Annotated in this window: 49 protein-coding genes; 30 read left to right on the top strand and 19 right to left on the bottom strand. The window is 66.4% G+C overall.

Going from position 1 to position 57,124, the window contains the following annotated elements:
* The first annotated feature begins 398 nt into the window (after window positions 1-398).
* The 5 genes from AC1D2O_RS04405 to AC1D2O_RS04425 all read left to right on the top strand — a co-directional run bounded on the left by AC1D2O_RS04405 (window position 399) and on the right by AC1D2O_RS04425 (window position 7,692).
* Window positions 399-2,237, top strand: coding sequence for an adenylate/guanylate cyclase domain-containing protein (locus AC1D2O_RS04405; protein ID WP_478085564.1), 1,839 nt, complete (start codon window positions 399-401; stop codon window positions 2,235-2,237).
* A 12-nt stretch (window positions 2,238-2,249) separates the two neighbouring features.
* Window positions 2,250-3,449 carry a phosphatase PAP2 family protein gene (locus tag AC1D2O_RS04410; protein ID WP_478085565.1) on the top strand — a complete coding sequence of 400 codons (1,200 nt, stop codon included), beginning with the start codon at window positions 2,250-2,252 and terminating at the stop codon, window positions 3,447-3,449.
* An 18-nt stretch (window positions 3,450-3,467) separates the two neighbouring features.
* Window positions 3,468-5,516 carry a S8 family serine peptidase gene (locus AC1D2O_RS04415; protein WP_478156304.1) on the top strand — a complete coding sequence of 683 codons (2,049 nt, stop codon included), beginning with the start codon at window positions 3,468-3,470 and terminating at the stop codon, window positions 5,514-5,516.
* A gap of 163 nt (window positions 5,517-5,679) precedes the next feature.
* The gene (locus tag AC1D2O_RS04420) at window positions 5,680-7,215 is read left to right on the top strand and encodes an ABC transporter substrate-binding protein (RefSeq protein ID WP_478085595.1); all 1,536 of its coding nucleotides are present in this window, start codon (window positions 5,680-5,682) and stop codon (window positions 7,213-7,215) included.
* Window positions 7,216-7,290: 75 nt separating this feature from the next.
* Window positions 7,291-7,692: a hypothetical protein gene (locus AC1D2O_RS04425; protein ID WP_478085568.1), complete on the top strand. Its 402-nt coding sequence runs from the start codon at window positions 7,291-7,293 to the stop codon at window positions 7,690-7,692.
* A 60-nt stretch (window positions 7,693-7,752) separates the two neighbouring features.
* Here the strand turns inward: AC1D2O_RS04425 and AC1D2O_RS04430 are convergent, their stop codons facing one another.
* The 8 genes from AC1D2O_RS04430 to AC1D2O_RS04465 form a co-directional block, all read right to left on the bottom strand.
* The gene (locus tag AC1D2O_RS04430) at window positions 7,753-8,748 is read right to left on the bottom strand and encodes a Bug family tripartite tricarboxylate transporter substrate binding protein (RefSeq protein WP_478085569.1); all 996 of its coding nucleotides are present in this window, start codon (window positions 8,746-8,748) and stop codon (window positions 7,753-7,755) included.
* Between the two features lie 33 nt (window positions 8,749-8,781).
* Window positions 8,782-10,578, bottom strand: a complete 1,797-nt coding sequence (locus AC1D2O_RS04435) for an acyclic terpene utilization AtuA family protein (protein ID WP_478085570.1) — start codon at window positions 10,576-10,578, stop codon at window positions 8,782-8,784.
* Complete coding sequence (locus AC1D2O_RS04440; RefSeq protein ID WP_478156305.1) at window positions 10,575-12,572, bottom strand: acetyl/propionyl/methylcrotonyl-CoA carboxylase subunit alpha; 1,998 nt, start codon at window positions 12,570-12,572, stop codon at window positions 10,575-10,577. Before AC1D2O_RS04440 ends, AC1D2O_RS04435 begins: the two co-directional genes overlap by 4 nt.
* On the bottom strand, window positions 12,569-13,468 hold the full coding sequence (locus AC1D2O_RS04445) for an enoyl-CoA hydratase/isomerase family protein (RefSeq protein WP_478085573.1): 900 nt from the start codon (window positions 13,466-13,468) through the stop codon (window positions 12,569-12,571). The genes AC1D2O_RS04440 and AC1D2O_RS04445 overlap by 4 nt, the downstream gene beginning before the upstream one ends.
* A 20-nt stretch (window positions 13,469-13,488) precedes the next feature.
* Entirely contained in the window at window positions 13,489-14,646 is a 1,158-nt protein-coding gene (locus tag AC1D2O_RS04450) for an acyl-CoA dehydrogenase family protein (protein ID WP_478156306.1), read from the bottom strand.
* 25 nt (window positions 14,647-14,671) lie between these two features.
* Window positions 14,672-16,285 carry an acyl-CoA carboxylase subunit beta gene (locus AC1D2O_RS04455; RefSeq protein WP_478085576.1) on the bottom strand — a complete coding sequence of 538 codons (1,614 nt, stop codon included), beginning with the start codon at window positions 16,283-16,285 and terminating at the stop codon, window positions 14,672-14,674.
* Between the two features lie 11 nt (window positions 16,286-16,296).
* Window positions 16,297-18,447, bottom strand: coding sequence for an acetate--CoA ligase family protein (locus tag AC1D2O_RS04460; RefSeq protein WP_478156307.1), 2,151 nt, complete (start codon window positions 18,445-18,447; stop codon window positions 16,297-16,299).
* Between the two features lie 198 nt (window positions 18,448-18,645).
* A complete protein-coding gene (locus AC1D2O_RS04465; protein WP_478085579.1) occupies window positions 18,646-19,413 on the bottom strand; it encodes an IclR family transcriptional regulator in 768 nt (255 codons plus the stop codon).
* 117 nt (window positions 19,414-19,530) lie between these two features.
* Between AC1D2O_RS04465 and AC1D2O_RS04470 the strand changes: the two genes are divergently transcribed.
* From AC1D2O_RS04470 to AC1D2O_RS04505, 8 genes are all read left to right on the top strand, one after another.
* Window positions 19,531-19,911, top strand: a complete 381-nt coding sequence (locus tag AC1D2O_RS04470) for a Zn-ribbon domain-containing OB-fold protein (protein ID WP_478085581.1) — start codon at window positions 19,531-19,533, stop codon at window positions 19,909-19,911.
* Entirely contained in the window at window positions 19,908-21,065 is a 1,158-nt protein-coding gene (locus AC1D2O_RS04475; RefSeq protein WP_478085582.1) for a thiolase, read from the top strand. The genes AC1D2O_RS04470 and AC1D2O_RS04475 overlap by 4 nt, the downstream gene beginning before the upstream one ends.
* Window positions 21,066-21,089: 24 nt before the next feature.
* Complete coding sequence (locus tag AC1D2O_RS04480; protein ID WP_478156309.1) at window positions 21,090-22,283, top strand: acyl-CoA dehydrogenase family protein; 1,194 nt, start codon at window positions 21,090-21,092, stop codon at window positions 22,281-22,283.
* A gap of 10 nt (window positions 22,284-22,293) precedes the next feature.
* A complete protein-coding gene (locus AC1D2O_RS04485) occupies window positions 22,294-23,418 on the top strand; it encodes an acyl-CoA dehydrogenase family protein (RefSeq protein ID WP_478085585.1) in 1,125 nt (374 codons plus the stop codon).
* Window positions 23,419-23,707: 289 nt separating this feature from the next.
* A complete protein-coding gene (locus tag AC1D2O_RS04490) occupies window positions 23,708-24,625 on the top strand; it encodes a Bug family tripartite tricarboxylate transporter substrate binding protein (protein WP_478156311.1) in 918 nt (305 codons plus the stop codon).
* A gap of 31 nt (window positions 24,626-24,656) precedes the next feature.
* Entirely contained in the window at window positions 24,657-25,868 is a 1,212-nt protein-coding gene (locus tag AC1D2O_RS04495) for a CaiB/BaiF CoA transferase family protein (RefSeq protein ID WP_478085588.1), read from the top strand.
* 22 nt (window positions 25,869-25,890) lie between these two features.
* A complete protein-coding gene (locus tag AC1D2O_RS04500; protein WP_478085590.1) occupies window positions 25,891-26,352 on the top strand; it encodes a MaoC family dehydratase N-terminal domain-containing protein in 462 nt (153 codons plus the stop codon).
* 11 nt (window positions 26,353-26,363) lie between these two features.
* Window positions 26,364-26,792: a MaoC family dehydratase gene (locus AC1D2O_RS04505; protein WP_478085591.1), complete on the top strand. Its 429-nt coding sequence runs from the start codon at window positions 26,364-26,366 to the stop codon at window positions 26,790-26,792.
* A 35-nt stretch (window positions 26,793-26,827) separates the two neighbouring features.
* On the opposite strand, the gene AC1D2O_RS04510 is transcribed toward AC1D2O_RS04505, so the two are convergent.
* Both AC1D2O_RS04510 and AC1D2O_RS04515 read right to left on the bottom strand, forming a co-directional pair.
* On the bottom strand, window positions 26,828-27,637 hold the full coding sequence (locus AC1D2O_RS04510) for an IclR family transcriptional regulator (protein WP_478156312.1): 810 nt from the start codon (window positions 27,635-27,637) through the stop codon (window positions 26,828-26,830).
* Window positions 27,638-27,643: 6 nt separating this feature from the next.
* Window positions 27,644-28,432 (bottom strand): enoyl-CoA hydratase-related protein, encoded by a 789-nt coding sequence (locus AC1D2O_RS04515; protein WP_478090150.1) that lies wholly within the window; start codon window positions 28,430-28,432, stop codon window positions 27,644-27,646.
* Between the two features lie 165 nt (window positions 28,433-28,597).
* On the opposite strand from AC1D2O_RS04515, the gene AC1D2O_RS04520 reads away from it, so the two are divergent.
* The 9 genes from AC1D2O_RS04520 (at window position 28,598) to AC1D2O_RS04560 (ending at window position 38,138) form a co-directional block, all read left to right on the top strand.
* The gene (locus tag AC1D2O_RS04520) at window positions 28,598-29,842 is read left to right on the top strand and encodes a CaiB/BaiF CoA transferase family protein (protein ID WP_478090151.1); all 1,245 of its coding nucleotides are present in this window, start codon (window positions 28,598-28,600) and stop codon (window positions 29,840-29,842) included.
* Between the two features lie 15 nt (window positions 29,843-29,857).
* Complete coding sequence (locus tag AC1D2O_RS04525) at window positions 29,858-31,003, top strand: acyl-CoA dehydrogenase family protein (protein ID WP_478156314.1); 1,146 nt, start codon at window positions 29,858-29,860, stop codon at window positions 31,001-31,003.
* A 24-nt stretch (window positions 31,004-31,027) separates the two neighbouring features.
* Window positions 31,028-31,501 (top strand): MaoC family dehydratase, encoded by a 474-nt coding sequence (locus AC1D2O_RS04530; RefSeq protein WP_478090153.1) that lies wholly within the window; start codon window positions 31,028-31,030, stop codon window positions 31,499-31,501.
* Between the two features lie 43 nt (window positions 31,502-31,544).
* A complete protein-coding gene (locus AC1D2O_RS04535; protein ID WP_478090154.1) occupies window positions 31,545-32,312 on the top strand; it encodes a glucose 1-dehydrogenase in 768 nt (255 codons plus the stop codon).
* Between the two features lie 18 nt (window positions 32,313-32,330).
* Window positions 32,331-33,305 (top strand): Bug family tripartite tricarboxylate transporter substrate binding protein, encoded by a 975-nt coding sequence (locus AC1D2O_RS04540; protein WP_478156316.1) that lies wholly within the window; start codon window positions 32,331-32,333, stop codon window positions 33,303-33,305.
* A gap of 14 nt (window positions 33,306-33,319) precedes the next feature.
* On the top strand, window positions 33,320-33,721 hold the full coding sequence (locus tag AC1D2O_RS04545; protein WP_478156318.1) for a PaaI family thioesterase: 402 nt from the start codon (window positions 33,320-33,322) through the stop codon (window positions 33,719-33,721).
* Window positions 33,722-33,789: 68 nt separating this feature from the next.
* Entirely contained in the window at window positions 33,790-34,953 is a 1,164-nt protein-coding gene (locus AC1D2O_RS04550) for a CaiB/BaiF CoA transferase family protein (protein WP_478090157.1), read from the top strand.
* Window positions 34,950-35,951 (top strand): acrylyl-CoA reductase family protein, encoded by a 1,002-nt coding sequence (locus tag AC1D2O_RS04555; RefSeq protein WP_478090158.1) that lies wholly within the window; start codon window positions 34,950-34,952, stop codon window positions 35,949-35,951. The genes AC1D2O_RS04550 and AC1D2O_RS04555 overlap by 4 nt, the downstream gene beginning before the upstream one ends.
* Before the next feature lie 114 nt (window positions 35,952-36,065).
* Window positions 36,066-38,138: a 3-hydroxyacyl-CoA dehydrogenase NAD-binding domain-containing protein gene (locus AC1D2O_RS04560; RefSeq protein WP_478090159.1), complete on the top strand. Its 2,073-nt coding sequence runs from the start codon at window positions 36,066-36,068 to the stop codon at window positions 38,136-38,138.
* 87 nt (window positions 38,139-38,225) lie between these two features.
* On the opposite strand, the gene AC1D2O_RS04565 is transcribed toward AC1D2O_RS04560, so the two are convergent.
* Window positions 38,226-38,939, bottom strand: a complete 714-nt coding sequence (locus AC1D2O_RS04565) for a TetR/AcrR family transcriptional regulator (RefSeq protein WP_478090160.1) — start codon at window positions 38,937-38,939, stop codon at window positions 38,226-38,228.
* A gap of 164 nt (window positions 38,940-39,103) precedes the next feature.
* Between AC1D2O_RS04565 and AC1D2O_RS04570 the strand changes: the two genes are divergently transcribed.
* The 8 genes from AC1D2O_RS04570 to AC1D2O_RS04605 all read left to right on the top strand — a co-directional run bounded on the left by AC1D2O_RS04570 (window position 39,104) and on the right by AC1D2O_RS04605 (window position 48,631).
* Window positions 39,104-40,027, top strand: a complete 924-nt coding sequence (locus AC1D2O_RS04570; protein WP_478156441.1) for a crotonase/enoyl-CoA hydratase family protein — start codon at window positions 39,104-39,106, stop codon at window positions 40,025-40,027.
* 62 nt (window positions 40,028-40,089) lie between these two features.
* The gene (locus AC1D2O_RS04575) at window positions 40,090-40,956 is read left to right on the top strand and encodes a branched-chain amino acid ABC transporter permease (RefSeq protein ID WP_478156320.1); all 867 of its coding nucleotides are present in this window, start codon (window positions 40,090-40,092) and stop codon (window positions 40,954-40,956) included.
* Between the two features lie 2 nt (window positions 40,957-40,958).
* Complete coding sequence (locus tag AC1D2O_RS04580) at window positions 40,959-42,032, top strand: branched-chain amino acid ABC transporter permease (RefSeq protein WP_478156322.1); 1,074 nt, start codon at window positions 40,959-40,961, stop codon at window positions 42,030-42,032.
* On the top strand, window positions 42,029-42,793 hold the full coding sequence (locus tag AC1D2O_RS04585; RefSeq protein WP_478089656.1) for an ABC transporter ATP-binding protein: 765 nt from the start codon (window positions 42,029-42,031) through the stop codon (window positions 42,791-42,793). The genes AC1D2O_RS04580 and AC1D2O_RS04585 overlap by 4 nt, the downstream gene beginning before the upstream one ends.
* Window positions 42,794-42,804: 11 nt before the next feature.
* Window positions 42,805-43,563 carry an ABC transporter ATP-binding protein gene (locus AC1D2O_RS04590; RefSeq protein WP_478089665.1) on the top strand — a complete coding sequence of 253 codons (759 nt, stop codon included), beginning with the start codon at window positions 42,805-42,807 and terminating at the stop codon, window positions 43,561-43,563.
* A gap of 4 nt (window positions 43,564-43,567) precedes the next feature.
* Window positions 43,568-45,418 carry an AMP-dependent synthetase/ligase gene (locus AC1D2O_RS04595; protein WP_478156323.1) on the top strand — a complete coding sequence of 617 codons (1,851 nt, stop codon included), beginning with the start codon at window positions 43,568-43,570 and terminating at the stop codon, window positions 45,416-45,418.
* A 56-nt stretch (window positions 45,419-45,474) separates the two neighbouring features.
* Entirely contained in the window at window positions 45,475-46,647 is a 1,173-nt protein-coding gene (locus AC1D2O_RS04600; RefSeq protein ID WP_478089658.1) for an ABC transporter substrate-binding protein, read from the top strand.
* 40 nt (window positions 46,648-46,687) lie between these two features.
* Complete coding sequence (locus AC1D2O_RS04605) at window positions 46,688-48,631, top strand: flavin-containing monooxygenase (protein ID WP_478089659.1); 1,944 nt, start codon at window positions 46,688-46,690, stop codon at window positions 48,629-48,631.
* Between the two features lie 91 nt (window positions 48,632-48,722).
* Here AC1D2O_RS04605 and AC1D2O_RS04610 read toward each other — a convergent pair whose 3' ends face one another.
* The 8 genes from AC1D2O_RS04610 to AC1D2O_RS04645 all read right to left on the bottom strand — a co-directional run bounded on the left by AC1D2O_RS04610 (window position 48,723) and on the right by AC1D2O_RS04645 (window position 57,059).
* On the bottom strand, window positions 48,723-50,141 hold the full coding sequence (locus AC1D2O_RS04610; protein WP_478156325.1) for an amidase: 1,419 nt from the start codon (window positions 50,139-50,141) through the stop codon (window positions 48,723-48,725).
* A 15-nt stretch (window positions 50,142-50,156) separates the two neighbouring features.
* Window positions 50,157-51,572: an amidase family protein gene (locus tag AC1D2O_RS04615; RefSeq protein WP_478089661.1), complete on the bottom strand. Its 1,416-nt coding sequence runs from the start codon at window positions 51,570-51,572 to the stop codon at window positions 50,157-50,159.
* A gap of 46 nt (window positions 51,573-51,618) precedes the next feature.
* Complete coding sequence (locus tag AC1D2O_RS04620) at window positions 51,619-52,308, bottom strand: ABC transporter ATP-binding protein (RefSeq protein WP_478089662.1); 690 nt, start codon at window positions 52,306-52,308, stop codon at window positions 51,619-51,621.
* Entirely contained in the window at window positions 52,302-53,060 is a 759-nt protein-coding gene (locus tag AC1D2O_RS04625) for an ABC transporter ATP-binding protein (protein ID WP_478089663.1), read from the bottom strand. Before AC1D2O_RS04625 ends, AC1D2O_RS04620 begins: the two co-directional genes overlap by 7 nt.
* Window positions 53,057-54,031, bottom strand: a complete 975-nt coding sequence (locus AC1D2O_RS04630; RefSeq protein ID WP_478089664.1) for a branched-chain amino acid ABC transporter permease — start codon at window positions 54,029-54,031, stop codon at window positions 53,057-53,059. Before AC1D2O_RS04630 ends, AC1D2O_RS04625 begins: the two co-directional genes overlap by 4 nt.
* The gene (locus tag AC1D2O_RS04635; protein ID WP_478156327.1) at window positions 54,028-54,885 is read right to left on the bottom strand and encodes a branched-chain amino acid ABC transporter permease; all 858 of its coding nucleotides are present in this window, start codon (window positions 54,883-54,885) and stop codon (window positions 54,028-54,030) included. Before AC1D2O_RS04635 ends, AC1D2O_RS04630 begins: the two co-directional genes overlap by 4 nt.
* 25 nt (window positions 54,886-54,910) lie before the next feature.
* Window positions 54,911-56,119, bottom strand: coding sequence for an ABC transporter substrate-binding protein (locus tag AC1D2O_RS04640; RefSeq protein WP_478093694.1), 1,209 nt, complete (start codon window positions 56,117-56,119; stop codon window positions 54,911-54,913).
* Between the two features lie 82 nt (window positions 56,120-56,201).
* A complete protein-coding gene (locus AC1D2O_RS04645) occupies window positions 56,202-57,059 on the bottom strand; it encodes a FadR/GntR family transcriptional regulator (protein WP_478156329.1) in 858 nt (285 codons plus the stop codon).
* Window positions 57,060-57,124 lie beyond the last annotated feature (65 nt).

The raw sequence follows: 57,124 nt of genomic DNA on the forward strand, positions 1-57,124 counted from the left end.
ATAGGGGGCTATTCTGGCCGCTTGGCGGCCGGGCGGCGGCAGCAGCACAAAGCGCATCTGAAAACTCAGGCTACGTGCCGAGGCGAGTCATCCGCCGGCTTCGGGCCGTCGCGGCCTCGGGCCAGGTGAGGCCGGGCGTGTTCGCGCACTCATGGTGAGCGGAAGAAGTCCTCGCCTCATTCATTCAGGGGATGTGCGAGGGCCGCGAAAGATCTAAGGTGCTGTCGTGAAACCGTCATCGGCACGGCAGTGAAAGCTACCCCATGAGCGATCCGGTGGATTCCGTCATTCGTCCGACGGGCGCGGGTTGCGTACGTTTCTGGTGCGCTCGGGCGGTTGTTCGGGGGAGATGCCCATCGAGGCCACCGGCTCGGCGGCGCCAAGGTCGCGCCGTCCCCATGCGCGCCGAGGACGGGCTTGCTCCCGTCGAACGCGACATCCACAATCCCATAGTGGAAAAACTGTGGACTCTGGACCGGTTCCAAGTCGACCTCGAGCGTGTCGTGCGCGCCATCTTGGTCGTCGATGTCGTCGAATCGGTCCGGTTGATCCAGGAAGACGAGGGGGGCGCGATCCAGCGCTGGCGAACGTATGCGGCGGAAGCCGCCGATCGGATCGCGCCGGCTTTCGGCGGTCGTCTGGTCAAGAGTCTGGGCGACGGCCTGATGATCGAGTTTCCCTCCGCGCCCAGCGCCGTCCAGGCGGCGTTGGCGCTTCAACAGCTCAGCCTGGCTTCGAATGCCGGCCTTGCGGACAATCGCAAGATGAGAGTGCGCATCGGCGTGCACGTCAGCCCGCTGATCGCCGATGCACGCGACATCTACGGGCACGGCGTCAACCTGACCGCCCGCCTTGCGACACTGGCCGGTCCGGACGAGATCGTGGTGTCGGCCGAGGTGCGCGACCAGCTGGTTCCAGGGGTCGATGCGGACGTCGAAGACCTTGGGGAGTGCTATCTCAAACATGTGACACATCCCGTTCGCGCCTTTCGGGTCGGTGCCCCGGGCGAGCATCTGATCGAGCTCGATGTGCCGGAGGGTGATCTGAAGGCCACGGTGGCCGTGATTCCGTTTGTCGTGCGCGGCGCGACGGCGGGACAGTCGGTTCTCGGGCAGGCGTTGGCGGACGACGTGATCACGGCGTTGTCCCGCTCGCAGGAGATCAATGTGGTGTCGCGGCTGTCGACGATCTCGCTGGGGGGGCGCAAGATGAAGCTGGAGACCCTGGCGCACCACCTGAATGCCGACTACCTGGTCTCGGGCACGGTGTCGATCAGCGGCGATCTGCTGAGACTCAGAACGGAACTGGCCGAGGTGAAATCGCGGAAAGTCGTCTGGTCGAAGACGTTGAGAGGCGCGGTCAAGGGCGTCATCGCCGGCAAGGACGAGCTCGCCGACCGGTTGGTGAGCGAGATCTGCGGCGCATTGATGACGCATGAACTGCGGCGTGCTGCCGGCAACGCCTTGGCGACGCTTGAGAGCCGCACGCTGCTTCTGGCCAGTATCACCCTCATGCATCGGATCTCGCCCTGGGCGGCTCTGCGGGCGAATCTGATGCTCGAGGCGCTGATCGAGCGGTCGCCGCGCCTGGCGCCTCCGTACGCCTGGCTGGCCAAGTCGTACGTGCTGCGGGTGACCCAGGGGTGGTCCGACGATGTGCATGCGGACGGAAGGCGTGCCTTGGAGAACACACGTCGCGCGCTGGATCGGGATCCGACGCTCTCGCTGGCGATGACGGTGGAGGGTCAGGTCAACACCTACATCCTGAAGAACCTCGATGTGGCGCACGATCGCTACGAGGCGGCGTTGCGCGAGAACCCCAACGACTCCCTCGCCTGGCTGCTCAAGGGCACGCTGCATGCGTTCCGCGACGAGGGCAAGGAAGCGGTGCGCCACACCCGACAGGCGCTGAGGCTGTCGCCTCTCGATCCGCTGAAGTACTACTTCGACTCGCTGGCTGCAACAGCCGCCTTGGCGGCCGGCCAGTATCCGAGGGCCGTGAGCCTTGCGGAAGCATCGCTGCGTCTGAACCGGGCACATACGTCGACCCTGCGCGCGCTGATCACCGCGCTGTGGGAGTTGGGTCGCGAAGAAGAAGCTCGGGCGAGGGCTCGCGAGCTGCTGAACATCGATCCGGATTTCAAGGTTTCCCATTTCTTGGAGCGGTCTCCGGCAGCGCCGTTTCAACTGGGTCGGGTCGTCGCCCGCGCCTTGCACAGCGCCGGAATTCCACAATAAGGAGAATTCGAAATGAGCTATCTCGAAGGCGTGGAAGGGGTCGAGGGTGTCGAAGGGGTGGAAGGTGTAGAGGGTGTGGAGGGTGTGGAGGGTGTCGAAGGCGTGCGCGGAGCTGCAAGGCGAATGCCGGTCTCCGGCCTGATCGCGCAACGGGACGGGATCGCGGGCAGTTGGGACTACAAGAATCCCCCGGCTTGGAAAAGTGCCGACATCGCGCAGACGGTCCCGGGGCCGCTGGAACGCTGGGATCGCCGGATACGACGATTCGTCTTCGAATCCGAATTGCTGTCGTCGCTGTACTTCGCCTTCGAAGGCCCGGCCGGCGGTCCGTTCCCGGCGACGCTTTACAGCTTGGAGGAGGCAGGCAGCGCATCGGGCACGGCGGCGCCGACCGGCAACTGGCGCGCGCTGATCTCCATGGTTCGCCCCTCGTCCGCCATTCTGGGCGACCAGCTCGAACTGATGAACGGATACGCCGATCTTCGCGCCGACCGTGCGCGGGAAATCGTCGACCAGATGACACCCCAGTACGCGTTCTGGAGCGCCGTCGTGCCGTTGTACCCCGTGCGGCACAGATACACCTTCGAACTGCTGGATCTCGTGCTGCGCCTCGCCAAGTACGCCGAGATGAACTTCAAGAATGCGATGTGCGTGCGGCGGCCCAACGAATACTCGCCGCAGATCGAGCCCATCCTTCAGACGCCGATTCATGGCTCGCTGCCCAGCGGCCATTCGACCGAGGCCCATGCGGTGGCACGCGTACTCTACGAACTCGTTCTTCGTCCAGGCACCACGGCTTTGACAGCGCAACAGTTGCGGGAACAACTGATGCGGCAGGCGGACCGCATCGCGATCAACCGGACGGTGGCAGGCCTGCACTATCCGGTCGACAGCATGGCCGGACAGCTGCTCGGCTTGATCATCGGCAACTACTTCGTGGCGCGGGCGACGACTCCTACGAGTGCGGGCATCCAGGTGGGGGCCTGGAAGTTCGATGGGACAAACTATCCGTCCACGGATGACTTCAGCGGCACGGAGATCTACGACGTGGTCAACGACGAGATTCATGCTCCGACCTCCGGCGCTTACGTGGCGCGGATGGATCCCAAGGCGGTAACCAACCCCTCTCCCGGTCCGGGCGGCAACCTGTTCAATGTCAACCCGGCACACGGTCTGCATTGGTTGTGGGGCAAGGCACAGGGCGAGTGGTAGCACGACGCGAGGCCGATCATGGAAACACATGAGACAGACGAAAAGGGCGGCTTGCGCTCCGCGCAGCCGTACTTGAACTGGGCCATCGGTACCGAAGGCGTATTTCTGCGCTCCGGCAACTGGTTCCCCTTGCTTGTGGAGTTCACGAAGGACATGGCGCTCGGGGAATTTCGGAGAGTGTTGGCGAGCGAATCGGGCAGTAGTTCCCTTTTTCGCATACCCGAGGTCTTTGGCACTGACGGGCCGCTGCCGGATGAATTCAGTTTCTGCGTGGTCCTGGTCGAGGAGAAGGCCTTCAAAAAGGGCATCACGACGTCCAAGCGCTGGAGCAAGTTCATTCTCCATTCCGACATGGGCCCCCCTGTGACTCTGCCTGAAGTGGACGCCGCCTCGGACTACGCGCCGTCTGCAAGCAGCGGGTCCGCTGCGGAGCATCGTGTCGTGGTGGCGGTCATCGATCAGGGCATTGCCTTTGCCCATCCCAGATTCCGGTACAGGCATCATGCCCCGTCCGGCGATGAGGATCGCACGCGCGTCGAGTTCGTGTGGGTGCAAGATGCAAGCGGAGCCATAGCGCCGGGAACGCCAGGCAAGGAGATCACTGCGAATCAGATCGACAACGCGGTCCACCATGCCGACACGCACGGGAAGAATGACGAGAGCATCTATCGCGCGCTTGGCGTGCTGGAGATCGGCACCGATGGCTACAAGCCGCTGGCGCGCAGACAGGCTCATGGAACGCACGTGCTCGACATGGCGAGCGGCTATGAGATCAAGAACGCGCCGTCGACCCGACCGATCATTGCAGTCGAGATGCCGGAAGCGGCCGTGGGCGACCCTGCGGGATCCACGCTGAAGCCCCACGCGGCGTGGGGGTTGGTCTACATCCTGTGGCGCACCCTGAGTCTCCAGCGGCTCGGAGAGACCTTGCCGGTCGTGGTGAACATCAGCTATGGACCTCAAGAAGGCCCGCATGACGGAAGTTCTGCCTTCGAGCGATTCGTCGATGCACTGACCCAGTTTTCGCGATGGCTCGACACGCCCATGCGAGTCGTCCTGGCGGCCGGCAACTACCGGCAGTCACGCGCCCATGCGAGTTTTCGGCTGGATAAAAAAAAGAGTTCTCAAGTCCTCGATTGGCGGCTGCAGCCATGCGGAATGACTTCGAGCTTCATGGAGATCTATTTTCCGTCCGGCCATGCGGTCACCGTGAAGCTGAAACCACCTCATGCCCCGGCGCTCGTCATTGCGACTTCGATGCCGCCGAATGTGGCCGTGGAACCGCCCGGCGCAACCACGCCGGCACCGTACACGCTTGAGTATGTGGAAACCGGCGCTGCGCTCAGCAGCATCGTGCTGTGTGTGGCGCCAACGGCGCAAGACTACTGGGCGCCGGGCCCCCATCCCATCGTGCCATCCGGAGTCTGGCGCGTCATCGTCTCGATCGCCACGACTGGGACGGAGATCGTCCCCTTCGATGCCTGGATCAAGCGCACCGACACGCCCGGCGGTCGGCGCGCCAAGGGCCGGCAGTCGTATTTCGACGATGGCGAGTACCAGCGCTACGACACCAGGGGCAGACCCGTCGAGTTCGACGCCCCCGGCACCGCCAGCTACGTGAGACGGCGAAACACGCTCAGCGGTATCGCGACCGGTTGCGAGACCTACGTGATCGGCGCTTATCAGCGCGGCCCCGATTCGACAGACCAGGTGCCGACCTTCTATAGCTCGGAGGCCTCTGGCAATCCGACTCCGGGTCGGATGAGTCTGGCGGTCAACTGGCTGGCGCCGGCTGAAGACGCGGCGAGCTGCCCGGGCGCGCTTGGCGCCGGCACGCGCAACGGGACGCGCGTGGCAATGAACGGGACCAGCGTGGCTTCTCCGCAGGCCGTGCGATATTGCGCGGATGTCTGGTCGACGGGCGTCGAGCCATCGCCGATCCCGCCGAGCTCGGAGCTTGACCCGCCGTCCAGTCGCGTGCCCGGTAGCGACCAGCTTCTGGTTGCGGGTGTCGGATTGATGCGATTGAAGCCGCCGATCGGGCACGTCTGGCTTGATCGCCCGTAGCGCGAGCTGATCGAGGCCCTACCGGACGCCCGCGGTGCTGCCTGCCCGGGTTCCGCGCGAGGTTGTGCAAATCAGGCGCTGCATCTTCGTCGAACCTGGAGGAGGGACTGTCGTGAACCCACTCAACTCGGCGCCGGCCCGGGCCTGCATCCTGGGCATCGCAATGGCCACGGTCGGCCCGGTCTCGGCGCAGACCCTGCGCTGGGCCAGCCAGGGCGATCTGCAGACCCTCGATCCGCACTCCCAGAACGAACTGTTTACCAACTCGATCAATGGGCAGGTCTACGAGACGCTCGTCGGCCGCGACAAGAACCTGAAGCTCGTCCCCGCATTGGCGACCGGTTGGCAGCAAATCAGTCCGACACTATGGCGTATGGCCTTGCGCCCCGACGTGAGATTTCATGGCGGCCAGACCTTCTCGGCCGACGACGTCGTGTTCTCTGTCGAGCGCGCGAGGGACAAGGCATCGGGCATCCGCGTGTATGCCGCGGCGCTGGGCGAGGTGCGCAAGATCGACCCCCTGACCGTGGAGTTTTCGCTGCCTCAGTTCAATCCGATCTTCCTCGAGCATGCCGCCCTGGTACAGATCATGAGCAAGGCGTGGTGCGAGGAACACGATGCCACCAGGACCCAGGACTTCAAGAGAGGTGAGACGAAATACACCACGCTGAACGCCAACGGGACCGGCCCCTACATCGTCGTTTCGCGGCAACCGGACGTGAAGACCACCTTCAAGCGAAACCCGAGCTGGTGGGGAAAGTTCGAAGGCAATGTGCAGGAGGTGATCTATACGCCGGTCAAGAGCGATCCGACGCGAACGGCCGCGCTGCTCTCGGGCGAGATGGACCTGCTGCTCGATCCGCCGCCGCAGGACACCGAACGGCTTCGCACCGCCAGCGGCGTGAAGGTCGTGGACGGGGTCGAGAACCGCGTCATCTTCATCGGCATGGACCAGGGGCGAGACGAGCTTCGCTACAGCTCCGTCAAGGGCCGCAACCCCTTCAAGGACGTGCGCGTACGCAGGGCGCTCTATCACGCGGTGGACATCGAGACCTTGCGCACCGCCATCATGCGTGGCCAGGCACGGCCCACGGGCGCGATGTCGCCGTCGCCGCTGGGTATCTACAACGACCCGGAGCTGGAACGGCGTCTGCCCTTCGACTTGACTCGAGCGCGTGCCTTGATGGAGGCGGCTGGCTACCCGAAGGGCTTCGAGGTCACGCTGGATTGCCCGAACAATCGCTACATCAACGACGAACGGATCTGCATCGCGTTGTCAGGCATGTGGGCACAGATCGGAGTCAAGGTCAAGGTCGTCGCGCAGCCGAGGGTGCAGTACTTTGCCAAGACCGAGAAACTGGACGTGTCGATGTACATGCTGGGCTGGGGTGGCGCCATCTCCGATGCCGAGGTCACGTTGACGCCCGTGCTGCGCTCACGCGGCGAGAACGGCATCGGTTACTACAACTGGGGAGACTACAAGAATCCGAGACTCGATGAACTGGCGGCCGCATCGTCGGCCGAGCCGGATCCCCTCAAGCGCGAGCAGTTGATCAAGGAAGCCTTTCGCGAGCACAACGAACAGGTGCACCACATCCCTCTGCATCGTCAGGTGATTCCCTGGGCCATGCGCAGCAACGTCGAGGCCGTCCACCGGGCGGACAACTGGCTCGAATGGCGGTGGATCAGCATCCGTTGAGAAGACGCAACTTGGCCGGCCCACTTGGCGCCAGGATGTGCGGTAATCTGCGGGGGCATCGATGGGGAATCAATGATGTCAAGCGATTGGAAGCGCCGCGCCAGGCTGTTCGTCCAGCGCCTCTGGCAGCCGACCAGCGCGTGCATGACCTGCATGCCGGGGAGCTGGGGCAATCTCCTGAGCCTTGCCCACTGGACGGTGGCACTGCAGACAGGCCTGGCCACCGGCATCCTGGCCGTGCTCCTGACCTTCACTCCGGCGGCCAGGCTCTTCTCGAACCGTTTCGGCAATGCCCTGGTCGTCGGCGTCCTGACGATGCTGGGCGACGCCTACTCGCACGCGAATCACTACGACATCCCCTTTGCCGAGGCCATCGCGACGGGGGTGGTGTCGGGCCTGCTGACGCTGGCCGGCTCCTACCTCTTCGAAGACCGCGCCCGACGCATCCGGGCGGCATGGGCGAGGGTGTTCGGATAGCCCACGCCGGCGGTCGGCCCGCAGGCAGCCGCCATCCGGCCGCCTCGCGGAACTGCTCTGTCAGTCGGCCTTGATGTGCTTCTCGCGTATCACCTTGGTCCAACGTGCCGAGTCGCTCTTCACGATCTCCGCAAAGGCGTCGGGCGTCGTCCCGGTGAGGTTGATGCCGTACTCCGCCATCCGTTTCTTCAGATCAGGATCGGCCAGCACCTTGTTCAGGTCGGCCGAGAACTTGTCGGTGACCTCGCGGGGCGTCTTGGCGGGCAGCAGCATGCCGTACCAGCCGATGCTCTCCAGTCCCAGGTTGCGGAAACCGCTCTCGACGAACGTCGGCGTATCGGGCAGTTGCTGCGTGCGCACCGGGCCGGTGACCGCCACCGGGAGCAGCTTTCCACTGTTGGCGAACGGCCTGGCGCCCGGGACCGACACGATGACCGCCGACACCTGGCCGCTCAACAGGTCGTTGATGGCGGGCATTTCCCCCTTGTAGGGGACGTGCAGGAGGTCCACATTGGCCGCATCCTTGAGGATTTCCATGTAGAGATGGCCGGCCGACCCCGTGCCGAAGGAGCCGTACGAATAGTGTCCCGGCTTGGCGCGCGCCAGGGCGAGGAATTCGTTCAGGGTCTTGGCGGGTACCGACGGACTCACGGCGAGGGTCACGGGCATCGTGGCCACCTGTGACACCGGGCTCAGGTCCTTGATGGGGTCGTAGGAGGCCTTGCCGTACAAGGCCGGCGCCTGCACCAGCGCAGTGACGGTCAGCAGCGCCGTGTAGCCATCCGGTTCGGCCCGGGTCACCGCCTCGGCCGCCACGATGCCCGACGCGCCCGTCTTGTTCTCGACGATCACCGGTTGTTGCCAGAGCTTGCCGAGCCGCTCGGCGATCAGCCGGGCCATCACGTCCGAGGCGCCGCCGGCCGCGAAGGGAAGCACGATCTTGACCGGCTTCTGGGGAAAGCTGCCTGGCTGCGCCGGCGCCGTGCAGGCCCACAGGCCGAGGGCACCGGCGGCCAGAACCCGGGCGAACCGGTGGCATGCGTTGCGAAGTTTCATGGGAGTCTCCTTACTTGTAGTTGGCTGAGAAAGTCACGGCCGGGGAGGCAGCCAGGCCGAGGGAACGGACACGGGAAAATCCAGCAGCATCTGGGCGAAGCTCTTGCCCAGCGGGTCGGAGCGCAGGCTGGCCGAGCCGCCGCCGCCCAAGGCCTGGTGCAGCACGAAGTTCAGCGCGTGCAGGCCCGGCGCTTCGAAGCGCTCCACGGCACCCAGGACCAGGTGCGCGAACCACTCGCGCACGGTGTGCGGATTCAGCTGCTCGCGCAGCAGCGGCAGGAACCGCGGGTCGCGAGCGATCACGCCGATGTTCTCGTCGTCGCCCTTGTCGCCGCTGCGGGCCCAGGCAATGGCCACCAGCGGCACCTCGGTGCGGGGGCCGGCCGGCAGTTCCGCCGGAGAGACAGGGGGAAGCGCCGGGGCGGCATGCTGGGGCCCCTCCAGCGCCGCGCAGCCCAGGCTTTCCTCGCGCTCGCCCATCCGCACCGTCAACGCCACCTCGCGCTTGGGCGCCAGGAAGGAAAACACCTTGACCACCTGGTGGATGTCGGCCACGCCGAACAGCGTGGCGCGCGTCCCGGCGGCCATGGAGGTGCCGGTGGAGGCGCATTCGCGCTGCAGGAAACGCAGGGCCCGCGCTTCGGGGTGGCGCGCGGCCACGCGCAGCATCACCTCGCGGGTCGGCGCCGGCCGGGCGTTGGGCCCGTACAGCGACTCGCAGCCGATCAGCTCGACGCTGGTCTCGGTGTAGTCGCCGAAACCCTTGTCGGCCATCATGCGGCGCGTGCGCGCCAGCAAGGCGTCGGCCGTCCGGCGCGCCTTGGCCGGCGCGTCGATGCCCCGAATGACCAGCGCCAGTGCGATCTGGTGTCCGCCGAGCCAGGTCCCGTTGCATTTGTAGTCGGGGCCCGGCGCACGGCCGCGCGCGCCGCTGACGCGCACATGGTCCGCATCCAGGGCTTCGGTGCGTACCTGGCGGAAGTCGCAGGTCACATCCGGCATCAGGTAGGCCCCGGGGTCGCCCACTTCGTAGAGGACTTGCTCGGCCACGGCGGCCGGGTGAATCAAGCCGCCGCTGCCCTCGGGCTTGGACAGCACGAAGCTGCCGTCGTCCGCGCAGTCGATCACCGGATAGCCGATGCGGTCCCAGTCCGGGACCTGCTCCCAGTCCGTGAACAGGCCGCCGGTGGCCTGGGCGCCGCATTCGACCACATGGCCGGCGAGGGTGGCGCTGGCCAGGCGGTCCCAGTCGGACCAGCTCCAGCCGAACTCATGCACCAGCGGCCCCACGACCACCGCGCTGTCCACGCAACGGCCGGTGATCACGATGTCGGCCCCCCAGGCCAGTGCGCGCGCAATGCCCTGGGCGCCGACGTAGGCGTTGGCGGACATCAGCTCGGCCGGCGGCGGCTCGCCGGTGTGCATGTCGGTCAGGCCGCCTTCGCGCCAGCCCGGCATGGCGTGCAGGACGTCGTCGCCGACCACCACCGCCACCTTGGGCGCGAGGCCCTGCTTTTGCGCCACGGCCAGCAGCGCGTCGCAGCAGGCCTGCGGATTCAGGCCGCCCGCGTTGGCGACCACCCGCACGCCCAGGCGGAGTATCTCGGCGAGGTGCGGCGCCATGGCCTCGTGCACGAAGTCGGTGGCGTAGCCTCGCGTGGCGTCTTTCGTCCGCGCCCGCGACATGATGGACATGGTGGTCTCGGCCAGGTAGTCGTAGACCAGGTACTGCAGGCCCGGCACCTTGAGCAATTGGGGCGTGGCGGTCGCCGAATCGCCCCAGAAGCCCGAGGCACCTCCGATCCGCACGTGGTGGCGCTTGTCGTTCATTTCGCTTCCTCCAGCGTCAGTGCGACCACCTGCGAGAGCTTGGCGCCGGCGCGGGCCTGGCTGCCGACCTGGACCGTCAGCTCGGTGATGCGACCGGCGAAAGGCGCGGTCAGCGTGTGTTCCATCTTCATGGCCTCCAGCACCACCAGCGTCTGGCCGGCCTCCACCACGTCGCCCACGGCGACACTGACGGCGGCCACGCGCGCGGTCAGCGGGGCGACCACCGCGCCGCTGCCCCCGGCCTGGCTGCGTGCCCGGCGCGGGTCCGGTCGCTTGAAGCACCAGGCCCGTCCCTGGCTGAACAGATGGACGCTGTCGCCGTCGAGGGCATACACCAGCGCATGCACCTGGCCCTGGCATTCGAGCCACCAACGGCCGTCCGCCTCCGCGCGCAGCAGCGACACTTCCAGCAGCGCCGGATCGGCGGGCGACTCGGATCCGATCCGCCTCACGCTGGCCTGCACGCTGCCGCCGAGGGCCAGGAGTTCCACCTGCCAGCGATGTTCGCCCAGGCTCAGCGCGACGTTGTTGAGCGCGCGGCTCAGCTGGCTGCTCCCGCTCGCCGGCCAGCCTGCCGTGGCGAGTGCGGCCGCTGCGATGGTGAACGCCTCGGGTTCGCGCTGGCGCAGCGCCTCGCCCATGTGCTGCGCGACGAAGCCGGTGTGAACCTCGCCCTGCACGAAGGACGGATGGGCCAGGCAGTCGGCCAGGAAACCCTGGTTGCTGGCCGTGCCCAGCAGCACGCAGTCCTGCGTCGCCGACAGCAGCTTGCGACGCGCTTCTTCACGCGTGCGGCCGTGCGCCACGAGCTTGGCGACCATGGAGTCGTAGTGCGGCGACACCGCGCCGCCTTCGACCAGGCCGTGGTCCACCCGGACCTCGCGGCTGGGCGCGGGCGGCCGCCATCGCAGCACCGGGCCCCCTTGGGGCAGGAAGCCGGCGGCCACGTCTTCGGCGGTGAGCCGCACTTCGATGGCGTGGCCCTGGAAGACGACCTCCTCCTGCTTCAGCGGCAGCGGCTCGCCCGCAGCCACCCGCAGTTGCCACTCCACCAGGTCCAGGCCCGTGATGGCTTCGGTGACCGCGTGCTCCACCTGCAGGCGGGTGTTCATCTCCATGAAATAGAACTCGCCCGAACGGTCGAGCAGGAATTCCATGGTGCCCGCCCCCACGTAGCCGATCGCCTGCGCCGCCTTGACGGCCGCCTGTCCCATGCGCGCACGCAGGGCCGGGGTGACCGCCGGGGAGGGCGCTTCCTCGATCAGTTTCTGGTGCCTGCGCTGCACCGAGCAATCGCGTTCGCCGAGATGGATGACCTGGCCGTGCGCATCGGCGAAGACCTGGATCTCGATATGCCGCGGCTCCATCACCGCGCGCTCCAGGATCAGCTCGCTGGAGCCGAAGGCGCTCTGGGCTTCGGAGCGCGCGCTGGCCAGCGCCGCGGGCAGTGCGGCGGCGTCGTGCACCAGCCGCATGCCGCGTCCGCCGCCGCCCGCCGTGGCCTTGGCCATCACCGGGAAGCCGATCTTCCCGGCGGCCGCGAGCAAGGTGGCGTCGTCCTGGTCGCGGCCCTGGTAGCCGGGCACGCACGGCATGCCGGCGTCCAGCATGAGTCGCTTGGCCTCGGCCTTGTTGCCCATCGCCCGGATGGCATGCGCCGACGGGCCGACGAAGACCATGCCGGCGCGGTTCACGGCTTCGGCGAAGTCCTCGTTTTCGGCCAGGAAGCCGTAGCCCGGATGGATCGCGTCCGCGCCGCCGCGCCGCGCGGCCTCGATGATCGCCTCGATGTTCAGGTAGGACGTGCGCGGCGCCGCGGCACCGACGCAGAAGGCGCTGTCGGCCTCGGTGACATGCGGGCTCCCGCGGTCGGCCTCGGAATAGATGGCGATCGTGCGCAAGCCCATGCGGCGCGCGGTACGCATGATGCGAATCGCAATCTCGCCACGGTTGGCGATCAGCAAGGTGTGAAAGGGTCGGACCTGGGCGCTCATGCAGCAGTTCTTTCGAGTGGGAAGGCGGCGGCCGACGGGCCGTCGCCACAATGGTGGGCGGCGCGCACGGCGTCCGCATCGAAGCGCACGGTCCAGCTGGCGTCGCGTTTCTCGCGGAAGGCCTGCGTGCCTTCGGCGCCCTCGCTGCGCAGGCATTGCGCGAACACGCGGGCCGCGTCGTCCAGCAAGGCCGTCACCGGTTCGTGCGAGGCGGCGCGCGCGACCAGGGGCTTGAACGCACGGTTGGCGCCCGGCGCGCAGCGACCGATGCGGGTCAGCCATTGGGCTTCCAGGGCGTCCAGCGCGGCGCCGTCTTCCGCCAGCGCATCGACCAGGCCCAGCGCCAGTGCCTGCGCGCCGCTCACGCGCTCGCCGCTCAGTCCCAGTCGGCGCGTGCGCGCCGCACCCAGTCGTGCGACGACGAAGGGCGCGATCTGCGCGGCGATCACGCCCAAGGTGGTCTCCGACAGTGCGAAGCGGGCGTCGCCGGTGGCCAGCACCAGGTCGGCCGCGCAGGCCAGGCCGAAGCCGCCGCCCATGGCCGCGCCTTCGACGACCGCCAGCACCGGCACCGGCAGCTCGGTCAGCTGCTGCATGAAATGGCCGAACTGGCGATTGCGCTCGGCGATCGGGTCGCTGCCGTCGTCGTCGCCCTTGGCGTTCAGCACTTCGCGAAAGCCGCCGATGTTGCCGCCGGCACAGAACATGCCGCCGGCGCCGCGCAGCACCAGGGCGCGCACACCGGTGTCCTGCGCCGCCAGCGTGAGGGTCGCCGCCAGTTCGGCCACCAGCGCCGGGCCCAGCGCATTGCGGCTGGCCGGCTGGTTCAGGGTGACGAACAGCACGCCGTGCAATCGGCGCACGACCAGGGTGTGGAAGCCACTGAGTTGTTCCATGATGGGGACGTCTTTCCGGCTCAGCGCTTGCCCATCAGACCCATCTGCTTGGCGATGACTTGCATCATCACTTCGTCGGCGCCCCCGCCGATGGAGCCCAGGCGGAAGTCCCGGTAGGCACGCGACACCGGGTTGTCCCAGGTGTAGCCCATGCCGCCCTGGAACTGCATGCACCACTCGGCGATTTCGCGCGACAGCCGGCCGGCCTTGAGCTTGGCCATGGATGCCAGCTCGACCACGTCGCCGCCGTTGATGTAGGTTTGCGTGGCCATGTAGACCAGGCCTCGCAGGGCTTCCAGCTCGGTCTTGAGTTCAGCCAGCTTGAACTGGATGAACTGGTTGTCCAGCAGCGGGCGGCCGAACGCGACGCGCTGTCGCAGGTAGTCGGCCGTCTCTTCGATCAGCTGCACGGCGGCCAGGCGGCGGGCCGCGGCGCCCAGGCGCTCTTCCTGGAACTGCTTCATCTGGTAGATGAAGCCCATGCCTTCCTCGCCGATGCGGTTGCGCACCGGAACGCGCACTTCGTCGAAGAAGATCTGCGCCGTGTCGGAGCACCACATGCCGAACTTCTTGATCTTCTGCACTTCCACGCCGCGAACGCGCTTGCCGCCCTCCTTGAGCGGCACGATGATCAGCGACTTGTTCTTGTGCGACGGGCCGTCCGAGGTGTTGCACAGCAGGCAGATCCAGTCGGACTGGGTGCCGTTGGTGATCCACATCTTCGCGCCGCTGATCACGTAGTCGTCGCCGTCGCGGCGCGCGCGGGTCTGGAGCGAAGCCACGTCCGAGCCCGCGCCCTGCTCGGACACGCCGATGCTGACCACCACGTCGCCGGCGATCGCCGGCGCCAGGAACTCGCGCTTGAGCGCGTCCGAGCCGAAGCTGGCCAGCGCCGGCGTGGCCATGTCGGTCTGCACGCCGACGCCCATGCTCACGCCCTGTGCGCGCACATAGCCCATGGCCTCGCCGGCCGCGACGGCGTAGCTGAAGTCCAGGCCCAGGCCGCCGTACTCGACCTCCTTCGTGATGCCCAGGAAGCCGAGCTGGCCCATCTTCTTGAACAGCTCGTGCGCCGGAAAGATCTCGGCGGCTTCCCATTCGTCGACGAAGGGATCCACTTCACTGGCCAGGAAGCGGCGGATGCTCTGCATGATGCTGCGGTGTTCTTCGGTGTACATATCTCGGTCCTTGCTGGGGATGGGGTCAGAAGCGGGCGACGCCGAACTGCATGGCGTGCGTGCGGCGCTGTTCGGCTTCGCGTGCGGTGGCCAGCACGAAGGCCAGCACCGCCCGGGTGTTGCGGGGGTCGATCATTCCGTCGTCGAGCATCAGGCCGCTGGTCACGAAGGCGCTCGACTGGGCGTCGAAGTTGGCGATGATCTCGGCCTTCTGGCGTGCCAGTGCCTCCTCGTCCACCGGCTTGCCCTTGCGTTCGGCTTGCTGGCGCGCCACGATCTCCATGGTCATCGCGGCCTGCTCGCCGCCCATGACGGCCGTCTTCGCGTTGGGCCAGCAGAAGCTGAAGCGCGGGCGGAAGGACTGACCGCACATGCCGTAGTTGCCGGCGCCGAAGGACGCACCGCAGTACAGGGTGATGTGCGGCACCTTCGAGTTGGACAGCGCCTGGATCATCTTGGAGCCGTGCTTGATCATGCCGGCCTCTTCGGAGGCCTTGCCGACGATGAAGCCGGTGGTGTTCTGCATGAAGACGAGCGGCGTGCCCGACTGGTTGCACAGCTGGATGAACTGGGCCGCCTTGGTCGCGCCGGCCGGGTCGATCGGGCCGTTGTTGGTGATGAAGCCGACCGCATGGCCCTCGATGCGCGCATGGGCGCACAGGGTGGTCAGGCCGTAGTCGGGCTTGAAGGGAAGCCAGGCGGAGTCGTCGACGATGCGTCCGATCACCTCCCGCATGTCGATCGGCTTCTTGACGTCGAGCGGCATCACGCCGGCGAGCTCGTCGGGGTCGAGTTGCGGCGGGAGCCCGATGAGGGGCGACGCGTCGGCCGGCCAGTCGAGCGCCGCCAGGATGTCGCGCGCGATGGCGATGGCGTGCGCGTCGTCCTCGCCCACGTACTCGGCCAGGCCGCTGACGCTGGCGTGCATGTCGGCGCCGCCCAGCTCCTCGTCGTTGGCGATCTCCCCTGTGGCGGCCTTGAGCAGCGGCGGGCCCGCCAGGAAGGCACGGGCGCGATTGCGCACCATGACGACATAGTCTGAAAGGCCCGGCATGTAGGCGCCGCCGGCGGTGGACGAGCCGTGCACCACGGTCACGACCGGCAGGCCTGCGGCAGACAACCGGGCCAGGTTGAAGAACAGGCTGCCGCCGCGGATGAAGCGCTCGACCCGGTAGGTGCGCAGGTTGGCGCCGGCCGATTCCACCAGGTGGATGAAGGGCAGGCGGTTGTCCAGCGCGATGTCCTGGGCCCGAAGCAGCTTCTTGCTGCCGGCGTCCACATAGGCCCCGGCGTTGATGCTGGAATCGGAGGCCGCCACCACGCAGCGCACGCCCGACACGAACCCGATGCCCACGATCTGTCCGCCGCCCGGCACCGAGGTCTCGGGGTCTTCGCCCTCGGCGCAGTAGCCGGCCATGTTGCCGAGCTCCAGGAAGGGGGCGCCGGGGTCCAGCAGCCGGCCGATGCGTTCGCGCGGCAGCAGGGCGCCGCGCTTGTCGAACAGCGCCTTGCCCTTGGCCGAGGCGTCGCGGGTGCGTTGTTCCAATTGCTGCATGCGCTCGATCAGGGCCAGCATGCCGCTGCGCTGGCCGGCGAAGGCGGGCTGCACGGGGTCGATGCGCGATTCGATGGGTGTCATGTCGTGTCGTTTCAATGGGAGGTGAGCAGCAGGGCGTCCAGGGCGACCGCGCCCTGGCCCTCGGCCTTGACCAGCAGGGGATTGACCTCCAGTTCCGCCAGCGTGTCGCCGCAGGCCATGGCGGCGCGCGAGACGGCTGCGATGGCAACGGCTGCGGCCTGCACGTCGGCGGCCGGCTTGCCGCGAAAGCCCTGCAGCAGGCGCACGGAGCGCAGCTCGCCGAGCATCTCGTGGGCCATGGCGGTGTCCACCGGCAGCAGTCGATGCGTCACGTCCTGGAACAGCTCGGTCATCACACCGCCCAGCCCCACGGTCATGCACAGGCCGAACACCGGGTCCCGGGTCACGCCGATGATCAGTTCGCACACGCCTTGCTCCATCGGCTGCAGCAGCATGCCGCGCAGTTCGGCGTCGGGTGCGGCCCGCGCCACGTCGGCCAGCATCTGCTGCGCCGCCTGGCCGGTGGCGGCGGGGTCTGTCAGGTGGAGGCGAACGCCGCCGACCTCGGTCTTGTGGGCGATGTCGGGGCTCAGGATCTTCAGCGCGTGCGGGGCGCTCGTCTGTTCGGCCGCCGCTCTGGCTTGCGCGGCATTTCGCACCACGCGGGCCGCGCCCACGGGAACGCCGAACTGGGCCAGCCACTGCTTGACCTGGTGCTCGTCGCTGCGTGCCGCCAGCGGCGCGAAGGCGGCGCGGTCCTCGCGGGCACGCGCCTGCTCGAGCGCGCGCAGCGCGCCCCAATGCTCGCAGCGCGCGGCGCTTTCGGTCCAGCGCACCAGCGTGCCCAGGGCTTCGCTGGCGCGGGCCGCGTCGGCGAACACGGGAATGCCGGCGTCCTCCAGGGCCTGCCTGGTCTCCGGCGTTCCCGAGGTGGCCACCACCACGACCAGGCTGTCGGTGCGCGCGGACGCTTCGATCAGCTCGGGCGCGATGCGCTCGAACAAGGAACCGGTGGCATAGACCAGCAGGACATCGGCCACATCGTCGGCCAGCAGGATGTCCAGCACCTCGGTGGCGAGACGGCTGCGGCTGAAGAGCTGGCCGGTCATGTCGACCGGGTTGCACACCATGGCGATGCCCGGCACGGTGGCGAGCAGCTTGCGCTGACTGGCCTCGGACAGGTTCGGCAGCTGCAGGTCTTGCGCGCTGAGCAGGTCCGCGGTCACGGCGCCCATGGCGCCGGAGATGGAGGCCACCACCACGCGCGAACCGACGCGACGCTGGCGCAGGAAGCCCGTCAGGTAGGCCAGATCGCTCAGATGGACGGTGTGGCGGGCTTGCATGACCCCGAGCTGCCGGAACGCCGCGCGGTAGATCGCGCGGTTGCCGGCCAGCGCCGCGGTGTGCGACTGCGTGACCTCGGAGCCGCGGTCGCTTTCGCCGGCCTTGAGCACGATCAGCGGCTTGTGCATCTGGCGCAACCGCGTCGTGGCCTGGATGAAGCGCTCGCCGCTCCTGATGCCTTCCAGATAGCCGGCGATGGCCTGCGTGCCGTCATCGCCGGCCAGGTAGTCGAGGTAGTCGGAAAACTCCAGGCAGGCCTCGTTGCCCGTGTTGATGAAATGCTGGAAGCGCATGTTCATCATCCAGCCGGTCACGTAGATGTCCGAGCACATGCTGCCGCTTTGCGTCACCAGGCTCACGTGCCCCTGCTTGTCGTCGGGCGGGAAGGCCCGGAAGGTGGGCACGAAGGACGTGATGGCGCGCGTGCGCAGATTGGCCAGTCCCATGCAGTTGGGGCCGACGACCAGCATGCCGGTGCGCTCGGCGAACGCCACCAGGGCCTGCTGGCGCTCCACGCCCTCGCCGCCCACTTCGGCGTAGCCGGCGGCATACACCATGGCGGCGGGGATGCCCTTGGCATGGCAGCGCTCCAGCATGGGAAGCACATCGTCCGCCGCGAGCGCCAGGACGGCCACGTCCGGCACCGTGGGCAGCGACTCGACGTCGGGAAAACAGGGGTAGCCGCCGAGCTCGGGGTACTTGGGGTTGATCGGAAATACCTGTCCGGCGAAGCCCAGTTTGGAGAGGTGGTCGATGGCAATGCCACCGATGCGATTGGCATCGCCGGAAGCACCGACGATGGCGATCGAGGCCGGGTTCAACACAGGTTCGAGGCGATGCGGGACGCGCGTCATGGAGGAGGGCGTGGCGTTTTTCATTGGGGGTGATTTCATTGCAGCGCGCGGGAAGTCGCAATTTGCGCGTCCCGGTTTGTCCATGATGTGGACGGATTCGTGGGTGCGAGGGACACGCCTCCGGGGAAACCCCAGGGTGGGCGGTTGCCGCTCGCGCGTGTGGCTTGCCTCCGGCCGGATCTGCCGGGGGCTTCGCGGTGGCGATGGAGGCCCGAGGCCCGCTCAGGCGGCTTCGGCTGTCAGGCGCTGCTGCGCCTTCACTTCTTCGACTATCAGCGTCGCGATCTGGTGGCGTCGCGCCAGGGGCATGCGTGCCCGCGGCGAGACCACGGTGATGGTCGCCAGGCCTGACAACGGAACCTCGAAGGCATAGCCGGCACCGGCGACGCCGAACCCGGCAGCCAGGGTGTAGCCCAGCCGGCGACTGCGCTCGATGCCGGTCAGGATGCGCGCCGCGCTCAAGCCGTTGGCCAGGTACTCCGCTTCGTGCCTGGCGTAGTGCTGGCGGATCTCGGTATCGCTCAGGGCCGCCAGCAGCGCCAGGCTGCCGATGCCCAGCCCGAGCAGTCGGGTTTCGCCGACCAGGCCGCGCAACATCGGGTTCTCCGGCGGGACCTGTTCCAGGTGCAGGTTGTAGCTGTAGTCGCCGATGCCCACCCCCAGGCACACGCCTTCGCCGGTGCGGCGCGCCAGCCGCCGCATGGTGGGGAGGTAGGTTTGCACCAGCGGCGGGCGCGACATCGTGCGCAAGCCCAGCAGCATGGCAGCGGTGCCCAGGCGATAGGTGTGGGTCTTGGGGTCCTGCTCCGCGTAGTGCATGCGCAGCAGAAAACTGATCATGCGGTGGATCGTGGGTCGGCTCATGCCGGTGCTCTGGATGAGCTGCCGCATGGACATGCCGTGGACGTGGTGATCGGCCAGCAAAGACAGCAGCGAGAAGGCGCGCTCGAGACTTTGAACGCCGGTCGTGGCGGGTGTGGCGGTGCTCATGTGCGGGAAGCGTACCGCATGAAATTGCTCACATGATGGACATTCGAAGTATTTTCGATTGGTGAAGTGCGCGCTCTGTCATGAAATCCGCCCCATTGAACTGATCAAGAGAGCGGTATGAGTGCCAATCAACTGGAGGAAGAGTTCCTGGCCTTTCTGGGGCAGGGGCGATTCATGTTGCAGCGTTCGCGGGCCAGCGGCGAATACGTGTTCTATCCGCGCGTGGCCGCGCCACGCAGCGGCCTGCGCGATCTCGAATGGGTGGAGGTGTCGGGCCGCGGCACCGTCTATTCGACGATCGTGGTGCGCACCCGGCCGCCGCAGGCGCCCTACAACGTGGCGCTGATCGACCTGGCGGAAGGGCCGCGCCTGTTGAGCCGCGTCGAAGGCCTGGCACCGCAGGACGTGCGCATCGGCATGCCGGTGCGCGCCCGCGTCAGCGAAGCCGAGGGCAGGCCGCTGCTGGTGTTCGACCCCGTCTCGGAGGCCGCAGCATGATGCAGGACGCATTTCCGCGCGGTCAGACCGCGGTCGTCGCCGCTGCAACGCATGGCATGGGCGAGTCGCCCGGCCTGAGCTCCATGGATCTGGCGGTGGGCGCCAGCCTCAAGGCGCTGGACCAGGTGGGGCTCACGCCGCAGGACGTGGATGGCCTGTTCATTGCCTTGCCGGACGACTTCATGTCCGGCATGGGGTTGGCCGAATACCTGGGCATCTCGCCGCGCATCACCGAGAACAACCGCACCGGCGGTTCGGCCTTCATGACGCACGCGATGTGGGCGGCGCTGGCCCTGAGCACCGGCCAGTGCGACGTGGCCTTGATCGCCTATGGCAGCAATCAGCGCAGCGCGGCCGGCGCGTTGATCAAATCGATGCGTGAAAGCCCTTACGAAACGCCCTACAAGATGCCCCGCCCGGTGGGCGCCTACGCCCTGGCCGCGGCGCGCTATCAGCACGAATACGGGCTCAAGCGCGAACAGCTGGGCGAGGTGGCACTGGCCGCGCGCCGCTGGGCGCAGCTCAACCCGGACGCGTTCCTGCGCGACCCGTTGAGCATGGACGACTACCTGGCCGCCCGCATGGTGACCGATCCGCTGGGTGTGCGCGACTGCTGCCTGGTCACCGACGGCGCGGCCGCCGTGGTGATGGTGCGCGCCGAGCGGGCCAGGGACCTGGTGCGAAAGCCGGTGTACCTGCTGGGTGCGGCCGCGGCCACCGAGCATCGCGAAATCAGCGCCATGCCCGACCTGACCCGCACCGCCGCGCGCCTGTCGGGGAGCCGCGCTTTCGCGCAGGCCGGCGTGCGGCCGCAGGACATCGACGTCGTGGAGCTCTACGACGCTTTCACCATCAACACCCTGCTGTTCCTGGAGGACCTGGGCTTCTGCGGGAAGGGCGAGGCCGGCAGCTTCGTCGAAGGCGGGCGCATCGCCCCCGGCGGTGCCCTGCCGGTCAACACCAATGGCGGCGGACTGTCCTGCGTCCACCCGGGCATGTACGGCCTGTTCACCATGGTCGAGGCCACCGAGCAACTGATGGGACGTGCCGGCGACCGACAGGTGGCCGACGCGCAGCTGGCGTTGGCACACGGCAACGGCGGCGAGTTGTCGAGCCAGGCCACCCTGGTGCTCGGCACCCAGGACACCTTGTAGTCCGTCATCGTCAGGAGACATTCCATGGATTTGCGCTTCAGCGAGGAAGAGCAGGCGTTTCGCGAGGAGGTGAGGGCCTTCGCGCGCACCGCCTTGCCGCTGGATATCAAGAGCAAGGTGCTGTCCCATCAGCGCCTTGAACGGGACGACTTCGTGCGCTGGCACCGCATCCTGTTCGAACGCGGGTGGGGGGCGCCGGCCTGGCCCGTTGCGTTCGGCGGCACGGGGTGGAATCCCTTGCAGAGGACCCTCTTCGAGATCGAGTGCTTTCGCGCGGGTGCCCCCCGCCTGCTGCCGTTCGGGCTCTCGATGATCGGCCCGGTGCTGATCAGGTTCGCCAGCCCGCAGATGCAGGCCAGGTTCCTGCCGCGGATCCCGCCGATGCTGGATTTCTGGTGCCAGGGCTACTCCGAGCCCGGCGCGGGTTCGGACCTGGCGTCGCTCAAGACCCGCGCGGTGCGCCATGGCGGCTGCTATGTCGTCAACGGCCAGAAGACCTGGAACACCCTGGGCCACCATGCGGACTGGATGTTCTGCCTGGTTCGCACCGACCCGCAGGTCAAGGCGCAGGAGGGCATCTCGCTGCTGCTGATCGACATGAAGTCGCCCGGCATCACGGTGCGTCCCATCGTGACGCTGGACGGCGGGCGCGAGATCAACGAGGTCTGGCTGGAAAACGTCGAGGTGCCGGTGGAGAACCTGGTGGGCCAGGAAAACCAGGGCTGGACCTATGCCAAGTACCTGCTCGGACATGAGCGCACCGGCATTGCGGGGATCGGCCACTGCCACCGCGAGTTGCAGCTCCTCAAGCAGCTTGCCGCCGCAACGCCCTGCAAAGGCGCCTCGATGTTCGAGTCGCCGCGCATGCGCGACAAGATCGCGCGCATCGAGATGGAAGTCATGGCGCTCGAAATGCTGCTGTTGCGGGTGGCTGCCGAGGACGGCGGCAAGGGACCGGGCCCGGAGGCGTCCATCCTCAAGATCCGCGGCTCCGAGATTCAGCAGGATCTGGCCATGCTGCAGATGGAGCTCGCCGGCCCCTGCGCCTGGCCCTTCGACCCGCAGTGGCTGGAGGCCGGACAGCAGCCCGGCATCGACGCGCCCGACTGGGCCGCGCCGTCGACCGCGACCTACTTCGATGCACGCAAGACCACGATCTACGGCGGGACCACCGAGGTGCAGAAGAACATCATCGCCAAGATGATCCTTGGGTTCTGAAGGGGGAATCATGGACTTTCAACGAAGTGAAGAGCAGCGCATGCTGGCCGACAGCCTGCGGCGCTACCTGGAAAGCGAATACGGCTTCGAGCAGCGTCGGCGCTCGGCCCGAGGCGGCGGCAGTTTCAACAGTGAGACCTGGCGCGCGCTGGCGGAGCTGGGCGTGCTGGGGCTTTGCGTGGCGCCGCAGTACGGCGGGTTCGGCGAAGGCGCCGCCAGCCTGATGGTGGTGCAGCACGAACTGGGTCGCGCCCTGTTGCTGGAGCCGGTGACGCCGAGCGCCGTGATGGCCACCGCCATGCTTCAGGCCCATGGCAGCGAAGAACAGAAGGCCGAGTGGCTGTCCGCCATGGCGGCCGGCGAACGCATCGTGACCCTGGCGTATCTGGAGCCGGGGCAACGCGAGGCCGATGGCGACATCGCCACCACGGCCTCGCCCACCCCACAGGGCTATCGCCTGAGCGGTCACAAGACCCTGGTCTGGCATGGTGAGGCGGCTGACGCAATGCTCGTGACCGCGCGTGTGGACGACGCCGGCATCGCCGTGTTTCTCGTGCCCCGGACGGCGCCGGGTGTGAGCTGCCGCGGCTATCCCACCATGGATGGCCTGCGTGCCTGCGACCTGTCGCTTCATGAGGTGTCGCTGCCCGCCGAGTGCCGCGTGGGTGCCGTCGGCAGCGGCATGGCGGTGCTGGAATCGGGCCTCGACCATGGCATCGCCGCCCTGTGCGCCGAGGCCGGCGGTGCGATGGAGCGCCTGATCGAGCTCACCGGCGACTACCTGCGCACCCGCCAGCAGTTCGGTCGGCCGCTCGGCAGCTACCAGGCGTTGCAGCATCGCATGGCCGACATGCTGGTGCAGAAGGAACTGGCCGTCTCGATGGCGCATGTGGCGGCCCAGGCGCTGGATGAGTCGGACCCGGCCCGGCGCCGGCGGATGCTGGCGGCGGCCAAGTTCATGATGGCCAAGGCCGGCCGCTTCGTGGGGCAGCAGGCGGTGCAACTGCATGGCGGCATGGGCATGACCGACGAGCTGGCCGTGGGCGACTACTTCAAGCGCTTGACGATGCTCGATCCGCTGCTGGGCGACAGCGACAGCCAGCTGGCGCGCTATGCCGAACTCCTCGAGCTCTGACGCTTTTTGCTGAGAAACCCGGCGCGCAAGCCGCATTGAAGAGCCGGTCAAGGCTCCAAGGAGGGCGGCTCGCCGCGCAGGAGCGCAAATGGCCCACATCGTGGACAAAGCGCCGCGCGCCGCTTGGACGATCAGAAATTCTCCCTTGAAATGAACTCGATGGCCCGCGTGAGTTCCGCGAGCGCCTTCATCCATCAAATAAAAAGGAGACCCTGAGATGCCCAAACTGAAACGTAGATTCCTGATTTCGTTGTGCACGAGCGCTGCGCTGGCCACGGCATGCGGTGCCGTGCTGGCGCAGTCGGACAGCTTTCCAAGCAAGCCGGTGAAGATCGTGGCACCCTTCGCCGCCGGAGGCTCGTCCGATGTGATGATGAGGGCGATCGGCGAGCGGCTCTCGAAGATCTGGCAGCAGCCGGTGATCATCGAGAACAAGCCCGGTGCATCCGGCGCCGTTGCAGCGGACTCGGTCGCTCGGGCAGAACCCGACGGCTACACCGTTCTGCTGGCCGTCACGGCATTCGTGCAGGTGCCGCATCTCAGCAAGGTCTCCTACGACGCCCTCAAGGACTTCGCCCCGGTCTCCCAGCTCGCCACGCTGCCGATGCTCTTTGCGGTCAATCCGTCGGTGCCCGCAAAGAATCTTTCCGAGTTCGTGGCGCTCGCCAGGGCCAAGCCGGGGGAACTTGCGTTCGGCTCCTTCGGCGCTGGCTCGGCGGGTCACCTCTACATGGAGATGTTCCAGGATGCGGCCAAGATCAAGCTCCTGCATGTCCCCTACAAGGGCGAGCGGCCCGCACTGAGCGACCTCATGGGCGGGCAGATCGCGGCCGTCATGATGGGCGCTGCAGGTTCAGCCAACTACATCACCTCGGGCAAGCTGGTTCCCTTGGCGGTGACGGGCCCGGTCCGTTCGGACCAAGCCCCCGACACACCGACATTCCCCGAAGCCGGATACACCGGCGCGGGCCTGGAGGCGCTTGGCTGGCTGGGCTTGTTCGTGCCGTCGAATACGCCACGCGCGAACGTGGAGAAGATGTCGCGGGATGTCGGCACCGTCCTGTCGCAGCCGGATCTGAGAAAGCGCATGCAGGAGTTCGGGTTCACCATGACAGGCACCAGCCCGGCTGCGTTCTCCACCATCGTGCGAAACGACTACGCGCGTTGGGGCCGGGTGATCCGCGAGCGCAACATCAAGATCGACTGACCCGCGTCGACAGACAAGCCCAGGAGCTGCAATGTCCGCAATCTTTTCCCACATCAAGGTGCTGGACCTGTCCCGGGCCATTGCAGGCCCGATCGCCGCCCAGACCCTGGCCGACATGGGCGCCACCGTCTACAAGGTGGAGCGGCCGGGGCAGGGCGATGAACTCCGGCAACTCGGTCCGTACGTGGCTTCGCCCCATGCGGAGGCGGCAGGTGCCAAGGAGTCTGCGGCCTTCCATGCCTACAACCGCGGCAAGAAGAGCATCACCATCGACATCGCCACCGAGCGCGGCGCAGACATCGTGCGGCAGCTGGCGCAACGTTGCGATGTGCTGATCGAGAACTACAAGGCGGGCACGCTGAAACGCTACGGCCTCGACGAGGCACGGCTGCGCGCGGAGAATCCGCGACTGGTGTATTGCTCCGTCACCGGCTTCGGCCAGGATGGCCCCTATGCCAGCCGCCCTGCCTACGATTTCATCGCGCAGGGCCTGTCGGGACTCATGAGCACCTGCGGCGAACCGGACGGCGAACCGATGCGCACTTCGGTGCCGATGATCGACCTCACCACCGGGCACTACGCCGCCTTGTCCATCGTGAGCGCGCTCTACCACCGCGAGCGGACCGGCCAGGGGCAGTACGTCGAGGCCACGCTCCTCGACACTGCCGTTGCATTCAATGGGCACCTGGCGCAGGGGTACCTGATGGGCGGCCCCGTGCCACGACGCGCCGGCAATACCAACCCGATCGCTGCGCCATCGACCGTGCTGCCTTGCCGCGACGGCTCGGTGATCATCGCGGCCGGCAACAATCACCAGTTCAAGGCCATGTGCGAAGCGCTCGAACGGCCGGGCCTCGCACAGGATGCGCGATTCTCCAACAATGCCAGCCGCGTCGCCAACGCCCCGGCACTCTATGCGGAACTGACCCTGGCGCTCGCATCGCTGACGCGTGCTGAGGTGGTCGAGCGGCTGTCGGATGCGGCGGTTCCCGGCGGGCCGATCAACGACTTGGCCGACGTGTTCGCCGACGCTCAGGTGCGGCACAGAGGCCTGGTACAGAATGTGACGCTGCCTTGTGGAGGCAGCTATCCGGTGGTGCGTAGCCCGCTGCGATTTTCGGACACGCCGGTGCTGCACCGTCCATCGCCGCGACTGGGCGAGCACACGGACGAGATCCTGCGCGAGGAGCTTGGGGTCGATGACGCCGCGCTGCGCGAGTTGCGTGAGCAGGCCATCCTTTGAAGGCGAAACGGGCGCACGGCGAATGAATGCGAGCAAGCTCATCGGCCATCGCCTGCCGCCGTTCAGCATCCTGGTGGAGGCCGGCCGCCTGCGATTCTTCGCCAAGGCCACCGGACAGCAGGACCCCGTGTACCGGGACGCCGAGGCGGCTCGGCGCGCCGGCCATCCGGCCCTCCCGGTGCCGCCGACATTCCTGTTCTGCCTGGAGTCGGACGCGCCCGACCCGGCCGCCTTCCGCAATCTTGTCGGGCTGGACTACCGTAACGTGCTGCACGGCGAGCAGCACTTCGAATACCACTCGATGGCATTCGCCGGCGACACGCTGACTTTCGAACCACGCATCGAGGACCTGTACGAGAAGAAGGGCGGTGCCCTGCACTTCGCGGTTCGCCACACCCGGGTGACGAACCAGCACGGTGGGCTGGTCGCCGAGTTGCGCTGCTTGACGGTCTCTCGTGTCACCGCCGGCGAAGCGCCGGCTTGAAAGCGCTTGCCATGAAGCGCTTCAATTTGCGTTTTGCTGACGTACAGGTGGGCGACGAGCTTCCCGTCCTGGCGCTGCCACCGGTATCCAGACTCGACCTGGCCCTGTACTGTGGCGCCTCCGGTGACCACAACCCGATCCACGTGGATCTGGACTTCGCACGCGCGGCCGGCATGGCTGACGTGTTCGCGCAAGGCATGCTCTCGATGGCCTGGCTGGCGCGCCTGCTGACCGACTGGGTGCCCCAGGAACGAATCCGCCGCTACAGCGTGCGATTCACGGCGATCACGCAGCTCGGCGATGTCATCCACTGCCGGGGCCGCGTGATCGAAAAAATTCACCTCCATGGCGAAGCCTGCGTGCGCCTGGCCGTGAGCACGAGCAACCAAGCCGGCGAGGTCCGGCTGACAGGGGAGGCCTTGGTGGCACTGCCCGAATGACGTAGCGCGACAGAACCCGCGGCGGTGCAGGGTCGTCAGGCGCGCCGGATGTCGCTGATCAAGCCGGACGCGCGGGTGGCGACTTCCCTCACCGTGGCCTTGAGGAAGTCCAGTTCATTGCGAAAGCGTTCGGTCGGACCGGCCACGTTGAGCGAGGCGACGCACAGGCCCGAGGCATCCAGCACCGGCGCCGCCACCGACGCCAGGCCGCGTGTGTAGCGATCGAACGAACAGGACAGCCCCTCGGCGCGGATCTGCTCCAGTTCCTGGCGCAGGCCGGCCCGTGTCATGGCCTGCTCCATCGGCACCTTGAGGTTCACCGAGGCCAGGTAGGTCCGCAGCCAGGCGGCGTCGGAATGCGCGAGCAGTAGTCGGCCGGCCGAACTGGCGTACAGCGGGCGCGAGGTGCCCACGGGGATCTGATAGCGGATCGGGTGCGGACTCGGAATGATCTCGACATAGGTGATCACTTCGGCCTCCGGCACCAGCACGCCGAGCATCACGGTCTCGTGCGTGCGCTGTGCCAGCTCTTCCATGAAGGGGCGAATCAGCGGCGGGAAGTCCCAGGCCGCCATCACACCGGCGGCCAGGCGAAAGATGGCGGGCCCCAGCCGGTAGCTGTTGCCCGCGTGGACCAGAAACCCTTCACCGACCAGGGGGCGCAGCAGGTTGAGCAGGCTGCTCTTGGGCGACTCCAGCGCGAGATTGAGCTCTGCCAGCGTCATGCCGCCGGGCCGCTGAGACAGCAGTTCGAACAGACCCAGCACGCGGGTCAGGGAGCGGGGACCGCTGGGCTCGCTGCTGGGTTCGTCTTTCGTCTCGGAGGTTGAAGGGGTTCGGGTCATCACCGATTATCGACCGCCGGGCGAGCGGAAATTGGGCCGGCGCTTCTCCAGGAAAGCGTTCACGCCCTCGTGCGATTCCTCCGTGCCGTAGAACAGGCTGAGGGCCTGCATGCCCATGCCGCCGATGCCGCGGATGTTGTCCGAATCGGCGTTGAAGGAGCGCTTGGCAATGGCAATGGCCGTCGGGCTGAGGGCCAGGATTTCCGCGCACCAGCGCTCGACCTCGGCATCGAGCTGGTCGGCCGGGACCACCGCATTGATCAGGCCCATGTCGAGCGCCTGCTGCGCGCTGTAGCGGCGGCACAGGAACCAGATTTCGCGGGCGCGTTTTTCGCCGACCACGCGCGACAGGAATGCGGTGCCGAAGCCCGGGTCGACCGATCCGACCTTGGGGCCGACCTGGCCGAAGACGGCGGTGTCCGAGGCGATGGCGAGATCGCAGCAGGTCACCAGCACGTTGCCGCCGCCGATCGCGAAGCCGTTGACGCGCGCGATGACCGGCTTGGGCACATCCCGGATCAACGCTTGCAGTTCTTCCACCGGCAGCCCGATGACGCCGCGGCCGTCGTAGCCGCCGTCGTGTGCCGACTGATCGCCGCCGGTGCAGAAGGCCTTCGGCCCCTCGCCGGTGAGCACGATGACGCCGATGGATTTGTCCCAGCCCGCACGGTTGAGCGCGTCGATCAGCTCGTCGCAGGTCTTGCCGCGGAAGGCGTTGTATTTGTCCGGGCGATTGATGGTGAGGTGGGCCACGCCATTGCGCGCCTCGTATCGGATGTCGGTGTACTCGGTCATGAAAAAAGCTCCAGAAATGATCGGTGAGTGGGTGGGATTTCCCACTGTCCGGATCATGTCATAAATCTTCCGGTTGATAAACTATGTGAACGCTGTTCTAATACATGAACGGATCGACGAGTCCATTCCGGACTTCGAAATCACAGATTGAATGGAGACGACGACGTGTCTGGAGCCTTGTCGCGCCTGCGGGTGCTGGATCTGACGAGAGTGCTGGCGGGGCCTTGGTGCACCCAGATGCTGGCGGACCTGGGGGCCGATGTGATCAAGGTCGAGCGCCCCATCTCCGGTGACGACACGCGGCACTGGGGACCGCCGTGGGTGGGCGATCGCGACGGACGCGACACCACCGATTCGGCCTACTTCACTTCGGCCAATCGCAACAAGCGCTCTGTCGCGGTGGACCTCGCGCGGCCCGAGGGGCAGGCCTTGATCAAGGCACTGGCCAGCCGTTGCGATGTGCTGGTGGAGAACTTCAAGGTGGGCGACCTCGCCCGCTATGGCCTGTCGTACGAGGACCTGCGCGCCGAGAACCCGCGCCTGATCTATTGCTCGGTCACCGGCTACGGCCAGGATGGCCCCTATGCCGATCGCCCCGGCTACGACTTCGTGTTTCAGGGCGAAGGCGGATTGATGAGCATCAACGGACTCTCGGACGACGAGGCCGGCGGCGGCCCGGTGAAGACCGCCATCGCCATCGCCGACGTGCTGGCGGGGCTGAACGCCACCATCGGCATCCTGGCGGCGCTCGAGAACCGCCATGCCAGCGGGCAAGGGCAGCACATCGACGTCGCGCTGCTCGACACCGTCGTGCAGTTCGGCGCCAACCAGATCGCCAGCTACTTCGCCACCGGAGACATTCCGCGGCGCTGGGGCAATCAGCATCCCAACCTCACGCCGTACCAGACCTTCCCCACCTCGGACGGCCACATCATCATCGCGTGCGGCAACGACGGGCAGTTCCGCAAGCTGTGCACGGTGCTCGGGTGCGAGGACCTGTGCAACGACGATCGCTTCCGGCAGATGTCGGGGCGCAACGTCCATCGCAAGGCACTGGAGCAACTGCTGAGTGCCACCTTCGCCCAGCACGGCACGGCCCACTGGCTGACGGCGCTCGAAGGCATCGGCGTGCCGATCGGTCCGATCAACAACTACCAGCAGGTGTTCGAACACCCGCAGGTGCGTCACCGCGCGTTGCGTCAGGACTTGCCCCATGCGGCCGGCGGCACGGTCGGCACCGTGAAGAATCCGATCCGGCTGTCGCAGACCCCGGTCGAGTACCGCCTCGCCCCGCCGCTGCGCGGACAGCACACGAACGATGTCTTGTCCGACGTGCTGGGCCTGGACGCGGCGGGCATCGACGCCCTGGCGCGTGCGGGTGTCATTGAAACCACGGCAGTCGACTGCTGATCCCCGAGACTTCCTATGTCCTACAGCTTGAATGAAGACCAGCGTCAGATCCAGGACCTGATCCGGCGCGTGGCGCGCGAGCGCGTGGCGCCGCGCGCCGACCAGATCGACCGCGAGGCCGAGTACCCCCACGACATGTTCGACCTGCTCAAGGAGCTGGGTCTTTTCACCCTGCCGTTCCCCGAGCGCTATGGCGGCACCGGCAGCCTGCTGTCGGCTTGCATCGCCATCGAGGAACTGGGGCGCGTCTGCTACAACACGGCCTACCTGCTGCTGGTCCAGTGGCTGCCTTTCGGCGCCTTGCTGGCAGGCGGCACCGAGGCACAGCAGCAGCGCTGGCTGCCCGGTCTGGCCAGCGGTGAACTGCGCGGCGCCTTCTCCACCACCGAAGCGCAAAGCGGCTCCGACGTCAGCGGCATCAAGACGCGGGCCCTGCCCGTGGACGGCGGCTTTCGGCTCAACGGCGCGAAGATCTGGTGCACCAACTCCGACCTCGCCGATTTCGTGCTGGTGGCCGCACGCGAGGGCGCCGAGCCCAAGGCGCCGATCAGCATGTTCATCGTCGAGAAAGGCATGGCCGGCTTCGCCGTCGGCAAGAAGGAAGACAAGATGGGCGCACGCGGCGTGCCGTCATGTCCGCTGTTCTTCGACGATGTGTTCATCCCGCAGGGCAACAAGCTCGAGGGCGGCTTCAAGGCGGTGATGGCGTCCTTCAACGCCAGCCGCCCGCTGATCGGCGCGCGCGGCGTCGGACTGGCGCAGGGGGCGCTCGATCACGCGGTCGGCTTCATCCAGGGCCGCGCCGCGTTCGGCCAGCAGGTCAGCGACTTCCAAGGGGTGCGCTGGATGGTGGCCGACATGCACATCCAGACCGAAGCCGCGCGCCAGCTGGTCTACCGCGCGGCCTCGCTGGTCGATGCCGGTGCACACGCGGACGAGGTGGCCCCGGCGGCCGCGATCGCCAAGTGCTTTGCCTCCGACACCGCGATGAAGGTCGCGACCGATGCCGTGCAGCTCTTCGGGGCCGCGGGCATCTCGTCCGAGTACTCGATCAACCGCTACTTCCGCGACGCCAAGGTGCTTCAGATCATCGAAGGCACCAACCAGATCCAACGAAACATCATCGCCAACAGCGTGCTGGGCCGCCCGGCCCGCGCCTGACCATCATCAACCCGAGGAGACAGCATGAACGCCAATGACATCGAGACCGTGGGGCTCGGCCAGTATTTCGAAGACCTGCCCGTGGGGCGCAAATTCCGCACCATCGGCCGCACCATCCAGGACGCGGACATCTGCGCCTTCATCAACGTCATCCACATGACCGAGGTGCTCTTCACCGACATGGAGTTCCTGAAGAACGAATCGGACATCAAGGGGCGGCTGGCCCCGGGTGCGCTCAGCTACTGCTTCGCCGAGGGGTTGCTGGCGCAGGCCACGATGCAGAAGACCGGCTATGCCTTCCTGGGCATGGAACTCAACATCAAGAACCCGGCGTTCGCGGGCGACACCATCCACGTGGAATGCGAGGTCGTCGAGGCCCGGCTCTCCAAGAGCCGGCCGGGCCGCGGGCTGGTGCGGACCTTCAACCGCGTGGTCAAGCAGGACGGCACCGAGGTGCTGACCTACACGCCGCTGCGAATGATCAAGTGCAAGGGCTGAGCCCGTCGTTACCCCCAATCATCGAGAAGACAGGAGATTTGACATGCGAGGCTTGAAGAACAAGGTGGTGCTGGTCACCGGTGGTGCAGGCGGAATCGGCGCAGCCTTGTGCCATCGCTTTGCCGAAGAAGGCGCCCATGTGGCCGTGCTGGATCTGAACACAGCGGCTGCGGCCCAGGTGGCCGAGGCCATTCGCGCCGCCGGCGGCACCGCCACCAGCCAGGGCGCCGACATCAGCGATCACGCGGCCGTGCTCGCGGCCACCGAGGCGATCGAAGCCGAGCTCGGTCCGGTGGACGTGCTGGTCAACAACGCGGGCTGGGACCATGCGGCGCGCTTCCTGGACACCTCGCCCGAGCTGTGGCGAAAGATCATCGCCATCAACCTCGAGGGGCCGCTCAATCTGCACAGCTGCGTGGTCAAGGGCATGGCGGCGCGCGGCAGCGGACGGGTCATCAACATCGCGTCCGACGCGGGACGCGTCGGCTCCTCCGGCGAGTCGGTCTACTCCGCCTGCAAGGGCGGCATCATCGCCTTCTCCAAGACCCTGGCGCGCGAACTGGCGCGCAAGAAGATCAATGTGAACGTGGTCTGCCCGGGGCCGACGGACACCGCGTTGTTTCGCGACTTCGCCGGCGAGGGCGAAAGCGGCGACAAGCTGCGCGGTGCGCTGGCCAAGGCGATTCCTTTCGGCCGCCTGGGCCAGGCCGACGACGTGGTGGGCGCGGTCTGCTTCCTGGCGTCCGACGACGCGGCCTTCATCACCGGGCAGGTGCTGTCGGTGTCCGGCGGCCTGACCATGGCGGGCTGAGTCATGGTTCGCTCCTGGATGACACGACGCGCATGGCTGCCCCTGATCGCGCTGCTCGGATGCGGCTTCGCGGGGGCGACCCTGGCTGCAGAGGCCGACTATCCCAACCGCCCGATACGCCTCATCCTGGGCTTTTCCGCCGGTGGCGGCACGGACGTCATTGCGCGTGCGCTCGCCCAGAAGATGAGCGAGTCGCTGGGGGTCAGCGTGGTGGTCGACAACAAGCCGGGAGCCAATGGCAACATCAGCGCGGAGGCGGTGGCGAAAGCCCCCAACGACGGCTACACGCTGCTCTACAACACCTCGTCCATCGTGCTGAGTCCCGGCCTGTACAGCAAGCTCGGCTATGACGTGCAGAAGGATCTGAGTCCTGTCGGCCTCGTGGCCAATCTGCCCATGGTGCTGGTGACCTCGAACGCGGTGCAATCCAAGGGCGTCGCCGATCTGGTGACCACCATGAAAGGCGCACCCGGCCGGTTCAACTACGCCTCGGCCGGCAACGGCAACATCACCCACTTCGCCATGCTGATGTTCGAGCATGCGGTGGGTGTCAAGAGCAACCACATTCCCTACCGGGGCGAAGCGCCGGCCATGGCGGACCTCATGGGGGCGCAGGTCGATCTGTACATGGGGACCGCGCCAGGGGTCATGCCTGCGATCAAGGACAAGCGCGTGCGGGCATTGGCCGTGACCAGCCTGAAGCGCCTGCCCGCCTTGCCTGACGTGCCCACGCTGGATGAGTCGGTCGCCAAGGGCCTGGAAATCGGGGCGTGGTCGGGAATCATGGCGCCGGCCGGCACGCCCGCCCACGTGATCGCCCGACTGAATGGCAGCCTGAAGGAGGCGCTGGCAAGTCCCGACGTCCAGGCCCGCTTTGCCAGCCAGAGCGCCGACGTCCGCTACATGACGGCGGAGCAATACGGCCAGTTCCTCCGCGCCGAACTGCCCCGGTGGCGGCGGATCGCGCAGCAGGCCGACGTCAAGCTGGATTGAGAGAGACCACCGACATGGACATCCAGAGCCTGCAGCACATCATCGACCGTTCGCCATTCAACCGCTGGTTGGGCATGGCGGTCGAGTCGATCACGCCAGAAGCGGTCACCCTGACCATCAAATGGCGCGAGGAACTGATCTCCAGTCCCGAGCGCCAGACCACGCACGGCGGCATCCTGGCCACGCTGGTGGACGGCGCCGGCGACTATGCGGTGGCCGTCCGCCTCGGTCGCGCCGTGCCGACACTGGACCTGCAAGTGGACTACCACCGACCTGCGACACCGGGCGACCTCCGCGTGGTGGCGAGCGTGGTGAACCTGGGTTCGACGGTCGCCAGCGCGCGTGCGCAGGTCTTCGATTCGGGCGGGCGCCTGCTGGTCAGCGGGCGCGGCCTCTACTTCGTGGCGGAGCGATGAGCGCAGCGCCGGGCCGCCCCAAGCAAGCTGGCACCGCAGTGCGCAGCACGGAGGTCAGCCAATCCACCATGGGACCCTTGGCTGGACTGCGCATCGTCGAACTTGCGGGCATCGGGCCCGGCCCCATGGCCGCCATGCTGCTGGCGGACCTGGGCGCCACGGTGTTGCGGGTGGATCGCCCGCAGGATGCCGGGCTGGGCATTCCCCGTCCCTTGCGCTACAACCCCTTGCTGCGCAACCGCGAGACCCTCCGGGTCGACCTGAAGAGCGAGCAGGGCCAAGCCTTGGTGCTGCGCCTGATCGAGGAGGCCGACGGGCTCATCGAGGGTTTTCGCCCGGGCGTGGCCGAACGCATGGGCCTGGGGCCCGACATCTGCCTGCAACGCAATCCCCGGCTGGTCTATGGCCGGATGACAGGCTGGGGCCAGACCGGACCGATGGCACAGGCGGCCGGCCACGACCTCAACTACATCGCACTGACGGGCGTCCTGGACCTGATCGGGCGACCGGGCCAGCCACCGACCCCGCCGCTCAACCTGGTCGGCGACTTCGGCGGCGGCGCGCTGTACCTGGCGCTGGGCATGCTGGCGGCCATTCTCGAAGCGAAGCGATCCGGCCAGGGGCAGGTCGTCGATGCGGCCATCGTGGACGGCACGGCTTCGCTGGCGACGTCCGCCTTCGGCATGCAGGCGGCCGGCCTGCTCGATGCCAGGCGCGGCCACAACGTGCTGGATTCCGGGGCGCCTTACTACGATGTCTACGAGTGTGCCGACGGCAAGTGGGTGTCGGTGGCGCCGATCGAGGGCAAGTTCTATCGCGAGCTGCTCGAACGCCTGGGGCTCGATCAGGCGGAGGTGGGCCGGCAAGACGACCGCAACGACTGGGTGCGCGCCAAGGTGGCGCTCGGCAAGCGCTTCAAGGAACGAACGCGTGACGAATGGTGCGCGCTGCTGCAGGGCACGGACGCCTGCTTCGCGCCCGTGCTGACGCTGGAGGAGGCGCCTGCGCACCCCCATCTGCGCGCGCGCGGGACCTTCGTCGAAGTCGACGGTGTGGTGCAACCGGCGCCGGCGCCGCGCTTTTCGCGCACCGTGCCGGCCCAGCCCCGGCCGCCTCGCCCGGCGAGTCGGGAAGGCGCGATGGCCGCGCTGGGCGAGTGGCTGGGTACCGAACAGGCGGGCCTCTGGCAGGGCGTACTGGCGGCCGACCCGCCCGCTGCGACCAACGCATGAGGGCCTCTGCGCCGACGCGCTTTCGCGCCTTTCGTATTCACCGTGGCGAGCGAGTGCTGGGAAAGATCGACTCGCTGACGCTCGATGATCTGTCGCCGGGCGGCATCGTGATCCGGGCCCGCTACGCCGGGCTCAACTACAAGGACGCGCTGGCCACGACCGAGCATGGCGGCGTGATCCGCAATTTCCCCCGCGTGGGCGGCAGCGACGTCTCGGGCCACGTGCTGAGTTCGGACGACCCGCGCTGGCGGCCGGGCGATGCGGTGCTGGCCTACGCGCAGGGATTGGGCGTGGACCACGACGGTGGCTTCAGCGAGTACGTGCGCGTGCGCCCGGACCAGTTGGTGGCGTTGCCGCCGGAACTGGACCTGCTGGCGTCGGCGTCGCTCGGGGTCGCAGGCTTCACCGCCGCGCTGGCCGTGCACCTGCTGCAGGACAACGGGCTGCGGCCGGGGCAGGGTGATGTGTGGGTCAACGGCGCCACCGGCGGCGTGGGCAGCATGGCGATCGCGATGCTGGCGGCGTCGGGCTATCGCGTGGTGGCCATGTCGAGCAAGACGGAACACTCGGCATGGCTGCGCCGCCAGGGCGCGGCCGAGGTGCTCGGGAGCGGCGACCTGGCGCCATCCCCCGGCCTGCTGGCCAAGGCGCGCGGCAGTGCGGCCATCGATTCCATCGGCGGTGCCGCGCTCGACGGCCTGTTGCGCAGCATGCAGCCACGCGGCATCGTCGCCAGCGTGGGGAACGTGGGCGGCAACACGCTGCACACCAACGTGCTGCCTTTCATCCTGCGCGGCGTGCGGCTGATCGGCGTCAACCTCAACGCCTATCGCGACCTGGAGTCGCTGCTCTGGCGGCGCCTGGCCACCGACCTGCGGCCCGCCCGGCTGCGTGAGAACACGCGGCTGATCGCGCTGGACGATCTGCCCGAGGCCATCCGGCAGATGCTGAATGCGCAAACCGTCGGACGGACCTTGGTGGCCTTCGGCGAGGCCTGAACCGTCCCTCTCCATTCCGTCCACGATGTGGTCAAGCACCGCATTTCCAATGGACCGAAAGCGCACCTGCACGGAAGCTCGCGTGTGCGAACCCACCCGAGACAAAGGATGAACATGAACGAAACAGTCAGCAGCCCCGTCGGCACCGAGCGGATCGGCCAGATCCTGGTGATGACGATCGACAACCCGCCAGTCAATGCGACGTCCTGGGCCGTGCGTTCCGCACTGACGCAGGCTCTGGCGGAACTGGAAGCGGACGACTCGCTGCGGGCGGGCGTTCTGATCGGCGGCGGCGCCACTTTTGTGGCGGGGGCCGACATCCGCGAGTTTGGCGCGCCGACCTCGTTGGCGCCGTCGCTGGCGCTGGTGGTCGATGCCATTGCCGCCTGCAGCAAGCCCATCGTCGCCGCCGTGCACGGCGTTGCGCTCGGCGGCGGCTTCGAGCTGGCGCTGGGCTGCGACGCCCGCGTGGCCGTGGCCGGCAGCATGCTGGGCCTGCCTGAGGTGACCCTGGGCATCCTGCCGGCGGCCGGCGGCACGCAGCGTCTGGCGCGGCGTGTGGGCCTGGCGCGGGCCATGGGCATGATCTGCAGCGGCGAGCGTTTCAACGCGCAGCGGGCCTTGGCGCTCGGCCTGGTGGACGAGGTGGTGCAGGACGGCCTGCTCGAGCGCGCGATCGCCATGGCGCAAGGCCTGACGGCCAAGAGGGACCTGCTGGACGAACCCATGCCGCTCGAAGACGCGGCGGTCGTGCAGGCGGCCGAGAACGCGGCGCTGCGCGCCGGCAAGCGACGCCCGGCGGTGCTCGCTGCCATCGAATCGATCAAGAACGCAGCCCGTCTGCCCAAGCTCGAAGGCCTGGCCGAGGAACGTCGCTACTTCCAGGAGCTGCGGCTGACACCCGACGCCTTCGGTCTGCGCCACCAGTTCTTCTCCGAGCGGGAGGCCTTGAAGACACCGGCACACCTCAAGACCCAGGCACGCCCGGTGCAGGTCGTGGCCGTGATCGGCGCCGGCACCATGGGTGCCGGCATCGCGATCAGCGTGCTCGACGCGGGACTCGACGTGTTGTTGCTGGAGCGGGATGCCGCGGCACTGCAACGCGGCATGGAGCGCATCCGCACCCACTACCGTGAGCGCGTGGCGGCCGGCAAGATGCCGGGCGAGCGCGCCGATGCCTGCCTCCAGCGCCTGTCCGACAGCCTGGACTGGCAACGGCTGGCGCAGGCCGATCTGGTGATCGAGGCGGTGTTCGAGGAGATGGCCATCAAGCAGGAGGTCTTCCGCACGATCGACGCCCACGCCCGGCCGGGCGCCGTGCTGGCCACCAACACCTCCTATCTGGATGTGGATGCCATCGCCAGCGCCACCAGCCGCCCGGCGGACGTGCTGGGCCTGCACTTCTTCAGCCCGGCCAACGTCATGAAATTGCTCGAGGTCGTGCGCGGCGCCCGGACCGGCGCCGACGTGCTGGCCACCGGCCTCGCCCTGGGAAAGCGATTGGGGAAGATGCCCATCCTGTGCGGCAATGCGTTCGGCTTCGTCGGCAATCGCATCTACAACGTCTACCGCCAACAGTGCGAATTCATGCTGGAGGACGGCGCCTGGCCGGAGCAGGTCGACGACGCGCTGGAGGCCTTCGGCTTTGCGATGGGACCCTTCTCGGTGGCCGATCTGGCGGGCCTGGACATCCCCTGGCGCATGCGCAAGTCGCAGGCCGCCACCCGCGACCCGCGCACACGCTACGTGGACATACTCGACCAGCTGTGCGAGCTCGGCCGCCATGGCCGCAAGACCGGTGCCGGCTACTACCAGCACCCCGACGGCAAGCCCGGGCCGCGCGTCAGCGATGCGGTGGTGCGCGGCATCGTCGAGCAGGCTTCGAAGCGGCGTGGTCTGCGCCGCCGGCCGCTGCAGGCCGAAGAGATCCAGCGTCGCGCCATGCTGGCCATGATCAACGAAACCGCGTGGCTGCTGCACGAAGGCGTGGCCAGCCGCGCCAGCGACATCGACGTCGCGATGGTGCAGGGGTACGGCTTCCCACGCTGGGTCGGCGGGCCGGTGTTCTGGGCTCGCCAGCAAGACCGCGCGCAGCTCGAGCGCGATCTGCGGGAACTGGCCGAATCCTCGGGCCATGGCTTCGAAGTGGCAGATCTCTCGCTTCTTCTGGATCAAGAGAACCCATGAATCACGCCTGCATCCGCGATGCCGCCCGGCAAGACGGATGCAGGAGCGCGTGGAACGACAAGGCCTCGGACCAAGGCTGCACGTCCATCAAGTCGTCTGATTGCTGGCAGCCTTCGACGCCGGTGCGCCCTTCGGCGAAGGCAGCAGCGTTCGCATCGCGATGTCCGACAAGATGGTGGAGAACGCATCGGTCGCGTCTGAGCGATCCTTGCGATGCCACTGAAAGCTGTTGGAGATCATGACGGTGATCGCGCGTGCCGCGACGGCGGCATCCGCTACTTCGAACTCTCCGGATTCCACGCCCAGGGTGACCAACCGTGTGATCCGCTCATCGATCTCCACTCGCATCTTCAGGATCGTCTTTCGATCCGCCTCGCTGAGACTGGCGGTTTCGCGCAGGTACACCGCCAGATAGTGGCCTCGATCGACGACCACTTGCGCCAGCCGAAAGCAGAACCACCGCATGCGCTCTGTGGCGGTGTCGTGCAGCGCTTCGGCCTGATCCAACGCGGACAGTGAAAGCTCCGCACCGTGACTGCAGATCGCTGCAAGGATCTCGCTCTTGTCGCGGAACTGGTAGTAGATGAATGGCTTGGTGACGCCGATGGCCTGCGCAATCGCGTCCATCGTGCAGCCGTGATAGCCATGGCGCAGGAACAGCTGAGTGGCCGTCTCGAGAATTCGTTCGCGCTTGATCGCCGCGACCTCGGCCTTCATGCCCGACGGATCTGCCAAGACCCTTTGTCTGGCTTTGCTGGCTGAGTTGGTGGCGGTCGTTCGCTTGTTGGGTGTTCGTTCCATCGCTGTGTTTGTCCTCATCTTGCAAGGCGCCGAGCACCAAAGGTCGCACGGACTGACGCGCCGCAGATTCTCTCGCTTAGTGGTTTCTACTATGCTGAATCTAAAGATACTGACTAGTATACGACTCCAGACCGAAGCGGCGTGCCCGCCGAGAGTTCGTCTGAATTCCATCCCAGTCAACCGACAGAAAGGTCGTCCTCATGAACTTCGAAACCATCCTCTACGAGAAGAAGGGGCGTGTTGCCGTCATCACGCTGAACCGTCCGGAAAAGTACAACACCATCCGCCATCCCATGCCTGACGAGATCGAGCAGGCATTCGGCGCGGCCAACAAGGATGCGGACGTGCGCGTCATCTTGCTGCAAGGCGCTGGCAAGACCTTTTGCGGCGGTTTCGATTTCTCCGGTGGCCTGGAGCACATGGAGGGGTACGGCATTCCCTACAAAGCTGGGGAATACGACGCCGGGGTCGATATGCTGACGGCGCTCAATCCCTGGGTGGCGCCCACCCAGAAGTTCATGTCGATCTGGAAGAGCCCGAAACCGGTCGTCGTGAAAGTGCACGGCTGGTGCGTGGGTGGAGGATCCGAGTACGCGCTGCTGGGCGACATCGTGTTCGCCTCCGAAGACGCGCGTTTCGGCACTCCTTACGCCCGTGTCTGGGGTTGCAACCTGACCAACATGTGGGTGTATCGGCTGGGCCTTGCCAAGGCCAAGCACTATGCACTCACGGGCCGTTCGCTGTCGGGCAAGGAGGCCGAGGAAGTCGGGCTCATCAACTTCTCCTATCCGATCGAGGAGCTGGACGCGAAGGTCTGGGAGTACGTGAACGAGTTGGCCAACATTCCCGTGACCCAGCTTGCGGCCATGAAGTACATCACCAACCATGTCTACGACCGCATGGGCGTGCAGGAGTCTTCCCTCATTGGCCCGGTCTTCGACATCGTCATGCGCAATACCCGCGAAGCGGCGGAGTTTGTCCAGGTGGCCGAGGAGAAGGGCGTGGGCGCGGCAGTCGCAATGCGCGACGGTCCTTTCAAGGACTACAGCCAGGGTGGGCCCGAGGTGAAGCCCGACATCTACAAGTAGGCACCGTGGCGGCGGTCTCCGCCGCCACATGCATCGACGCAGCATCAGCAGGAACCAAAGGCATGCAGATCATCATCAGTGGATTGGCCGTGGGTTGTGTGTACGGTTTGATCGCCCTGGGCTTTGTACTGATCTACAAGGCGACCGAAACCGTCAATTTCGCCCAGGGCGAGCTGATGATGATCGGTGCGTACTTTGCCTACACGATGGCCGAGCTGTGGCATTGGCCCCTCGTCGTCAGCGGGCTGGTCGCGGTGATGGGGACGGCCCTCCTGGGGGCTGCCGTCGAGCGCTTCATCCTGCGGCCCATCGAGGGGGAGTCCACCATCTCCGTGGTCATGGTCACACTGGCGATCGGCATGATCGCGCGTGGCCTGGCCTCGGCCGTGCCCGGCTGGGGCACCGACACCCACCACTTGCGTGTCCCCTATCAGGGCGAGTTGGTAGATCTGTTGCGATCGCGGATTTCCATCGAGCACATTGTCATCGTGTGTTCGACGGCAACCTTGTGCATCGCGCTGTTCTACTTCTTCCGCACCGCCAAGCTCGGCCTGGCCATGCGGGCGACTTCGCAAAACCAATTGGCGGCGTACTACATCGGCATCCCGGTATCGAAGACCAACGCCAAGGTGTGGGCGCTGAGCGGGGGGCTTGCCGCGGTAGCCGGGATACTGATGGCGCCAATCACCTTCGTCCATATCAACATGGGCAGCGTGGGCGTCATGGCGATTCCCGCGGCTGTGATCGGCGGATTCGGGAGCATTCCTGGCGCAGTCGCGGGCGGCTTGATTCTGGGTCTGTGCGAGTCGCTGGCGGGGCTCTATCTGCCCGAAGGATTCAAGGACGCGGCGCCCCATGTCCTGGTCCTGCTGGTGCTGATGCTGCGGCCCGCAGGTCTGTTTTCAGCCCAGATTCGGAAGAAGGTCTAGCCGTGCATTACGACTTCAAGAAGAACTATCGCATCGATATCCGCCTGCTCAAGCGTGGCGACCAGGTGTTCTGGTACGGCCTGCTGCTCGTGGGAATGCTGTTCGCACCCATGGTCTTGCCGAGCTATGCCGTCGCGCAACTGACCTTCATCCTCATCTACAGCCTGATCGGCATCGGCCTCGTCGTGCTGACGGGCGTGACGGGCCTGGTCTCGCTGGGCCATGCGGCCTTTGTCGCAGCGGGCGCCTATGCGCAGGCCGTGCTTCTGGCGCGGGGTGTGCCTCTGCTGCTTTCGCTGGCGCTCTCGGGTGGGATTGCCGCCGTGCTGGGCCTGGTGATCGGATTTCCGGCACTGCGCTTGCGAGGCCTCTACCTGGCCATCGCCACGTTCTCGTTCGGATTCATTGTCGAGATCCTGATCTCCCATTGGGAGACCGTGACGGGCGGCAGCAGCGGCCTGGCCGTGCCCAATGCGACGCTGGGGGGCGTTGCGATCACCGGCGCAGCTTTCTACTACCTGTGCCTCGCGGTCCTCGTTCTTTGCATGCTGGTGGTCCTCAATGTGTTGCGCAGCCCCACTGGCCGTGCGCTCAAGGCGATACGGGATTCGGAAGTCTCGGCGCAGTCGATGGGCGTGAACGTCGCACTGTTCAAGACTTTCGCCTTCGCCCTCTCGGCGCTRATGGCGGGACTGGGAGGCGCGCTGTATGCCCACATGATGACCTATCTCAGCCCGGAGCAGTTCGGCCTGAGTCTGTCGATCGAACTGTTGATGATGGTGGTGATCGGCGGCGTGGTGTGGATGCAGGGCGCGGTTCTTGGCGCAGCCTTCGTGATCGCATTGCCTCAGGCCATTGCGATCCTCAAGGATCACCTCCCGGCTTTCGTCGCTCAGCAGACCGGCCTGCAGCCGATCGTATTCGGACTGGTGATCCTGTTCTTCGTCCTGGTCGAGCCCAAAGGCCTGTACGGACGATGGCTCAAGCTTCGCACCTACCTGGAGCTGTTCCCGCTTTGCCCGGCCTCCGTGTTCACGCGCGAACGCCACTTTCTGCGCACGGAGCGTCTGCAATGACCTTGCTTCGCGCGGAGCACCTGAAGGTGCAGTTCGGGGGACTGGTGGCGGTGAAGGACGTGAGCTTCAGTGTGGAGCCGGCCCAGATCTTCTGCATCATCGGCCCCAACGGCGCCGGCAAGACCACCTTGTTCAACCTGTTCAGCAGGATCTACGCCCCCACTGCCGGTCGCATGTTCATCGACGGCGTCGACTTCACCGCGGTGCCGGCGCACCGCGTCGCCCGGCTGGGCATTGCCAGGACCTTCCAGAACCTCGAACTGTTCGATCACGCGAGCGTGCTCGAGAACCTGCTGGTCGGCAGGCATCGATTCCGGCAGCGTGGCTTCCTTGCCGAATCATGGTTCGGCAAGGCCATGTGGGAGGTCGAGCTGGAGAGTCGCCGAGCGGTGGAGGAGGTGATCGATTTTCTGGACCTGCATCGCTACCGCGACACCCAGGTCGGCGCCTTGCCGTACGGCGTGCGCAAGGTGATCGAGCTCGGCCGCGCGCTGTGCAGCCAGCCAAGGCTGCTGCTGCTGGACGAGCCCTCGTCGGGGCTGAACGCCGAGGAAAGCGAAGACATCGGCTACTGGATCCTTGATATCAAGCGCCGCTTCGGCATCACGGTACTCATGATCGAACACGACATGAGCCTGGTGAGTCAGGTATCCGATCGTGTCCTGGCATTGAACGAAGGCAGCGTGATGGCCGAGGGCAGTGTGCAGGAAGTGCAGTCGCACCCGCTGGTGATCGAAGCCTACCTGGGAGTCCAGTCGTGAGCGCTACCCCCATGCTCGCCTTGCGCAACATCGAAGCGGCCTATGGGCCGGTCACCGCGATCCGGGGCGTGTCGCTCGAAGTGCCGCAAGGCGTGATCGTCGCCCTGCTCGGTGCCAATGGCGCCGGAAAGACATCGATACTGAAGTCCATCTCCGGTGTCCTGAAGCCCACGAAGGGAAGCATCCAGGTGGCCGGCGAGCGTGTCGATGGCTTGTCGCCGGAACGGATCGTCCACGCCGGCGTCGCGCACGCGCCCGAGGGGCGCGAGGTATTTCCCTTGCTCACGGTCCACGAGAACCTTCGACTGGGTGCCTATATCCGGTCGGATGCCGACGTCGGCGCGGACATCGAGTCCGCGTACGGCTACTTTCCGGAGCTGCGTCAACGTGCCGGGCATCTGGCGGGCCAGCTTTCCGGGGGGCAGCAGCAGATGCTGGCGATCGCCCGCTCCCTGCTGATCCGGCCGCGGCTCCTGCTGCTCGACGAGCCCAGCCTGGGTCTTTCGCCACGGTTGACGGAAGAGATCTTCTCCATCATCACGCGTATCAACCGCGAACACGGAACGACAATCCTCCTGGTCGAGCAGAACGCCCGGATCGCATTGCGAACCGCCAGCTATGCCTACGTCATGGAGGTGGGCCGCATCGTGCTGGAGGGGACGAGCGAGATGCTGGGAAACCACCCTGACGTCAAGGAGTACTACCTCGGGATCAAGGCCGATGGTGTGCGCGGCGAGCAACGCTGGAAGCGGCGCAAGACCTGGAACTGACGACATGAACAATCTCAACACCCCGACGTCAGGGCAGGACGAGACCATCGCCGGCCTGTTTCACCAATGGGTCGAACGGCGTGCGAACGAAGTCGTCTTTCGGCAGAAGGTCCTGGGCATCTGGGAAGAGAGCACCTGGGCCGATCTGGGCCAGGCCGTCTGCCATGTGGCGATGGGCCTCATGCATCTCGGCTTCGAGCTTGGCGAGACCGCCGCCGTGCTGTCCAACACCCGGCGCGAATGGGCATTCGCAGACCTCGGGATCCTGACCGCGGGAGGTGTCAGCACGGGCGTCTACCCGACGGACTCCTCCGAGCAGGTGGAATACCTGCTGCAGGACTGCGGTGCGGTCCATGTCTTCGTCGAGAACGACGAGCAACTGGACAAGGTCTTGTCCGTGCGAGATCGCCTGCCTGGCCTGCGCCGCATCGTCGTCTTCGATACCGAGCACCTGAGCGAATTCGCGGATCCGATGGTGATGGAATGGGAACAGTTCATCCGGTTGGGCCGCGATGCCGCCGCGCAGAGGCCGGACGACTGGACCCGGCGTTCGCAGCAGACACATGCCTCGGACACCGCGATCGTGGTCTATACCTCCGGAACGACCGGACGGCCCAAGGGCGCGATGCTGACCCACCGCAACGTGTTGTTTGCGATGGACGCCATCGCAAGCAAGGTGTTGAAGCAACATGCGGGCGACGAACGCATGGGCTATCTGCCGCTGTGCCATGTCGCCGAGCGCATTGGGGGACTGATGGCCTCGTTGCTGTCCGGCACCGTCGTGAACTTCGTCGAGAACCCCGACGCCGTGGCGGAGAACATCAGGGAGATCCAGCCGACGATGATCTTCGGTGTGCCGCGCACCTGGGAGAAGTTCTACTCCGCGATCCAGATTCGCTTGAGCGAAGCCACGCCATTCCAGCGGCGTGCCTATGGCTGGGCGATCCGGCTGGGCGCGCGGATGGCGGCGCATCGCCTGTCACACAGCAGCGCCCCCCTGTGGCTGCGCATCGCTCACGGCGTCATGAGCCGGGCGGTGCTGCGGAATATCCGGCTTGCGATCGGTTTGCAGCGTTGTCGCGTGCTCTGTTCCGCCGCCGCGCCGATCTCGGTCCGCTTGCTGGAGTGGTACAGCGCCCTGGGGATCGAAGTGATCGAGCTCTATGGGCAGACGGAATGCAGCGGCATCCTGACCGCGAACCCCTTGGGCGCCGCCAGGCTGGGCACCGTGGGCACGGTGATTCCCGGCTGCGAGATCCGGCTGTCGGAACACGGCGAGATACTGGCTCGGGGCCCCAACGTTTTTGCGGGCTATCTGAACCAGGCCGAGGCCACGCAGGCAGCGCTGTCGAATGGATGGCTGCACACGGGCGACGTCGGCGAGCTGGACGCCGATGGCTATCTGCGCATCAAGGACCGCCTGAAGGACATCATCATTACCGCGGGTGGAAAGAACATCACGCCATCGGAGATCGAGAACGAATTGAAGTTCTCACCCTACATCTCCGACGCGGTCGTGATCGGCGACCGGCGACCCTACCTCGTGTGCCTGGTCATGATCGACCACGAGAACATCGAGAAATACGCGCAGGCCCAAGGCATCGCATTCTCGGACTATGCGAGCCTTTGCCGCACGCCCGAGATTCACGCGCTGATCCAGAGCGTGATCACCGAGGTCAATGGCCGATTCGCTCGCGTCGAGCAGATCAAGAAGTTCAAGTTGATCGATCGCAAGCTCGGTGTCGAGGACGAAGAGCTCACCCCGACGATGAAGCTCAAGCGAAAGCTCGTCAATCAGAAGTACCTGCCTCTGATCGAGACGATGTACGGCAGGGGTCTGGCTGAGGCGATCTAGCACCGGGCCCGAGTCAACGCCAATCCCTACGTCAATAACCAAGAAGGAGACTTTTCATGAAGCTGTTCGTCAGAATGAATTGGATGCCGATCGCGCTGGCTGCCGTGATGATGCTGCCGGGTGCTGGCCAGGCCGGGGGCGTGACCGACGCCGAGATCGTGGTCGGCTCGATCCAGGACCTCTCGGGGCCCGTGGCCATGTTGGGGGAACACTTTCGCCATGGCATGCAGATGCGTTTCGACGAGGTCAATGCCGCGGGCGGCGTGAACGGCCGCAAGGTCCGGCTGATCGTCGAGGACTCGGGCTGGGATACCAAGAAAGGCGTGCTCGCCGCGCGCAAGCTGCTCGACAAGGACGACGTGTTCGCGCTGATCAATACGCTCGGCTCCTCGATTGCCGTGGCCACGATTCCGATGGCGCTCGAGAAGAACGTGCCGAGCCTCTTTCCGGCCGCCCCCGTGCCGGTCACCTACGAGCCACTCAGCCCTTACAAGTTCTCGATCGACATGCCCTACGAGGGGCAGGTCGTGATTGGCGTTCGCTACCTTGTCAAGGCCGGCAACTACAAGAACGTGGGCGTCATCTACCAGGACGACGACTTCGGCAAGGACGTGATCGCGGGCCTGACTTCGATCACGAAGGAACTGGGTCTTCCGCTCTGCGAGAAAGTCTCGTTCCGCCGTGGATCGACCGACTTTTCTTCACAGGTGGCTCGAGTCAAGAATGCTGGCTGCGACCTGATCGTGATCGGTGGCTCCACCCGGGAAACCATCGGCATCATGAGCGAGGCGCGCAAGCTGGACTGGAAGCCCGGCTTCATGGTCACGGCTTCGGCGTATTCCGCGACCCTGCACCAGTTGGGCGGCGCGGTGGTGGATGGTCTCTACGCGACGGTGAACTTTCCACATCCGTATGCGGAAGGCGCGACGCCTCAGCTGGCAGCCTGGATCAAGTCCTACAAGGAACGATTCAATGCCGACCCTTCGCCGTTTTCGACCATCGGCTACCTGAAGGCGGATCTGTTCGTACGCGCTGCCGAGAAGGCCGGAAAGAACCTCACGGCCGACTCGCTGGGCAAGGTGCTGGACACCTTCAGCTACACCGGCGGCGATTTGTTCGGCGTTCCGACCATCCAGTTCAAGCCGAACGATCATCTGGGCTTGCGCGATGTCCGCATCGCACAGGTGCGGGATGGCCGCTGGAAGATGATCTCGGAAGCCCAGAAGTAGCTCGGCGCTCAAGCGCATCGGATCTCAAGTGAAGGATTCCATGAGCGACGATCGATCGAACACCGCTGGCAGCTGGGAGCGCAAGCTGAGGGAGGCGCTGCCTGACGCCAATATCCCGACGCTGTTGATGATGCTGCTTCACCTCACGGGGGACATGCAATGGCTGTCGGAGCGCTTCCGTTGCGCCCGGGCGCCGGGTCTTGATGAACTGGACTCGGGCGGCCTCGATGAAGCCACACGCAGCGAGATCCGCGCCGCGGCGGCGAAGGCCATCCTGGCCTGGAAAGGCGGAGCCGCCCCGGTGCTGCCAGCGCCGGACGAGGATCTGCTGACGCAGATGATGCGGCAGAGTACCGGAGAAAGGATTCCCGACGGCTACGGGGCCATCGTCGCTGCCGGCCTCGGTCTGGACAAGGCCTTCGCCCTCGACCAGCCTGACGCTGTCGATGTGCCATCGGACTTCCTGGTCGTGATCATCGGCGCCGGCATTGCCGGCCTGTGCGCGGCGATCCGGCTGCAGCGCGCGGGCATCCGCTACGTCGTCATCGAGAAGAACTCCAACCTGGGCGGGACCTGGCACGAGAACCGCTATCCGGGATGTGGCGTCGACACACCGAGCCACATCTACTCCTTCTCGTTTGCCAACAACGACTGGAGCATGCATTTCGCGCTCCAGCATGAAATCCAGGCCTACCTGGAACGGGTCGCCCGCGAGCATGGTGTCTTGAACAGCATCCGTTTCGGCACCAAGGTGCAGAGCGCTCGCTACGACGAAGCGTCCGCGCGCTGGCAAGTCACGATGGAAGAGGGCGACCAGACCGAACAGCTGCAAGCCAACGTGCTGATCGGCGCGGTCGGCTATCTGAACACGCCGAAACTGCCGCCCATCAAGGGCCTGAGTGATTTCAAGGGGCCATGCTTCCACACCGCGCGCTGGCCGGAAGGCGTCGACCTTGCGGGCAAACGGGTCGCGGTGATCGGCAACGGTGCTACGGCGATGCAGATCGTCCCGGCCATCGCGCCGCAGGTCGGCGCACTGACCGTCTTCCAGCGTTCGAAGCAGTGGGCGGCGCCATTCGAGAAATTCCGGATGCCCATCGGCGCCGGCAAACGATTTCTTCTGGCCGAGCTTCCTTTTTACCAGCAGTGGTACAGGCAACGACTGGCGTGGATCTTCAATGACCGCGTTCATTCCTCGCTTCAGGTGGATCCGTCCTGGCCCCATCAGGATCGTGCGATCAACGCACAAAACGACAAGCACCGCGAATACTTCACCGAGTACGTCAAGGCCGAACTCGGGCCGCGGCAGGATCTGCTGGCCCGCGTACTGCCCGACTACCCGCCGTTCGGAAAGCGCATGCTGCTGGACAACGGGTGGTATCGGACACTGCGGCGCGACAACGTGCACCTGGTGACCGACGGCGCCGCCGAAGTCGAGGGCGACACCGTCGTGTCGACGGCCGGCGAGCGTTTTCCCGTCGATATCCTGGTGATCGCGACGGGCTTCGACGCCGTCAACATGCTCGCCTCGTTCGAACTCTATGGAAAGAACGGGTTGTCGATCCGTGACGCGTGGGCCCGCCGTGGTCCCGAGGCCTACATGGGCATGACGGTCCCCGAGTTTCCCAACTTCTTCGTGCTCTCCGGGCCGAATACCGGGCTGGGCCATGGAGGCAGCGTGGTGGCCGCGATCGAGACGCAGGTGAACTACATCCTGGGAATCATCCAGAAAGCCATCGCGCGGTATGGCGCCGACTTCGAGATCATGGTGAAACCGGATCTCTGCCTGGCGTTCAACGAGCGCGTGCAGGCGGCGCACGACCGGATGATCTGGAGCCACAAGGGAATGAGCACCTGGTACCGCAATGCCCAAGGGCGGGTGGTCCTGACCACACCGTTTCGCAACGACGACTCCTGGCACATGGCCCGTCGCATCGATCTCGACGATTTCGTCGGCAGGTCTGGCGCCGGCCCGGTGCCGTGAACTGTCGCTGTTGGCGACCCCGGGCGCGCCGGAGCCGCGAGCACCGTGTGCCAGCCGGATCCCGGCGATCAAGCCGGGAAACGCGCACCGCTCAGAACGAGGGATCGATGGGCGTGGCCATCGGACAGTGGCCTTCGATCACTTCCGCGGCCTCCAGCACCAGGTCTTCGCGGAAGCGCGCGGCGATCAGCTGGACCCCGGTCGGCAATCCTTGCTCGACGCCGGTCGGGACGGAGATCGCGGGCAGGCCCAGCAACGGCACTGCGAAGGACGGCGCCTGTGTACGGACGATCTCGTTGAACACCTCCTCGGTCGAGACGTCCGCGCCCTGTCGGAAGGGTGGGGCCAGCGAGACGGGGCACAGCACGAGCGGGTACTGCGCCAGGAAGGCGTTCCACTTGCGCACCCATGCCGCGCGCCGCGCCAGTGCGTCCATGTACTCGTCGGGCGTAGGGCGCCGGGGATTCTCCATGTGCCAGAGAACGGCCTTCTTGATGCCCGCATCGCCGTGGGCGTGGACACCCTCCAGCATGAATCGCGGTGCTTCGGCGCGCGACAGCACATGCCAGTCTTCAGCGATGGCCGCCATGTCGGGCGGATCGACCGCTTCCACCGCATACCCTGCCGCCGCCAGGGCGCGCGCGGCCTTGTGCAGCGCGGCCTCGACATGAGGATGAACGCCGGTGCCACTGGGATCCACCGACAGGGCGACGCGAAGAGGCCCCGGTGGCCTTGCGCCTTGCAACGGCGCATTGACCCACCACGGGTCGCGCAGGTCCGCCTTCGACATGACCTCCAGCGCCAGGCGCACGTCGGCGACACGGCGCGCAAGCGGCCCCTGGACCGACATCCATTGCATCGACAGGGAGCGCTCGACCTTGGCGGACGGGTTGAATGCGGGCACGCGGCCGAAGCTGGGGCGCAGGCCCACGATGCCCGTGCAGTAGGCGGGGTAGCGAATGGACCCCGCCAGATCGTTGCCATGCGCGATGGGCGTGATGCCGGCCGCCACGCTCGCGGACGCGCCGCCGCTCGAGCCACCCGGCGTGTGGTCGAGCGACCAGGGATTCAGGGTGTTGCCATGCAGGTCGTTGTCCGTGGCCCAGCGCGCCGAGAATGCCGGCGTGTTGGTACGACCCACGAACACGGCGCCCGCGGAACGCAGGTTGGCGACCACGGGGCTGTCGTCGGTCGCGATGTTGTCCGCGAACGCCACGACGCCGTTGCTGTTGGCCTGGCCCTTCTGGTCGACGTTGATCTTGATGCTGACGGGCACGCCATGCAGGGGTCCGACGTCGTCGCCGCGCGCCACGGCAGCGTCCGCGGCGTCCGCGTCGGCCATCGCCTGCTTGCCGAGGTCGACCACGACGGCGTTGAGCCGGGGGTTGACCGCCGCCATTCTCGACAGGCTCGCCTGCACCGCATCGCGGCTCGAGATCGTGCCGCTGCGAATGCCGCGAGCGATGTCGACGGCGTCCCATTTCCAGATGTCTGAAGGAAGATTTTTCATGATTCTCTTTGTGGATCAGTGGTTGAACTGTGTTGGATCGATGGGCGTCGGCACTCCGCAGACCTGCTCGATCACGTGCGCCGCGTCCAGCACCATGTCTTCCCGGAAGCGCCGGCCGATGATCTGCACACCCATCGGGACACCGTCGACCACGCCCGTGGGGACCGAGATCGAGGGCAGGCCGAGGAATGCGGTGGCGAAGAGGAAGGTGTGCGAGCGGTAGAGTCTGTCCACCGTCTGGTCGCTCTCGATGTCCACGCCATAAGGCAAGGCCGGCTCCATGGCGACCGGACAGAGGACCAGGGGATGCGATTCCATGAACAACTGCCAGTTTCGCAGCAGTGTCGCCCGCGAAGCCGCAACCTGCATCAGGGCCCGGGTGTCGAGGTGGGGGGTGCGGTTCATCATCAGCTCGAAAGCGCGCACGCTGTTCGCATCGCCGAGCGCTCTCACCTGCGGCGCCAGGGACATTCTCGATTCACCCTGGGCGAAGTCGTTCCAGGCCCGGGCCGACGCGGCGACATCGGGCGGATCGCAGCGCTCGACGAGGTAGCCGGCGCTGGCCAGAATCGATGCGGCCTTGAGCACGTGGTCCCGCACGCTGTCATGCACGCCGACAGCCGCCGGGTCGATGCTCACGGCCACGCAAGGCTTCGGGCACTCGGGCATCTCGATCGGCAACGGCACATGCCACGGGTCGCGAGGGTCCGGTGCCACCATCGCCCGCAGGGCCAGCCGCGAATCCGCGACGGTCCGCGTGATCGCGCCTTGCACCGAGACCCATTGCAGCGAGAGCTGGCGCTCGCCCGAGGCGGTTCCGTTGAACGCGGGCACGCGGCCGAACGAAGGCCTCAAACCCACGGTGCCGGTGCAGTAGGCGGGATAGCGCAGCGACCCGCCACCGTCGTTGCCGTGGCCGATCGCGCACATGCCCGTGGCCACCGCCACCGAGGCGCCTCCGCTCGATCCGCCCGGCGTCGCCTCCGGATTCCAGGGATTCAGCGTTCGCCCGTGCAGGTCGTTCTCGGTGTACCAGCGCATCGAGAACGCCGGCGTGTTGGTGCGCCCGAGAATCACGGCCCCCGCCTGCCGGAGATTGGCGACGACCGGACTGTCCGACGCCGCGACCTGGTCCGCCAGCGCGACGACGCCGTTGGTGGTGGGAAGTCCCGCCTGGTCGACGTTGATCTTGGTGGTGATCGGGACGCCATGGAGCAGCCCCAGCGGTTCTCCGGCGGCGACCGCGCGGTCGGCCGCGTCCGCGGCAGCCAAGGCCGCCTCGGCTTGCAGCGAAACGACGGCGTTCACGCCAGGATTGATCCGGTCGATCCGCTCGAGACACGAGCGCACCGCCTCGCGGCTGCTGATGTCTTTCGCACGAATGCGCTCGGCCACGTCGGTGGCCGACCAGCGCCAGATGTCTTCTTTCATGGATTCGAGGGCGCCGGATGAAGGTGCCGATGGGGAGGGTTGCAGTTCAGACGCTCAGGTAGTGCTCGTAGACGGCGCGCTCGGCGCCGAAGGCCTGCCGGTGGATCTCGTGGACGATCGCCCCTTGCTCGAGGATGTAGTGGCGGTCCGCCAGGTCCATGCAGAAGCTCAGGTTCTGCTCGACGAGCAGGACCGGCACGCCCGCATCGCGGACCCTTCGCACCACCTGGCGCAACTCGTCGACGATGACCGGGGCGAGTCCCTCCGTCGGCTCGTCGAGCAGCAGGACCCGGGGGTTGTTCAGCAGCGCACGCGCAATCGCCAGCATCTGCTGCTCGCCCCCCGAGAGTTCGGCGCCTCCGTTGCGTTGCCGTTCGGACAGCCGGGGGAACATGCCGAAGATGTCGGCAAGATGCCACTTCGAGCCGGGACGCTCGGCGATCTGAAGGTTCTCCAGGACCGAGAGGGTCTTGAAGATGCCGCGATGCTCCGGCACCAGGCTGATGCCGCGTTGCGCGATCTGGTAGGCGGGAAGCTGCAGGATCGACTCGGTGCCCAGCACGATGCTTCCCTTCGAGCCGCGCATCAGGCCGGCGATGGACGCCAGCGTGGTGGTCTTGCCCGCGCCGTTTCGGCCCAGCAGTCCGACGATCTCGCCGTCGCCGACGTGCAGGTCGACGCCCTGGAGGATGTGGCTCTTGCCGTAGTACGCGTGAAGTTGACTGACTTTCAGCATGACGCTTGGCTCCCCAGGTACGCGCTCTTGACCTCCGGATGACCCGCGACGGCGTGTGGCTCGCCGGACACCAGGACCGAACCGCGGTGCAGCACCGTGACGTCGCGGCTGATCGACATGACGAGCTTGATGTTGTGCTCGATCAGGATGACCGTGCGCGTCTTGCCCAGGCGGGAAATCAGCGCGGTCATCTCCTGCAGGTCGTCCACGCCCATGCCGGAGGTCGGCTCGTCCAGCAGAAGCACACGCGGGTCCGCCGCGAGGGCCATCGCGATCTCCAGCCGGCGCTGCAATCCGTGCGGCAGATTGGCCGCGGCGCGGTCGGCATGCGGGTGGAGTCCCAGCTCCTCCAGCAAGACCATGGCCTCCTCGCCAAGCGCGGCCTGAATCCGGCGCGAGGGCAGGGGATTGAACGAGGACTTGCCCCGCATGGCCTGGATGCACAGCCGGACGTTCTCGACGACGGACAACTCGGGGAAGATGTTGGTCACCTGGAAGGACCGCGCCAGGCCCCGCCGCACCCGTCGCTGCGGACTCATGGCCACGATGTCCAGGCCGCCCAGCAGGATTTCGCCCTGGCTTGGCTTGCGAAGGCCCGTGATGCAGTTGAAGAGCGAAGTCTTGCCCGCGCCATTGGGACCGATGAAGGCATGCACGCCTCCAGGGGCGATGCTGAAGTTCACATCGGTCAGCGCCTGGAAGGCGCCGAAATTCAGGCTCAGGTTCTTGACTTCGAGCGTGGCCGCGTTCATTGGAAAGCCTTCTTGTCTTGGCCGCCGCGCACGCGCCGCGCCAGTGCTTCGAGCAATCCCCACAGGCCCGACTGCATCCACACGCCGATGAAGATGAGCGCCAGCCCGAGCAGCAGAAGCCATCGTTCCCAGAGACCGACAAGGAAGTGGCTCAGGAGTTCGTACGCGACGCCGCCGAGCACGCCGCCCATCAGGGAACCGGTGCCTCCGATCAACGTCACCAGGACCAGGTGATTGACCATGGCGAAGTCGATGTTGCTGAGCGGAACGAATCTCAGGAACATGGCGTACAACGCACCGGCGACGCCGGTGGCGGCCGCCGACATGACGATCGCGCCCACCTTGAACCAGTAGACGTTGTAGCCCGCGGCGATCGCGCGATCTTCGTTTTCCCGGATGGCTGCGAGCACGGAGCCGAAAGGAGAGCGACTGACGCCGTGCAAGGCGGCATAGGTCACCACCAGGCACGCGACACAGAAGCCGTAGAAGGCAGCCGGCGTTTCCAGCGGCGTCAGCTCGAAGCCGCCGATCATGAGCGCGCCGCGGGGCACCGAGGCCAGTCCGTTGTCGCCGCCGGTCAGGTCCGACCAGGCATAGGCGATGAAGAATGCCAACTGCCCCAGCGCGAGGGTCATCATGATGAAGTAGACGCCGCGTCGCCGCGTGGCGATGCAGCCGACCAGCAAGCCCGCGAAGGCTGCGACGGCCACGCCCGCCGCAAGCATGCCCAGCGCGCCCGCATGCAGGTGCAAGCCGGCCAGCCCGGCCGCATAGGAACCGGCGCCGAAGAACGCCGCCTGCGCGAACGAGAGCAGGCCCACCTTGCCAAGCAGGAAGGTGCCGCCGAGCGCGGCGACGGCCATGACCACGCATTGCGTCGCGGTCGCGAGGCTGGGCATCGCCACCGCCAGGCCGCCGGCCAGCGCCAGGATCGCGAGGAGGTGGAGGGGAAGCCGCTGGTCGCGCATCATGCCCGCCCCATCAGTCCGCGCGGCCGCAGAAGAATGATCAAGGCCATGAGGATGTAGCCGGACATGCTGGCGCCCTCCGACCAGAACGTGCTCACGAGGCTCTGCACCACGCCGACAAGCAGCGCTGCGAAGAACGCCCCGGTGAAGTTCCCGATGCCCCCGATCACGACGACCACGAAGGCGGTCGCGATCGCCTCGATCGACATGAAAGGCTCGATACCGCGAATCGGCGCAGCCAATGCACCCGCGACCGCGGCGAGTGCCGCGCCCAGCGCGAAGCTGTAGGCAAACACCTTCGCGATGTCGATGCCCAGCAGCGACACCATCTGTTCGGATTCGGTCCCGGCGCGCAGCACGGCACCGAACTTCGTGCGTTCAAGAAAGAACCACAAGCCCAGCGCCACCAGCGCGCCGACGCCCACCACGAAGAGCCGGTACTTCGGATAGAGCAGGTCGCCCATCGCCACGAAGCCTTCCAGCAGTTCCGGCACGGCCTGCGTCTTGCCGATGGTGTCCCACTGGATGATGACCAGTTCCTGGATGACCAGTCCCACGCCGATCGTCGTGAGGATCTGGTAGACGGTCGGCAACTGCTGGAGCGTGCGCACGCCGTCTTTCAGCGCATAGCCGCCGAGGCCCAGAACCAGAGGCGCGCCAGCCAGGCCGAGCCAGAAGGAACCGCTCCACTCGGCAATCGCCCAGGCCACGTAGGCCCCCAGCATGTAGAGCGCGCCGTGTGCCAGATTGAGGAAGTGCATGATCCCGAACACGATCGACAAGCCGACCGCGAACAGGAAATAGATCATGCCGGTGCCGATGCCGTTGAGCAGTTGCACGAGGACGATGTTGAGCATGGAGGCGTTCCTTCTTCCCCAGGCCTCAGGCCATCTTGCAAGTCGACGTCGCCATGTCCTCGAAGGACTTCCCGAAGCTGACGATGTCGGCGTAGTCCTGTTCGTACTTCTTCGCGGCCTTCGCCTTGCCCTTGAGGAGGTAGTAGTTCTTCAGCACCTGGTGATCGCTGGCCCGGACCGTCTCGACGCCCGTTGCGCCTTCGTAGCTGAGGCCCTCGAGGCCCTTGATGACCGCGGCCGGATCGGCGCTGCCGGCGGCCTTCACGCCGCGCAGCGCCAGCTCCGTCACCGAATAGAGGTTGATGGCGCCATAGCTCGGAAGCTTGTTCGCTTCCTTCTTGAAGAACTCGACCAGGCGCTTGTTGCCCGGCTCCTGGATGTCGTGGTAGTACTGGGCCCCCAGGTACACGCCATCGAGAAGGTCCGAACCCAGGCCCTGGAACTGGTCCAGCCCGCCCGACCACGGAACCACGATCTTCATCTTCGACTTGAGGCCGAACGAGGCGATCTGGCGCAGCAACGCGTCGGTCTGAGGCCCATAGTTGAGCAGCACCAGCACGTCCGGCTTCGCGGCGGCGATGCCGGGAATCAGCCCGGAGAACTCGCTGTCCGTCAGGCCGTGGTAGCTGTTGCCGACGTGTTCGATGCCCTTCTCCTTGAAGATGCGCTGCGCAGCGCTCAGCATGGCCTCGCCGAACACGTACTTGGCCGTCACCGTGTACCAGCGCTTGGCGCCGGGCGTCTCCGCAATCACGGGCCGCAGCGATTGCTCGACGGCGCCGTAGCTGGGCACCGGCCAGCGGAACGTGGACCTGTTGCAGGCCGAGCCGGTGATCTCGTCCGCGCCGACGGAACTGACGTAGACACCTTTCGCACGGTGCACTTCGGCGGCCATCACCAGGCCGACGGACGACAGCACCGCACCGGCGAACAACTTCGTTCCGTCGTTCTGGATCGCGTTGATCACCTTGGGCGCGGCGCGACCGGGATTGCCTTCGTCGTCGATCAGCTGCAGTTCGGCGGCGACGCCGAACGATTGCTGCGCCATCTTGACGGCGAGTTCGGCCGCATACGTCGTGGGCTTGACTTGGGCGCCGAGCGGCCCGGACAAGGTCGCGAAGAGGGCGATCCGCGTCTTGGACTGGCTGCGAGCCAGAAACGGCGCGCCGGTGATCATGCCGCCCGCCACGAGGGCGCGACCAAAGCTGCGACGGGAGGGATGCTGTACGGTCATGAAGGCTCCAGGTTTGAGAAGGAAAAGGCCATCCCTGGCGAGAGATTCGCCATGGATTCGAAAGACGGGATTCAGGGGTGGACTAGCGGCTTTTTGCCGGTCTGGATCGCACGCGGGCGTCCAGCGGGACGATGAACTTTTCAGCGTCCTCGATGTGTTCGAGCATCAGCTTGCGCACCCGCTTCGCGTTGCCGTCGCGCAGTGCCTGGAGGATCTCGGCGTGCTGCTTGCGGTTGTTGCAGGTGTACGCATGCTCATCGTGCGCATGTTCGGCCGAAGGAGAACTCGATTCCGCACCGCTTCGGATCACCGCGTTCACGAACTTCGCGATCATGCCCAGCAGCGGATTCGGACAGACTTCCGACAGGATTTCATGGAACTCGACTTCCGCCGAGCGGTGCCGCGCCCAGTGGTGCATGTCGTCACCCTCGAGGGCATCGATCGTGGCCTGCAGGCGATCGAAGTGTTCCGGCGTCAGCAGCCCGATGGCGCTGGCCGCGGCCTCGGGCTCCACCAGCTTTCGCACCGTGTAGATCTGGGCGCCGTCCAGCGGCCGGAAGTGGAAGAAGTTGCGCATGAACTCGAACACGCGCTGCTCCTCGACCTCGCGCACACGGGCGCCGCCGCCGGGTCCCGGCACCGTGTAGATCAAGCCCTGGACCTCCAAGGACTTCAGTGCTTCCCTGACGGAGCCGCGGCTGGCGCCGAACTGCTCGATCAGTTCCTTCTCGCCGGGCAGCTTGTCGTTGACGACCATGGCTTCGTTCACGATCTGCTCGCGCAACGAGTTGGCGATCATGTCCGGCACCTTCGATTGAAGGGCGCCTCTGTGTTTGGGTTTTCCAGTAATCATCAAATCATTATCATGAATAGGATGATTTTCATCGAACGCCCCCGGCGCCATATTGGGGTTTTTACTAGACTGAAATGTGGCGTTCACGAGGGAACGCGGGCCAAGCGGCCGCTCGCCTGGTGGTGTGCGTGGAAACGGGATGGCGACCTCGC

This window comes from Variovorax sp. P1_G12, from assembly GCF_056405555.1.

Excerpts from the sequence above, each read along its gene's own strand:
- AC1D2O_RS04405 (WP_478085564.1), top strand. The coding sequence starts at position 399 with ATGCGCGCCGAGGACGGGCTTGCTCCCGTCGAACGCGACATCCACAAT.
- AC1D2O_RS04410 (WP_478085565.1), top strand. The coding sequence starts at position 2,250 with ATGAGCTATCTCGAAGGCGTGGAAGGGGTCGAGGGTGTCGAAGGGGTG.
- AC1D2O_RS04415 (WP_478156304.1), top strand. The coding sequence starts at position 3,468 with ATGGAAACACATGAGACAGACGAAAAGGGCGGCTTGCGCTCCGCGCAG.
- AC1D2O_RS04420 (WP_478085595.1), top strand. The coding sequence starts at position 5,680 with ATGGCCACGGTCGGCCCGGTCTCGGCGCAGACCCTGCGCTGGGCCAGC.
- AC1D2O_RS04425 (WP_478085568.1), top strand. The coding sequence starts at position 7,291 with ATGTCAAGCGATTGGAAGCGCCGCGCCAGGCTGTTCGTCCAGCGCCTC.
- AC1D2O_RS04430 (WP_478085569.1), bottom strand. The coding sequence starts at position 8,748 with ATGAAACTTCGCAACGCATGCCACCGGTTCGCCCGGGTTCTGGCCGCC.
- AC1D2O_RS04435 (WP_478085570.1), bottom strand. The coding sequence starts at position 10,578 with ATGAACGACAAGCGCCACCACGTGCGGATCGGAGGTGCCTCGGGCTTC.
- AC1D2O_RS04440 (WP_478156305.1), bottom strand. The coding sequence starts at position 12,572 with ATGAGCGCCCAGGTCCGACCCTTTCACACCTTGCTGATCGCCAACCGT.
- AC1D2O_RS04445 (WP_478085573.1), bottom strand. The coding sequence starts at position 13,468 with ATGGAACAACTCAGTGGCTTCCACACCCTGGTCGTGCGCCGATTGCAC.
- AC1D2O_RS04450 (WP_478156306.1), bottom strand. The coding sequence starts at position 14,646 with ATGTACACCGAAGAACACCGCAGCATCATGCAGAGCATCCGCCGCTTC.
- AC1D2O_RS04455 (WP_478085576.1), bottom strand. The coding sequence starts at position 16,285 with ATGACACCCATCGAATCGCGCATCGACCCCGTGCAGCCCGCCTTCGCC.
- AC1D2O_RS04460 (WP_478156307.1), bottom strand. The coding sequence starts at position 18,447 with ATGAAAAACGCCACGCCCTCCTCCATGACGCGCGTCCCGCATCGCCTC.
- AC1D2O_RS04465 (WP_478085579.1), bottom strand. The coding sequence starts at position 19,413 with ATGAGCACCGCCACACCCGCCACGACCGGCGTTCAAAGTCTCGAGCGC.
- AC1D2O_RS04470 (WP_478085581.1), top strand. The coding sequence starts at position 19,531 with ATGAGTGCCAATCAACTGGAGGAAGAGTTCCTGGCCTTTCTGGGGCAG.
- AC1D2O_RS04475 (WP_478085582.1), top strand. The coding sequence starts at position 19,908 with ATGATGCAGGACGCATTTCCGCGCGGTCAGACCGCGGTCGTCGCCGCT.
- AC1D2O_RS04480 (WP_478156309.1), top strand. The coding sequence starts at position 21,090 with ATGGATTTGCGCTTCAGCGAGGAAGAGCAGGCGTTTCGCGAGGAGGTG.
- AC1D2O_RS04485 (WP_478085585.1), top strand. The coding sequence starts at position 22,294 with ATGGACTTTCAACGAAGTGAAGAGCAGCGCATGCTGGCCGACAGCCTG.
- AC1D2O_RS04495 (WP_478085588.1), top strand. The coding sequence starts at position 24,657 with ATGTCCGCAATCTTTTCCCACATCAAGGTGCTGGACCTGTCCCGGGCC.
- AC1D2O_RS04500 (WP_478085590.1), top strand. The coding sequence starts at position 25,891 with ATGAATGCGAGCAAGCTCATCGGCCATCGCCTGCCGCCGTTCAGCATC.
- AC1D2O_RS04505 (WP_478085591.1), top strand. The coding sequence starts at position 26,364 with ATGAAGCGCTTCAATTTGCGTTTTGCTGACGTACAGGTGGGCGACGAG.
- AC1D2O_RS04510 (WP_478156312.1), bottom strand. The coding sequence starts at position 27,637 with ATGACCCGAACCCCTTCAACCTCCGAGACGAAAGACGAACCCAGCAGC.
- AC1D2O_RS04515 (WP_478090150.1), bottom strand. The coding sequence starts at position 28,432 with ATGACCGAGTACACCGACATCCGATACGAGGCGCGCAATGGCGTGGCC.
- AC1D2O_RS04525 (WP_478156314.1), top strand. The coding sequence starts at position 29,858 with ATGTCCTACAGCTTGAATGAAGACCAGCGTCAGATCCAGGACCTGATC.
- AC1D2O_RS04530 (WP_478090153.1), top strand. The coding sequence starts at position 31,028 with ATGAACGCCAATGACATCGAGACCGTGGGGCTCGGCCAGTATTTCGAA.
- AC1D2O_RS04535 (WP_478090154.1), top strand. The coding sequence starts at position 31,545 with ATGCGAGGCTTGAAGAACAAGGTGGTGCTGGTCACCGGTGGTGCAGGC.
- AC1D2O_RS04540 (WP_478156316.1), top strand. The coding sequence starts at position 32,331 with ATGACACGACGCGCATGGCTGCCCCTGATCGCGCTGCTCGGATGCGGC.
- AC1D2O_RS04545 (WP_478156318.1), top strand. The coding sequence starts at position 33,320 with ATGGACATCCAGAGCCTGCAGCACATCATCGACCGTTCGCCATTCAAC.
- AC1D2O_RS04550 (WP_478090157.1), top strand. The coding sequence starts at position 33,790 with ATGGGACCCTTGGCTGGACTGCGCATCGTCGAACTTGCGGGCATCGGG.
- AC1D2O_RS04555 (WP_478090158.1), top strand. The coding sequence starts at position 34,950 with ATGAGGGCCTCTGCGCCGACGCGCTTTCGCGCCTTTCGTATTCACCGT.
- AC1D2O_RS04560 (WP_478090159.1), top strand. The coding sequence starts at position 36,066 with ATGAACGAAACAGTCAGCAGCCCCGTCGGCACCGAGCGGATCGGCCAG.
- AC1D2O_RS04565 (WP_478090160.1), bottom strand. The coding sequence starts at position 38,939 with ATGGAACGAACACCCAACAAGCGAACGACCGCCACCAACTCAGCCAGC.
- AC1D2O_RS04575 (WP_478156320.1), top strand. The coding sequence starts at position 40,090 with ATGCAGATCATCATCAGTGGATTGGCCGTGGGTTGTGTGTACGGTTTG.
- AC1D2O_RS04585 (WP_478089656.1), top strand. The coding sequence starts at position 42,029 with ATGACCTTGCTTCGCGCGGAGCACCTGAAGGTGCAGTTCGGGGGACTG.
- AC1D2O_RS04590 (WP_478089665.1), top strand. The coding sequence starts at position 42,805 with ATGCTCGCCTTGCGCAACATCGAAGCGGCCTATGGGCCGGTCACCGCG.
- AC1D2O_RS04595 (WP_478156323.1), top strand. The coding sequence starts at position 43,568 with ATGAACAATCTCAACACCCCGACGTCAGGGCAGGACGAGACCATCGCC.
- AC1D2O_RS04600 (WP_478089658.1), top strand. The coding sequence starts at position 45,475 with ATGAAGCTGTTCGTCAGAATGAATTGGATGCCGATCGCGCTGGCTGCC.
- AC1D2O_RS04605 (WP_478089659.1), top strand. The coding sequence starts at position 46,688 with ATGAGCGACGATCGATCGAACACCGCTGGCAGCTGGGAGCGCAAGCTG.
- AC1D2O_RS04610 (WP_478156325.1), bottom strand. The coding sequence starts at position 50,141 with ATGAAAAATCTTCCTTCAGACATCTGGAAATGGGACGCCGTCGACATC.
- AC1D2O_RS04615 (WP_478089661.1), bottom strand. The coding sequence starts at position 51,572 with ATGAAAGAAGACATCTGGCGCTGGTCGGCCACCGACGTGGCCGAGCGC.
- AC1D2O_RS04620 (WP_478089662.1), bottom strand. The coding sequence starts at position 52,308 with ATGCTGAAAGTCAGTCAACTTCACGCGTACTACGGCAAGAGCCACATC.
- AC1D2O_RS04625 (WP_478089663.1), bottom strand. The coding sequence starts at position 53,060 with ATGAACGCGGCCACGCTCGAAGTCAAGAACCTGAGCCTGAATTTCGGC.
- AC1D2O_RS04630 (WP_478089664.1), bottom strand. The coding sequence starts at position 54,031 with ATGATGCGCGACCAGCGGCTTCCCCTCCACCTCCTCGCGATCCTGGCG.
- AC1D2O_RS04635 (WP_478156327.1), bottom strand. The coding sequence starts at position 54,885 with ATGCTCAACATCGTCCTCGTGCAACTGCTCAACGGCATCGGCACCGGC.
- AC1D2O_RS04640 (WP_478093694.1), bottom strand. The coding sequence starts at position 56,119 with ATGACCGTACAGCATCCCTCCCGTCGCAGCTTTGGTCGCGCCCTCGTG.